Origin of the sequence: Balneicella halophila, assembly GCF_003096835.1 — a bacterium.
Lineage (GTDB): Bacteria > Bacteroidota > Bacteroidia > Bacteroidales > Balneicellaceae > Balneicella > Balneicella halophila.
Genome location: NZ_QENZ01000003.1, coordinates 1 through 57,671 on the forward strand (window position 1 = coordinate 1; position 57,671 = coordinate 57,671).

Genomic DNA, 57,671 nt, shown 5'->3' on the forward strand with positions numbered 1-57,671 from the left:
TTTATTACCTACCAAATATTACTGCAACTTTTTTACAAAGTTTTTTGTGCCCAAAATCTCAAAGACCTAATTATCAAGCAAATCATTCAAAAAAAATATTTTCAGCTTTTTTAGTACATCAAAAAAATAATCCCAAATTTCCTCATTACAGCTTGTCAAAATATCGACTGAATTGTCAGAAAAATGAAAGGAATAGGCGTGCTTTTATATGTAGCATGTCTTTAATATTTCATGACCTATAGTGCATTGCTCACATCGTCTAAAGTCACAATAATTATTTTTTAATTGGATTAATGCTTGAGTATCATAGGAAGATTTTGGTTTTTGTCCTAATCTGTTAAATCCATGAATAATATAGTTACTTTCAGCATCGATCTCGCCCAATAGTCTTAGAGCCTTTTCTTGCCATTTAATATCACCTATATATTGAGAATATGCAAATAATAATGGAACAACACTATTTATTATAAGGATATCTTGTAATTTTTCGCCAATTTTTCGCTGAGACTCTCGAGCACTCTCTTTGCCAAAAACATAATGTTTACACCAATATTCAGAAGTTCCAAATTCAAACAGTTTTCTCAAGCTTTCCAACTGTTCAATGTTTAACAACTGTGAAAAAATTCCCGATGACTTGTGAATAAGCATTGCTAACTGTGCAATACGTAATGAGGGGAAATTTGCAGGTCTTAATCTTAAGTACTTCCATTGGCTCACTTCCATTGGTGCTAAATCATATTTTCTTTGAAGAAATTGATATTCAGTTTTCAACTTCTTGAAATAACTGTCATCTATTTCATCTTCTAGCATTCCTGCCTGCCCAAAAAGCAAAGCTTCTATTTGCAACAAAGAGGACTTATGCTTTGCTAAAATATTTTGAGGCAATCTTCTTGCAAGTTGCTCGAATATATCGCCATTTAATTTTTGTCCGAGATAACGAACGAATAATTGATATGCAGTTTCTTCCCAATCATTATTATTTTGTGAAAGCAAATGAAATACAGTTTCCGTTTTTGCTTCCGAACGTTCTATTACCAATCGTTGTAACCACATATTCTTAATAAATGAGGAAACCCTGGCAAAATGTTTTTCACAGTAAATAAATTGCTTGCTCGAAAATGTATTTTGAAAAATATTGTAATACTTCAGCAAATCCGGAAAAATAAAAGTCAGTAACTCACGCCCATCCTCTGTATAAACGTTTCTATCTTTTTCTGAGACAAAATGTAATACTACGTTGTTATAAGCTGGATCGCTATGGTGATTATGAGTATACCAATCTGACGACTTAATGTGAAATTCTACACAACCACTCCATTCAACATCATCTATCTTAAGCTTAACGTGTGAAACATCTGCACCTGCATTGGTATTTTGAAATCCTTTATTTAGTACGACAAATGAAATGCCTTCGACCGTATCATATTTAACCTGCAAACGGACATGATGTTGCCATATATAATATAGAAATTCTTCATTCATTCATTGCAAGATACTATTTTTCTTCACTTTTTCTTTCGTTGTAGCTGAACTAATCGTATTTTTACACCAAATTTTTATAATAATATATAAATAAATTATGGGAAGAGCATTTGAATTTAGAAAAGAACGCAAGTTTAAGCGCTGGGCAAAGATGAGTAAAATGTTTACCAAGATTGGTAAGGAGATTTCCATGGCAGTTAAAAATGGAGGTCCTGACCCAACGACCAATGCAAGATTGCGTGCAGCTATACAAAATGCGAAATCTGCCAACATGCCCAAAGATAATGTTGAACGTGCCATCAAAAAAGCTTCCTCTAAGGAGCAAGGTGATTTTAAAGAATTGGTTTATGAAGGCTACGCCCAACATGGTATTGCGGTAATCGTAGAAACTGCAACTGACAACCCTACACGTACTGTTGCTGACGTGAGAAGCTATTTCAATAAAACAGGAGGGAACTTAGCGACTTCTGGATCGGTAGAGTTCTTGTTTGATCGTAAATGCCACTTTAAAATTAACAAAGAAGAGCGGGATTTAGAAGAACTTGAATTAGAACTAATCGATTATGGTGCAGAGGATGTTTTTGAAGAAGATGATAATTTTATCATGATATATGGAGACTTCCCTAATTTTGGTTCAATACAAAAAGCTCTTGAAGACATGAATATTGAAATCGTAGAGTCTGGTTTTGAACGCATTCCACACGTTACCAAACAAATAACTGAAGAACAACAAGCTGATGTTGAAAAACTGCTTGAAAAATTAGAGGATAATGATGACGTACAGCACGTATATCATGACATGGCATAGCTTATCATCTTTCTTAAAATTTATAACTACGTAATCTTTATACTCTCACATGGATAGCTTTACTTTCTTTAACAATCATTTGGATTATATCGTTATCCTTGATCACTTGGGGACGTTTGCTTTTGCTGTTAGTGGTATTCGGTTAGCTTATCTTGACCGCCTTGACTGGTTCGGCGCCTATGTTGTTGGCTTAGTAACAGCTATTGGAGGGGGTACTACTCGAGATGTACTACTTGACACTACTCCATTTTGGATGGAACAACCCTCTTATCTTATCATAACTGGATTAGCACTTATTACTGTACTACTCTTTGAAAGCATTATTCAAAAAATGAGCAAAACACTGTATATCTTTGATGCTATTGGATTGGGATTATTCACCGTTGTGGGCATTGAAAAAGCACTAGTATTTGATTTCCCTTGGTGGGTGGCTATTCTCATGGGTATGATTACAGGGGCTATTGGGGGTGTTATTCGAGATGTTCTATTAAATGAAACTCCCCTGATTTTCCGAAAAGATGTCTATGCCATGGCATGCATTTTAGGCGGGGTGGTCTTTTTTATCAGTGATGAAATAGGAATGTTGCATTCTTTTTCAGGAATACTTGCCGCTACTACGGTTATTGTAGTTCGCATTATAGCTCTCCAATATCATATTGAGATCCCTATATTTAAACCGAGAAAGGAACTTTAATTGACTTCGGCAGGTTTTTCACTACTATTATTGTTGCCAGAACTGTCATCATTTTTGAATACCACTGTGCGATAAGGAAATGGAATTTCAATACCTTCATCATCAAAACGAATTTTAATACTCTCTAAAACGTCATAACGGAGTTGGTAAGCCTCTGAAGAAGTACGAGCCCATGCCCAAGCACGAATTACCACTGAGGAGTCATCTAGACTTATAACTGCAGTGCGCACTAGAGGTTTCCCAATCTCTCTATCTGTGAAACTTCTATTGTCTAAAATATTAGGGTGATTTTCACACTCCTCACGCATTATTTGCTTTGCTAAAGCAATATCACTGTCATATGATATCCCTATTTCTATACGTTCACAGCATTTTGAATCTATTAGATCATAATTAATCAAACGTTCTTTATTGATAATGGCATTCGGTACCAATATCATTTTGTTTTCATAATTACGAATAACTGTATGCCGTAACGTAATTTCCTCAACAACCCCTTGCATTCCTTCTGAGATTTTAACAGTTTGCCCTACTCGGAAAGGACGAAATATAATAATGAAGATACCACTTACAATATTTCCCAATGCCTCCTGTGATGCAATACCGGCAATAACTGCGATAACACCAGCACCACCAAGAGCAGTGGTAGCAATTGTACGCATAGAGGGGATTGTAGCAAGTCCAACTAAAATTCCAATAAAATAAATACCATAAACTATAAAACGTCTTAAGAAGAGTAGTGTTGTAGAATCTTCTTTATGTGTTATTTTATTTTTAATAGCATTCTTAAACCAAAGATTCACTGATGACGCTAAAACAATAGTAGCTACTGCTATAACTCCTAAATATATTGCCATTTGAAAATTTCGTTCAAGCCTCGCTTGCTTGTCTCCTTCAACAACCAGAAGAAAAATAACGATAACTCCTAAAACCAACCAAAGTGTATTCAATATTCTTTTTACAAATCTTAATGAATGCGTCTCGTTACTAGAGTATTTATTCTGAAATCTCTTAATCAGCAACAAATAGATTTGATTAGTAATTAATCTTAAGAGAAAATATGCACCAATTATTATTCCTAAGTAAATAAAGAACCATCTATTTTCATAAAAAAAGTCTACCATAATATGCATATCTAAATTATCTATAGTCAAAGATAACTATATTTGCATAATATATTGGAGTACAGCAACCAGCTAATGGGAGAAAAAAAGAAAATCAAAATACTTATTATCCGATTTAGTTCTATTGGAGACGTTTTGCAATGTATGGGAATCATTGGTGGCATACGCAAACGCTACCCAAGTGCAGAAATCCATTGGGTGGTACGTAGCGATATCGCTCCTATATTAGAAATAGACTCACGTATTGACAAGATTTGGGCATTTGATAAAAATAATGGTTTCAAAGGACTATGGGATTTAACGGGCAAACTTCACAAGGAAAATTTCACACACATATATGATGCCCACAGCAACATTCGCTCCAATATTATTAAGCTAAGCCTTTGTCCTTTTTGGAAAAGATGGATAGGTGCAACTCCAAAGTACACTTTACGTAGTAAGAACAGACTAAAACGTATTTTGTTATTCAATTTCCGAGTTAATTTATTCCCAAAACCCTTTGAAGGAATGGTTTCCTATCAAAAGCCGTTAGAAAAATGGGGTATAACTGAATTGCATATAGCCCCCAATTCATGGAATTTCCCGAATGATTCTATGCAAAAAGTAAAAAATCTCGTCCCGCATGAATTAAAGGAATATATTTGTCTTGTGCCCTCTGCTGCTTGGGAACTTAAACGATGGCCGATAAACTATTGGAAAGATCTTATTGTGTTGATGCCTGAACAAAAATTTATCATCATTGGTGGTCCACAAGATGATTTCTGTGAGGAAATTGCTTCAGTAGCTCCAGATCGCACTAAAAATTTTGCAGGAAAAACTTCCTTATTAGATTCATGTTATACTGTTCACGAAACTGCCTTAACTATTTCAGCAGACACAGGCTTTATCCATGCTGCTGATTTGTTTGGTAAAAAAGGGATATTCTTAGCCGGTCCTACAGCTTTCGGTTTTCCTACAGGCAATCAAATTCGTGTTCTTGAAAAGGAAATGCCTTGCCGACCTTGTACAAAGGACGGCAGAGGCACATGTTCACAGGAAATCCACAAAGAATGTTTGATTTCATTAACACCTAACTTAGTTGCACAGACAGTGAAGGCAATGCTTGACTAATTAAATTTATTTTTTGATTCTCGCTTCCAATTCTAAAGTTCGGATACTATCTTTATAGTGATTGTGCGCATTTTGCTTTTCTATTGACAAAGAAGCATCAGAATTATCCTCCCAACGGCGACAGAGATAAACAGGCTCATAAATTCTTCCTATCTTATAATCTCTTGAAATAGCCAAAGCCACTGCATAGTCTTCACCATAACTTACATTGGGAAATCCGAGCTCTCTGATGATAGGTGTATAGAAAGCACGTGGAGCTCCCAGTCCATTAATTCTTAAAGCATTATTCATTCCATTTTCAGGAGTCCATTCTTTATGATCAATAACTCCGGGGGGTATTTCTTCAAGATCAAAATTGGTCATTAGGTAAGTTCCAATAACCATTGCACATTGTTCTTCATAAAATGTATCTACAATTTTTTGAAGTGTATTCTCATCAGAATACAAATCATCACTATCTAATTGAATAGCAAACATTCCACATTTTTTGTGATTGATTCCTTCATTCCAACAGCCTCCAATTCCCAAATCTCTTCGACTAGGAATAACGTGAGTTACTTTACTATGTTTACGAGCAAACTCTGCTAATATTTCGGTAGTTCCGTCTGTCGAATAATTATCCACCACAATTAAATTATAATCGAAATCTGCTTCTTGTTTTAATACTGAAGAAACGGCATCAATAATTGTTTTCTTACGATTGCGAACAGGTATAATAACGGAAGCTTTTACTTTAAAACCCTTTTCATCAAACATGACAGGATCGAAGTCTGGAGTTACTAAAGCATTTAAATCTTTGAGATGCTCCGTACATGCTTGTTCCATTTCTATTTGGACTTCTCTTTGCTTTGGATCAACATAATCAAAAATTTTCTTCCCTGAAGCTCTTTTATCTACAACCGCTAATGTATATAAGGACTCTCCAATACGACGGATAGACCGTTTCTGTGAGATCTTTAATCGTAAATCATACAGTCCTGCATATTGATAATCTGATTTCATTGAAGATACAGCTTCTTTCAGTGCTTGTGTATCGAAACACAACAAAGCTCCAAAATTAAAATCATCACGCAAAGCGCCTCTTTGGTAATCAATTAAGGGATGGTTGGAATATTGTTCTCTATTTTCATCAATATAATCAGAAAATATTATCCCAATATTATTACTAGCCACTTGCTCCATACGTTCAATAGCTCTGTACCCTAACGTAACCCTGTCTGCATCTAAAATAAAGAGGGTTTGCTTAGTCTCGCTCTTATTAGCAATTTCTTTCAGTGTCTCAGTGCTATACAGTGACTTTACGGTCATATATTCGCTCTTCTCTCCTTTGGGAGTCACAATATAGACATTCTCTACTAATTGATTTTTCTTTAATTCTTTGACAAGACTTTCTGTCTTGACCGGTTTATATGTAAATAAGAAACAATTCATTAATTCAATTTTTTTAAGGTATATATCTTACGAAAGCTTCAATAGCTTCATATTCTGCCAATCCTAACTTGTTGTATTGCATCGCAGTATCTCGGTTTCTATCCTCAGCTCGTTGCCAAAAAAGACGAGAATCTCCACCCATAAATGGAGCTGCTTCCATTTGTGATTGGTGTCTCAATATTGCATTTCTTTTTTGTCTCAATTCATCTGGACTTAGCGGCACAGCCATTTCTATTTCATCAACAGCCCACTCTTGCCAAGCTCCTCTATAGAGCCATACCCAGCAATCATCAAGCCAATCATCTCCATCTTTTTTTATTTGATCCAGTGCAAGGAATAATGCTTCTAGACAAACTTTATGAGTTCCGTGCGGATCCATAAGATCACCGGCGGCATAAATTTGGTGAGGTTTTACTTCCCGCAATAATTCTTTGATAATATCTATATCAACTTGGGTCAGTGGATTCTTTTTTACCTGTCCTGTTTCGTAAAAGGGCAGATTCAAGAAATGGAGTTTGTTTTTTGGAACACCGACATATCTACAAGCTGATTTAGCTTCCTCTTGACGAATTAAAGTTTTGGCTTTCAGTATTTCTGGCAAAGCCATTTCTCTTTCGTCTTTATCCTTCTTCAGAAATGCTTTTATTCTGTTATAATTTTCATGAACAGCTCCTTCACCATTATATTCTTCTTCAAAAAACCTCTTAAAGAAAGACAAATAACGCAAGACTTCATAATCGGCCACTGCAATATTCCCTGAAACCTGATAGGCTACATGCACATCGTGTTTTTGATCTACCAATCGCTTAAGAGTTCCTCCCATCGAAATTACATCATCATCAGGATGAGGACTAAACACAATGACTCTCTTCTGCTCAGGTTCTTTTCGCTCAGGCCGGTTGGTGTCATCCGCATTGGGTTTGCCGCCTGGCCAGCCTGTAATGGTATGTTGCAAAATATTGAAAACTCTAATATTCACATCATAGGCAGACTTATAAACGACGAGTAACTCACCAAGACCATGGTCGCTATAATCCTTATCAGTGAGTTTCAATATAGGCTTATTCGTTTTCATGCACAAGTCCGTAATTGCTCTAAGAATAAGGTTTGGTGTCCAATCACACGAAGCTACTTTCCATGGATATTTAACCCGTGTGAGTTCTCCAGCAGCATAAATATCTACCACGAATTTTACATTTTTATGTTGTTGTAAAAAACTAGCTGGGACATCATCAGTTATCTTACCTTCTACAGCTTTCTTTATAATTTCTGCCTTATTGCTACCCCAAGCTAAAAGAATAATCTTCTGAGCTTTGAATATAGAACCAACTCCCATAGTAATTGCACCTTTTGGCACTTCTGAAAGGCTACCAAAATCTTTCACTGCATCATCTATTGTAATGTCGTCTAAAGCGATAATTCTCGTATAAGAATTCATGTATGAGCCAGGTTCATTAAAACCTATATGCCCAGTACGACCAATACCTAAGAGCTGTAAATCAATCCCCCCGACTTCATCTATCTTTTTTTCATAGGCATTGCAATACTCTTTGATTTTATCACGTGCTACACTGCCATCAGGAACATAAATATTTTCAGGTTTAATATCAACATGATCAAACAACAGTTCATTCATATAATGATTGTAACTATTCACTGAAGTTTTTTCCATTGGATAATACTCATCCAAATTAAAAGTGATTACATTAGAAAAGCTTAAATTATCCTCTTTATGCAACCGAACCAGTTCTTTATAAACTCCGCGCGGACTATTTCCAGTTGCTAAACCTAACACACACATCTCACCCTTTTGTTGCTTTTCTCGTATCAAGTCAGCTATCTCCTCAGCAACGACTTTACATCCTTCTTCTTCATACTCATATATATCTAAGGGAATATGTTCTTCGCGAGTAAGCTGCGAATGCTCAAAATCATCCTTAGCTTTACGAAAAGTCCTTCTGTGTTTTTTTAATGAAGAGTTAGTTTCAAATATACTTTTCATGCCATTCCCTTTTTAAAATTGTATAACGATTCCAAATTTACAAAAAAAAGGGTAATTTTACCTCATTATAAAATATAGCCTAAACTAAATGAAATTAATAGCAGATAGCGGTTCTACCAAGACAGATTGGATTCTCACAAATCAAGGCAAACGTGTGCATAAAATAACGACTCAAGGAATCAATCCTTTTTATCAAAATACAGAGCAAGTTACAGCCATCCTTGAAAATGAATTATTGCCAGAATTAGGGAATGAGAGTCCCAATAATCTTTTTTTTTATGGGGCTGGTTGCTCTTTTGAAGATAAAAAAGAAATTTTGGCTACTGCTTTTAAGAATGTATGGGGACATGAATTGGGTCTATCATTAAACTCAGACCTAATTGCTGCTGCTAGAGCTCTGTTTGGCGATACTGAAGGAATAGCTTGTATTTTAGGCACTGGGTCGAACTCTTGCCACTGGGATGGTTCTGCGATTGTGACGAATGTTCCTCCGCTTGGATATATTCTCGGTGATGAAGGTAGTGGAGCTGTTCTTGGCAAACTGCTTATTGCTGATCTGCTCAAAAATCAACTTCCTCATGAGTTGAGAAATAAATTTTATGCTAAATACAATGTTTGCTACGAAGATTTAATGGCGGAAGTTTATAAAAAACCTTTTCCTAACAGAAGCTTGGCCAGCTATACTTATTTTATTAGTGAAAATATCCATGAAGAGTCTATGTATCATTTAGTTCAGACTGCGTTTACTAGTTTTGTAAAACGAAATCTATCTCAATACCCAAAACAACTAACTGTGGGGTTTGTTGGCTCTATTGCAAACGCATTTGAACCTGTTCTAGTAGAGGTACTTACGAAACAAGGTTTTACTGTTGGGAAGTTTATACAGTCACCTATAGAAGCTCTGGAAGATTACCACGCCTAGTAGATTATAAACTTCCTGAAAATTTGATGTCCTTCAGCGTCTGTAGTTTTCAATAAATATATTCCTGTAGGAAGAGATTCTATGTCAATCGTAATATTCTCGATAGTCCCAGTATATCTTATATTGTTTTCATAATAACTATTGCCAATCATAGAAACAATTTCAATATTGAGTTCAATGTCCTTATCCCAAACAATAGAACAAAATAAGGATGTATTATTCTGAGCTATAATTTTGTTATCTGGAATGTCATAAACCTTCAAATTCTTTTGGGGATTAATATCTAACATTATTCCTACAGGTCTATGCACAATATTTTCCTTTGGTTCCTCTCCTAGAACAGCCTCCTTTGTTTCGAGTGCCCCAAGTCTTCTATATGTAACATCTCCAGAATCAGGAAGCATTAGACCTGTGGATACATACAAAAAATCAACATCTTTATGCCATAATAAACGCGAATCTTTATCATAGAGATAATAATAAGTCTGTAAGTTCAGAAATGAAATATTGTTCTTCGGCAATTCGAAATACCTTTCTTCCAACATTCCAAATGGGGACAAACTACCACCCGTCAATATAAAATCACCATTCAACTTTTTATCATGAATATAATTTAAAATGCCTTGGAGTTGAATGATGGGGTGATTGACCACGGATTGTTTATATACGAGCAAATGAACAGGCTCGGTTGTGTCCTTAAACAACAATTCATGATGAAAAAAAAGAGCATTCTCGTATTGAATGGTTTCAGATTTCTTGACCGTAAGACTATTTTTATTGTAGCATAGTGAGTGCCTTAAGTCACTAAAAGTTAAATGAATTACCCCGAAAGGGTTATCTTTCTGAACATTATAGACTGCATTACTAATGTAAAACTCATCTCCACTATCCTCAAAAACGCTATACAAATCTACGTTTTCTATTTCCAACAAATCTCTAACTTCTTTCTCTTTGTAATCCTTGTATTCTTTTGTATCTTCATGATATTTCATAAACAAATTATAGTGTAAGAATCGTATTGATTGGTCTTGTGCTCTTAAAGAAAAGCTTAAAATCATCAACCAAAATAATCCTATAATTTGTATTCTATTCACTATATAGATTTTGAAAAGTTAAATTGCTTATTTACATCATAATTACGATCAAAAACACTACAAATATTACGTAAAAATATCATCCCTAAATCTGTCACTGTAAGAGTATCCTCATCAAACATTATTAATCCCTCAGACTGCATAACGCTCAGTGTTTCAAAGTCTGATTTTGTAAGATAAGTTCTAATTTCTGGGGTAATTGATAACTGTCTTTTGCATGCGATATCAAGTATTGCTCTTTTAATGCATTCATCTTCTGGCGTTAAAATATAAGAACGTTCGTAAGCCCATCTGTTCTCTTGTATTTTTTTCTCATACTTACTTACGTGTTTCTCGTTCTGTATATACATTGTATCAAAATCGGAAATAGAAGAGGCTCCAAGTCCTATCAACATTTTCGTATGTGAAGTATTGTAACCCATAAAATTACGATGCAATCGTCTTTCTTTGTAAGCTTTATACAAATCGTCAGACTCTAACGAAAAGTGATCTAATCCAATATCATAATAGCCACTGGATATTAGCAGTTCTTTACCTTTTTCATATAATGCTCTTTTTTCAGCATTATCAGGTAAATCTTCATCAGTAAATGTGCGTTGCATTTTCATCTTCCAAGGCACATGGGCATAGGAATAAAAAGCTATTCGCTCTGGCATCAACAAAGCGACTTTTTCAATAGTATCTTCAACAGACGAGAGCTTTTGCTTCGGCAAACCATATATCAAATCATAATTGACAGATGAATAACCAATCTCCCTTGCTTTTTCAGTAATAGACTTTACAGTTTCGTAATCATTTTTTCTATTGATTGTTTCTTGCACAATCTCATCAAAATCTTGTACTCCAAAGCTCACTCTATTAAAACCTACGTTATAGAGAGTATCCAAATGCTCCTCTGTAGTTATTCCAGGATGTGCCTCAAAGCTGAATTCATGAGACTCATGCATCTTAGCATCTTTCATTATGCTCTCGATAAGATACTTTAAGTTCTCTGGTGAAAAAAAGGTCGGTGTACCACCGCCTAAATGTAATTCCCGGATTATAGGTGTGCCATCAAACAAACTACGATATCTTTGCCACTCAGTAAGCACAGCTTCAATATATGAATCTTCAACTTTATGGTTCTTGGTAATTATCCGATTACAAGCACAGAATGTACATAGATTTTCACAATACGGCAGATGTATGTATATGCTTATGCCACTTTTAGTATTAGATTTTCTAAAGGATTTTTTTATTATAGATTCTATACTATCCATAGTACCTAATGAGTCTCCCCAACAAGGAGCCGTAGGATAACTTGTGTATCTAGGGACAGGCACATTATATTTTTTTATTAACTCCTCAATCATTCACGCTACTTTTACACGATTAATACAAAAATACTGTTTTATAGAACACAACAGCCTTAAAAATCATTAAAAAAACATTGAAGCACAATAAGATTTGAAGCATTTTATAATTCTCTTTTTGCAATCGTGCTTGATGCCTGTGAGTTCGGGAAAATAAGAACATCGGCTATACTTACATGTTTCGGACGTGTAACAATAAACACAATAGTTTCTGCCACATCTTCTGCAAGTAAGGGTTTCAGTCCTTTGTAAACTTTATTATTTGCATCTGCATCTTTTAATCTAACTACAGAGAATTCCGTCTCCACCATTCCAGGGCAAACTTCACTTACCTTAATTCCATAAGGGTTCAAGTCAATACGCATACCTTTTGTAATCGCTTCTACTGCATGCTTAGTGGCACAGTATACGTTGCCTTTCGGATAGGTTTCCTTTCCTGCTACAGAACTGATATTGACAATATGTCCTTCACCCCTCTCTATCATTAATGGCATTACTTGCTTAGATACGTAAAGTAAACCTTTCACGTTGGTATCTATCATCTGCTCCCAATCCTCTAACTTACCATCTTGGATGGTGTCCATTCCTGCAGCAAGCCCCGCATTATTAATAAGAACATCTATGCTTTTCCATCGATCAGGCAATGATTTAAAAGCCTCAACTACTTCTTCGTTATTTCTTACATCAAAGGCTAAAGGCAGTGCTTCAGCTTTATGTTTCACTTTTATTTCTTCAGCCAATTCCTCTAAGCGCTCTCCCCTACGACCCGTAATAATCACATTATGACCACAGGAGGCAAGAGCTATCGCAGTGGCTTTGCCAATTCCGGAAGTGGCTCCGGTTATAAGTGCTATTTTTCTCATGTTTTTCCTCTTTTGTTACACAAATGTACTGTTTTTTAGTGAAGGATATGCCTATTTAACATAAATCTATTGGCATACATAGCATAATTACACAACATTCTATATCTTTGTTTTTTAGTAATGAATAATTAGACGTTTTCTTATGATACAACGGATTCAAACTATATATTTATTGGCAGTGTTTGTCTTGATTGTACAAGTTTTCATTTTCCCATTTCTCATATTTTTCAATGAGCAGGAAACGATAGAATTTAGTGCATTGAGGATTAGTAATGGTGAATACCTGATTCCTTTAACTATTTTATACGGAGTAATATTACTAATTACTTTGGTAAGTATCTTCTTGTTTAAGCATCGGCTTGTTCAAGCTCGACTTACTGTTATCAACATGTTTTTATTATTTGGAAGCATTGGTTTAGTTGCTTACTACGGCTGGGAAATGAGTAAATCTCTGCCCACACACGACATTAAGTATAACTTCACCTGCTTGTTTCCTATACTTGCTATCATTTTTAATTTCTTGGCATTAAAAGGCATACAAAAAGATGAAGCTTTAGTACGATCTGCTAATAGGTTACGCCCATGACAAGAAACAAATTAAGCATCTTTTTGTCCGTCATTTTCTTGCTTCTTACTGCAAAGATAGATGCGCAAAACATAGAGAATCAACAAGATTCTGTAAAATCTAGACCTACAGTAGCACTAGTCCTTAGCGGTGGCGGAGCAAAAGGTTTTGCTGAAATAGGTACACTTGAAGCTATCGACGAACTAGGCATACCAATAGATTATGTCGTTGGGACAAGCATGGGAAGCATTGTGGGAGGATTTTATGCAATTGGATATTCGGGAAAAGAAATCGCAGAGCAAGTTGATAAGATAGAATGGAGTACCGTTTTTACCGATAAAATAACAAGCCGTAAGATACCTGTTATAATAAAAGATGAGCTGAGTAGATATGCCTTTTCATTTCCTATAAAAGATAAAATACGACTTCCCAAAGGAATTATTCAAGGGCAACGGGTAATGAATATTTTATCAAAGTACACCATTGGTTATCATCAAGATAAAGATTTTTCAAATCTACCTATACCTTACTCCTGTGTGGGTACTGATATTGAAACTGGTGAAGCTGTTGTTTTTGAAAGAGGTTCACTACCTATCGTAATGAGGGCAAGTATGGCAATTCCCTCTGTATTTACACCCCAAAGAGTTGGGAATAGAGTCTTTGTGGATGGTGGTGTTATCAACAACTTTCCGGCTGATGTAGCCAAGGCAAAAGGTTTTGATTATATTATTGGCGTGTACGTACAATCTCCATTACTAGAGCAGAGCGAGATAAATTCAGCAGCAGACATTGTGAACCAGCTTGTGAGTTTTGCAGGCAAACCCCGTTTAGACCAAAACAAAAAGCTAACCGATATTTATATAAGCCCTAATATTACCGGTTTCAATGCTGGAAGTTTTGATAAAGAAGAAATAGATACGCTGATACAGCGAGGCAGAGACGCAGCAAAGAAACACTATGATGAACTAAAGGCTTTAAAAGAAAAATTAGGAGAAAATGTTGCTAAAGAAGAGTTATCGCCTCCTCCGTTTGATGAACCTATAAGATTCAAAGCAATAAAAGTAAAAGGTCTTGAGGATATCAGCGAGAATTTATTCTTTACCAAATTAGATTTGGATGATAAAGACAGTATTTCTGTGGATGAACTTGAAAAAACCATAGGTGATGTATCTTCTGTGTTAGGCTTAGATTTATTGACCTACAAAGTTCTCCAAGACACTTTGCAATTCGATGCTCACGAGCGTTTATCCAATAGGTTTAATGTTGGTTTGCATTATGACAGTGACAACGAAGGCAGTGTTTTAATGAATCTAACGCTAAACAATCTGTTAATCAAAAATTCCAGAGCTTCTGCAGATGCTATTTTAGGAAGAGATTTACAATTCACAGGTCGCTATACGATAAAATTTGGTAAAGTGCCTTACCTGAATTTGATGTTTGACACAAAGGATTACAGCCTCACTAGATATATAAAAAATGATAAGGTTATAGAAGGTGATGTTACCTATGTAAAGTTTGATATGAATGCCCAAATGATACTTTGGGATAATTACTCAGCGGGTGTGGGAATTAGAAAAGAATACGTGGACTATAAGGATGTTACGCACATGAACACCATCCTGTCTGAGAGAACTGGAAATGATTGGTACACACATCATTATGCCTTCATCAGTTTGGATATCTTAGATGATCCATCCTACCCTACTCGAGGTATTCGTTTTGATGGGGAAGCTAATTATATATCTAATGGTGCAGGAGAAACAGGCACAGTTTTGTATGCCAACCTAAAAAGAGCTTATTCCATAGGAAAGAAATTCTCAACAATAGTAAACCTTTATGGCAGAACTATTTTAGATAATCAATTAAGTCCTATTTATAAAAATTATTGGGGTGGTATCAACGATACCAAATACCTAACTAAACATATTCCATTTGTAGGAGCTAATTGGGTACAAGGCTATAATGATATGATGGCTGTGGCACGTATCGACTTTAGGTATAGATTATTTAAAAACAATTACTTGGTATTGGCAGGTAATTATGGACGCTATTCCGATGACATTGATAATTTTTTTAGCAGTATTCCAGAGAATATTTGGGGTGGCGGTATTACATACTCCTATGATAGCATAGTTGGTCCTATTGAAGCAACAATCATGCATTCCACAGAAGTAAGTAAGCCAATTCTTCATGTTAGTATTGGATATAATTTTTAAACAAATATGAAAGAATTCACCATCATTATTCCTATATATAATGAAGTAGATAACATCTCACGACTCACGGAGACTATCCACAAATATATTTCAAACGCGAGTGTGCCAACCAATGCGTTATTAGTTGATGATGGCTCTACTGATGGCAGTTTCGAAGCAATTCAGCAAGCATGTACAAAATATTCTGAGTTAAATTATATTTCATTTCAAGAAAACAGAGGACTAAGTGCTGCTATAAAAGCGGGATTTGATCATGCAACTTCCGAATATGTTGGATATATAGATGCTGACTTGCAAACTACGCCAGAAGATTTTGAAATACTTCTTCCTTATCGTAAAGACTATGCAATGGTCACAGGCATTCGCCAAAATAGACAAGATAGTTTCGTAAAAAATATGTCCTCAAAAATTGCGAATAGCTTTCGCAGGATGATGGTACATGATAACATAGAAGACACTGGTTGCCCTTTAAAAATCTTCAAAACTGCTATAGCTAAAAAAATTCCATTTTTTAATGGAAACCATCGCTTTTTTGCAGCCTTAGTTCAAATGTTTGACGAGGAAGTTAAGCAAGTTCCTGTTAAGCATTTTCCTAGAGAAGCTGGTCAAGCTAAATTTGGATTGTCTAATAGACTTATAGCACCTTTTATGGATTGTTTTCATGTAAAATGGTTGCAAAAAAGACATCGTAATTATCAAATTAAGAATTAAGTTTAATGGGTTTTGAAATCACTTATGTAGCCCTTATTGGATTTATTGCACAGGGACTTTTCTTTTCTAGATTTGCAGTGCAACTTATTTTATCAGAAAGAGCAAAAGCCTCCATATCACCATCTATATTCTGGCAATTAAGCTTAATCGCTTGCTATCTAATGATGACATACGGCTACTTAAGAAATGATTTCTCTATCATTGAAGGTCAAATTATTGCTTATTTCATATACATACGTAACTTACAACTGAAAGGTGTCTGGGGAAAAGTACCAAAACTTATCAAGCTCATTTTGATTGCTACACCTATTCTTGTTATTGGATATGGTCTCTTCAACTATGTGGACATTGTAAAACCTCTTTTCAGAGATCCACCCGCTACCGCGACATGGCTGATTCTAGCAACTATTGGGCAAACCATTTTTGCATCCCGCTTTATCTATCAATGGGTATATTCAGAATATAAAAAAGAATCTATTTTCCCTTTAGGTTTTTGGGTTATTAGTATTTTAGGATCTGCCATTATTACTGTTTACGCAATTTTTGCTAAAGATTTAGTCCTACTTATTGGACAAGGCTTCGGGTTAATTGTTTACAGTAGAAATTTTTATCTCAGATTATTAGAAAATAAGAAGAATGAAGAGGTTAGTATATAGTCTTCCGATAATATTCATTGTGATGGCGTGTAGTTCCACAACATCTGTGCATCAATCTATTTGGCATAATAATACCCCAAAAGCACCAGCATCCATCTTTCATAAAACTAATGGAATCACACTTGCCGTAAGTAATGATAGCGAATTTTTGTATATAGATATAGAAAGCACAAATCCTCAAGCTATCGATAAAATAAGACAACTTGGTTTATCAGTTTGGCTAAGCAAAGGAGCTAATCCCAATAAAACTTATGGCATTCATCATCCCTTACCATTCAAAAATACTGAAGACAACGTCGCATTGGAAGGTTTTAACCAAGCTCCAATGGTTGCTTTACCAATAAATGATATAGATCCACTAAAAATCAAATCATCTTTATTGCCTGAGTTGATGATTTATAGTCTGAAAGTACCACTTACTGAGATTGATTTAAGGAATGCAGAAATCTTCACAATAAGTGTAGCTTCTTTTAGTCTAGGTAAACAAGAGTATCTGTCAGGACTTACTACAGCTGAAGAGATAGAACGTCGCTTGAACGAGTACAAAGCAAATCCTAACTATGAAGAGCACCAGCCAGAACTCGTGCCATTTTACAACACTTTTCAACTCGCTAAAAAGCCAAATAAAAATCCTTAAGCAACTTCTTATAGTTTCCCGTATATCGATGTCTAGTTTCTGTTTCAATAGTTAACTCTTCTTCAATAACTTTCATTTCCAAAAAACTGAATGACATCAGAATCCGTTTAGGTCGTTTATTGGGATTTGGGTAGACCGTACACAATTTATTACAATAAAGCCCACTATCTTTTGCCATAGAAATTATTTCAACTTGCCGTTCAATTGGGATAATAATTGAAAAAATTCCCTGAGTGGAAAGCAAGTCTGCAACTTTTTTTAATAAATCCCTAAAAGAAAATTTAGTAGTGTGTCGAGCGATTTCCCTATCTGAAACAGCTGGTAACACTCCATTGGAAAAAAATGGAGGATTACTTACAATACAGCCAAACTTATTAGACGAATCGTAATTTTGAATATCAATATGAGCAGCCTCTAATCTCGAATCAAAAGGTGACATTTTAAAGTTCTTAGTTGCTTGCTCGATTGCATCAGTGGAGATATCTATTCCTAAAACTTTAGCTTTGGGGAAACGTTGTGCCATCATCATAGCAATAACACCTGTACCTGTTCCAATATCAAGAATAGCTTTTACGTCTTTGGGAGCTTTAGCCCATGCTCCTAATAAAACACCATCAATACCAACTTTCATAGCACATCGGTCTTGAGCAACAGTAAACTTTTTAAAGTGAAATGGTTTACTCATTAATGATACGTCCGTCTTTCATAACCAATTTACGGTCACATTGGTCTGCAAAATCACTATCGTGTGTGACAATTACAAAAGTTTGCCCCAATTTATCACGTAAGTCAAAAAACAATTGATGTATTTCTTCTTTATTTGCAGAATCCAGATTTCCTGTAGGTTCATCAGCAAAGATAATTGCTGGGTTATTCATCATAGCTCGGGCAACAGCCACCCGCTGATTCTCACCTCCTGAAAGTTCTGAAGGTTTATGGTTTATTCTATCTTTTAATCCTAATATTGTGAGTAATTCTAAAGCTCTTTCTTCACTTTCTTTTCTTCCTTTCCCTAATATATAGGCTGGAATACAAACATTTTCAAGAGCAGTAAATTCAGGCAATAAATGATGAAACTGAAAGATGAAACCAATTTCTTTATTTCTAAATTTTGCTAATCGTTTCTCCCCGTATTTAGAAATATCTTCCCCGTTAAACAAAAGATTGCCTCCATCTGCTTTGTCGAGTGTACTTAATATTTGTAGTAAAGTCGTTTTTCCTGCACCACTAGCCCCTACAATTGCAACCACTTCTTTTGCATTGATTTCAAGCGATACATCTTTAAGTACTTGCAGTTGATCGTAAGACTTTGTAATATTAGTAGCCGTTAACATATTTTACTTTCTAAATTGTCTATAAAATTCCCATAGCACCATTCCTGCACTTACGGAGATATTCAGGGAATGTTTGGTTCCTTCTTGTGGAATCTCTATACATTGTTCACAACAATCTACGACCTCTTGCTGTACTCCCTTAACTTCGTTACCAAAAACGATAGCTAGTCGCTCATCTCGTTTTACTTGGAACTGATGCAACATAGTGCTGCTTTCCGTTTGTTCAATGGCTAGCAGTTTATATCCATCACTTTTAAGAACTTCCAATGCTTCTTCTGTACTTTCGACGTATTTCCAAGGTACAGCATCCTCAGCTCCCAAAGCAGTTTTATGAATATCACGATGTGGTGGTGTCGCTGTAATACCGCAAAGGTAGATTTTTTCTATTCTTAGAGCATCGGCCGTTCTGAAAACAGAACCAATATTATTCAAACTTCTGACGTTATCTAAAATAACTACGACAGGAAGCTTCTCTGCCAATTTGTATTCCTCGGCAGAGAGTCGCTTCATTTCATTGTTTTTGAGTTTACGCATTACCAATTTACTGCATCGCGTCTTACCGGCATTGTCATGCAACGCGCCCCTCCGCCTCCGCGTGGTAACTCGGAACCACTTAGAGTTACCAAACATCTTTCATAATCATCAACGTTTACCTTACCGCTTATTACATCCTCTGCCTTTAGAATTTCAAAACCATGTTTATTTAACTCCTCAGCAGTGTAATTATTTCTTCTGTAACCAATAATTTTGCCTGGAGCAAAAGCAAAGAAATTTGCACCGCTATGCCACTGCTCGCGTTCCTGATGCCAAAGATCCGATCCTCCACAAGTTACAGGTTCTAAATCCATTCCTAATTCCTTCAAGGTTTTTATAACAGATTCTTTTTGCTGTATTTTAACCTTATCTCCTTGCACTGTGATGTGTATCGTCCTATAACGTGATGGTTTTAGTAGTAATGGACTATATGTCATGCATTTATTCTTGTCCAACAAGGTAAATACCATATCCATGTGAATGAATGATTCTGGAGTTGACGGTAATTCCTGCACTATAATATGACGCTCCTTACCATCATTATAAGTTTTTAGCATTTCAATCATGTAATCAACACCTTGCGTTGAAGTTCTCGTTCCATTGCCGATAATTAAAATATCATCACGAGCAATCAGAACATCTCCACCTTCAATATTTAGATTTTTATCAAAGTCAGGACTTGACAAAGGATTGCAGACCGTAGTTTTTACTTCTGGATGATTTTCAAAAATGGTCTGCATGACCAAGCTTTCTCTATCTCTGACATCATTTGCCATATTGCAAATCAAAACCTTATCATACACAGATACAGAAGCATCTCTTGTAAAGAAAAAGTTGTGTAAAGGACGCAATACAAAACGTTCATCAGAAACAAAGTCGGTGAGATTGTTCTTCTCTAATGGAAGACCTTCAATTAAAGCTGTTGCTAATGCTTTTGTATCCAATTCTTCAAGTCGTTTTTGCAATCTTTTCCGCTGTGTTGGAAATTTAACATTATCCTCCATCTCACAAACTTTAGAAATCAATTCGCTTCGTAGAGAGGAGTCGCTTAAAACATCAGCTAAAAGCTCTTTGACTTGATACGTTTTAGTTAATTTGCCTAAGAGATCCTTAAAAACTTTGTATTCTTTCGTAACTACATCAAGACTCAATATATCACTGTACAATGCTCGCTCTGCAGTACCAGGCGTCATATTCTCTACCTCACTTCCTGGTGTGTGAAGTATAACGCCTTGTAACTTTCCAATCTCTGAATATACTTTTGTTTGAGATGCTTCCATTGGTTTTTGGTTTTTTTAGTTCATTTTGACACAAAAGTAACTATTTTTGGGTATAATTATTGCTTTTTATGCATGCAAAATGTTGAAGTTTCATAACATATTAACCGCTTTATTCTTACTTTGTTCGTGGTCGGCGTATTCACAAGTACTGCCATACGAGGATGATGAGATAAAACCGTATTACTATACGATTGGTGCTGATAGTCTTATTTGTGTTCATCTGCCTGAAATTATAATTGAGCCAGGACGTTCAACTATCGTTGCTATGGGCAAAAAAGTTCCGAGAAGATACAGAAAAGGCACGCGTGCTTACAACAGAACAATACGAAATTTGAAAGTGGTCTATCCTTTAGCAAAAAAAGCGGCTAAAAAAATTAGAGAAATTGACAGTCAGTTGCAAACTATTGAAGGAGAATCAGAAAGAAAAGCATTTATTAAAAGAGAATACAAAAAATTAATGGATATTTATAAAGAGCCAATGAAAGATTTAAAAATCTCTCAAGGCAGAATGCTAATAATTCTTGTTCATCGTGAAACAGGAAATACTTCCTACGAGCACATAAAAATGTACAAAGGAGGGCTAACCGCTTTCTTTTGGCAAGGTATAGCAAGACTTTTTGGCAACGACCTAAAGAAAGCTTACGATCCGTATGGCGAACACATTTATTTAGAAGCCCTGATTGCCAGGTACGAAAGAGGAGAACTATAATGAAAAACACTGCAAAACTCAACGAATACGTAAAAAACCATAGCACCGAGGAAGACAAAGTACTTCAAGAGTTGGATAGAGCCACGCATCTGCATGTTCTCCGAGCTAGGATGCTCTCTGGTCACGAACAAGGCATGCTCCTCTACCTGCTTGTACGAATGCTAAAACCACAACGCATATTAGAACTCGGTACCTACACGGGCTACTCGGCAATAAGTATGGCAAAAGGATTAGATGATGGAGCAAAATTGATTTCAATTGACAAAAACGATGAATTACTGCCATTTGCTCAAGAGTTCGTGAGGAAAGCCCATTTAGAAGATAAAATTGAACTGCTTTCAGGTGATGCTAAAAACCTCATACCCTCATTAAATGACACATTTGATTTGGTTTTTTTAGATGCTCACAAGGCTGAATATATAGACTATTACAACCTAGTCTTTGACAAAATTCCCTCTGGTGGATTTATCCTTGCCGATAATGTTCTTTGGGACAGCAAAGTTCTGGAAGACACCCCCGACTCCGACGCACAAACGCAAGGAATTATCGCTTTCAATAAATTGATAAAAAAAAACAACAGAGTGGAAAACCTTATCCTTCCCATCCGTGATGGAATCAATATTATTCGAAAGAAATAAGGAGATAAAAGAGGAGATACTACTTACATTCTATGGAACATTACAATATCGAAATGTAACATTAATAAAGTTTGTTCTCTTCAAGGTTGTGTTTTGAGAATATTTTTCTAAGATTCATTAGTACTCTCTTTACATATTAAATAATTATTAATTCAATTTAATTAGTAATAAATATCCTTATATTTATGCGATGTATAAATTTCTTCAAATTATCACATAAAAAACCAATTCAAAATTTAACAGTTAACGCAATTTAAGATAACAATGACGATCATTATGATATAAAACTATTATATGAATACAAATAACTCGATATCGATTTGTCAAAAAATATTAAATTCTATTCTACATTAAAACATTGCTATCATGAAAAAAAACATTTACATCTTTATTGCATCAATACTTATGATATAGGTAGGTATTTTCAGAGGTCTTGGAGGGGTTTTACTAATTCTTAACGGTAATTCCTTACCTGTTGAACCACCAATAATTGCTTCAAATCTCATTTCAAAACTATGTGGAATAGGATTAATAATAGTTTTTGTTCTATTTGTTTATTCAGCATATCTCTTATTAACTCGAAGATATGTAAAAGGATTCAAATTGAGTTGGGTTGCGATTGGTTTATTCTTAATTGGAGGAATTGTAAATGGTTATTTGCTATTTAATAATCCATTCGTCCAAGACCAAATTCTAAATTTATCTGCTTCGATTTTGATTGGAATTTTATTATTAATTGGGAAAAAAATTAAATAAAACTCAAATGAATAATGACTATAATTAATTGATTGCTCTTCTTACTTCTGAAAATTCTCGAGGATAATCACTTTATTATCTATTTGTAAAGGCTAAATCTAAACCATGTAACTACTTATAGCCAAAGCGCTGTACTCTGATGGCTAAAGCATAAAAAAATTTGTAACAAAACTTCTTGAAGAAGATACTTCACTTCGTTCAGTATTTCAACAACTATTTTCCAAACACAAAAAAAGTCCCTCTATGAAAGAGACTTTTATCATTTATAAGATTTCAATACTTAGCTTAACCACTTTTCTACATCTTCTAACTGCAATGCAGGGATGTCAAGTTTGTTTTTCTTACGTAAGCCATTCAATTTTTGATGTATCTGTGTTGTTTTCATCTCTTTCATCCCTTCTACGGATTTGTACTCTTGTAAAGCGAGAGATGCCCATTCTGTAGGAACACCTTCTTTCACAAAATCCTCTGGAGTTGCAGGTTTCACTATTTTTTCTGGCTTCATCTGTGGAAATAACAATACTTCCTGAATAGAAGCATTATTCGTCATCATCATCACTAAGCGGTCTATTCCTATCCCAATACCCGAGGTTGGTGGCATACCGTACTCCAATGCACGCAGGAAATCTTGGTCAATAAACATCGCCTCGTCATCGCCTTTCTCAGAAAGTTTCAGCTGGTCTTCAAATCGCTCTCTTTGGTCTATTGGGTCGTTCAACTCGGAATAGGCATTTGCCACTTCGCTACCGTTTACCATCAACTCAAAACGCTCCGTCAATCCTTCTTTTTCACGGTGTGCTTTCGTAAGCGGGCTCATTTCTTTCGGGTAATCAATAATGAATGTTGGCTGTACATAATGATGTTCGCACTTTTCTCCGAAAATTTCATCTACCATCTTACCGACACCCATCGTTTCATCCGCTTCAATGCCTAAATTTTTGCACACTTGGCGAAGTTCCTCTTCATTCATTCCGTAAACATCATATCCGGTGTGTTCTTTTATGGCATCTAAAATCCCCACACGCTTAAATGGTGCCTTAAAGCTAATTTCCTTATCGCCCAACTTCACCTCTGTAGTACCATGAACTTCTAAAGCAATTTTTTCCAATAATTGCTCTGTGAACTCCATCATCCACTTGTAGTCTTTGTAAGCAACATACAGTTCCATCACTGTAAACTCAGGATTGTGCGTACGATCCATTCCTTCATTTCTGAAGTTCCTTGAAAATTCATACACTCCTTCGAATCCTCCTACTATCAATCTCTTAAGATAGAGTTCGTTTGCAATTCTTAAATATAAAGGAATATTCAGTGCGTTATGATGTGTCTCAAAAGGACGAGCTGCCGCTCCTCCCGGAATTGCTTGCAAAACTGGTGTATCCACTTCCAAATATCCTTGTTCGTTGAAAAAACGACGCATGGTATCAATTATTTTGGTCCGCTTCACAAAAATATCACGTACATGAGGATTCACAATTAAATCCACATAGCGCTGACGGTAACGCATTTCCAAGTCGGTAAACGCATCATGTACATTGCCGTCTTTATCTTCTCGGGGCATTGGAAGAGGGCGTAAAGACTTCGAAAGTAATACCAATTCCTCAGCATGTACTGATTTCTCACCTACCTTAGTCGTAAATTCATAGCCCTTTATCCCAATAATATCTCCGATATCCAATAACTTTTTAAACACAGTATTGTAGAGTGTCTTGTCCTCGTCCTTGCAAATACTATCACGCGCTATATAAACTTGCACCCGACCTTCTGTATCTTGCAACTCAATAAAGGAAGCCTTTCCCATAATACGACGAGTCATCATACGCCCTGCTATAACAACCTCTTTCCCCTCTTCATAATTTTCTTTAATATCTTTAGACGTTGCTGTTGTCACAAATTCTGCTGCGGGATAAGGCTCTATTCCTAAGTCCCTAATTGCTTGTAGAGATTTTCTTCTGATAATCTCTTGCTCTTTCAACCCAATATTCTCCATAGTGTATTTTGTTATTTGAATCGTACGGATGCAAAGATAAAAATAATGTGTTATTTAAGCCTGTATTTAATACAGGCTTTATCTATAATTTATATCTTTGGTTTTTAAAACTTATGACTTGAACTATTATGAACGAAAATGTAGCTCCCTCAACCCCTTTAATTTTGTCAGAAAATTCTATAAGTTATCTAAATACAACACGAAAGTGGGCTAAGTTTCTATCGATATTAGGTTTTGTATTTACAGGTTTGTTTTTATTAATTGCTATCGGATTAATTTTCGGTGGGCTTTTTGTCGGTAGTATCGATGAAAGTCCTTTTCCGCTTGTATTATTAGGTCTTATATATTTTGTTATGTCAGGAGTGTACTTAATCCCTATCTGGTACTTGTTCAAATTCTCCAAAAATCTTGAAAAGATGTATTTGTATAGAGATAATTTTTTAGTTGAAGAAGCGTTTCGTTATCAAATGGCATTTTATCGTTTTATAGGAATCTTCACTATTGTTATATTAGCAATATATCTTGTTCTGATTATAATAGGGCTCTTAGCAGGCTTTGGATATTTCATGTCTCAATTATCATAAAAAATGCAAGTAGGTAAACAACATATAGATTTGAGTAGTCCTAAAGTGATGGCAATTGTAAACCTCACTCCCGATTCTTTTTTTGACGGAGGACGCTATATTAAAACCGAAGCAGTACATCATCGCATTGAAAAAGTGATAGAGGAAGGTGCTGATATTATAGACTTAGGAGCCTACTCTACCCGACCGGGTGCTGCCAAAGTAGATTTAGAAGATGAATGGAAACGCTTAGTTCCTGCACTCTCTTTTATCAGAAAAAACTACAAAAACATTCCTATTTCCATTGATACATTCCGTGCTGAGATAGCAGACAGAGTACTCAAGTATTTCGGTTCTTTCATTGTAAATGATATTTCTGCAGGAACTTTAGACAAAAACTTATTTAGTTGGGTAGGTGAACACAAAATGCCATATATCCTGATGCACATCAAAGGGACTCCGCAAGATATGCAACAAAATCCTGTATATGATGATGTCGTTTCGGAAGTTTATGACTTTTTGAAAGAGAAGCTAAGCCAACTTAGAGATTTGGGAGCAGGGGATGTCATTATCGATTTAGGATTTGGATTTGGAAAAACTATTACACATAATTATCAACTCCTACGTGAAATTAAGGCTTTTGATTCTCTACAATGCCCTATGCTAGTGGGTATTTCCCGAAAATCTATGATATACAAACTGCTAAACACTGAAGCTAAAGAAGCACTCAATGGTACCACCGTTTTAAATACGATGGCATTGGAGCGTGGTGCAAAAATACTAAGGGTTCATGATGCAAAAGAAGCAAAAGAGGCTGTCGCATTAGTCTCTGCCATGCAAAATGCTTAACTTTGCCATATGGTATCCGCTTTTATAGATATGGGATTATGGGATGTGGTAGATATTCTGCTAGTAGCCTTATTACTACTACAGATATATTTGCTCATTCGAAAGACTGTCGCTATACATATTTTCTTAGGGATATTTTTACTGTATTTTCTTTGGTTTATTGTTCGCGCTCTTAATTTAGAATTATTAAGCAGTTTCCTAGGACAATTTTTTGAATTTGGTGTCTTAGCACTTATTGTCGTCTTCCAGCCGGAAATTCGTAAATTTTTCCTAATACTCGGTACTAAATATAACCTAAGTGAACGCTTGCCAAAGGGATTCTTCCGATTTGAACGTAAAATCAACATGACCGAGGAAAATGCTGAAACTATTTCCCGTGCCTGTGCACACATGAGCGCAAACGATACTGGAGCACTTATCGTTATTGCTCATGAAGCTGATTTAAGTGAATATATCTCAAGCGGTGTAGCCATGGATTCACATATTTCTTCTTCTGTTTTAGAAACCATTTTTTACAAATCGACTCCTTTGCACGACGGTGCTGTAATTATTGAAGGCAGTAAAATTAAAGCTGCTCGTTGTATTTTACCGGTCACTGCTGCTAAAATAAAATCAAATATCGGGTTGCGACACAGAGCTGCCATAGGACTTTCAGAGCAATCTGATGCTCACGTAATCACCGTCTCCGAGGAAAATGGATATATTTCTTATACTCAAGATGGTGCTATGGAGAGAGATATCTCTCGTGTAAGACTCAAGGAATTACTCCTTACCGGTGGCGAAGGATTCCAATCTAAGAATTAATCTCTGGGGGTTCGTGCCATTTTGTCTTGCGAAGTGGCACAAGTGATTCCTTTTTCTTTCAGCTTTTCATTCCTACCAATGTGCAGTTCAGGGAATCTACCGTTTTTTCTTATAATCATACTAATCGCTAGGCCTATAACGGCAATGGCGACTAATATAATTGCTAATATAAATACTTTCATGATCATTCTTCTTTATTTGTTTTCTTAGCGATCTTCTTGACTGGCTTACTTTCTTGCAAAAATTTCATCTGCAAATGCCAACCCATTGATTGCGCTAGATACTCAACTAAATCTAAGGCTTCAATCGCTTGTTTATTTGCTAATGTAGCTAGATTACTCTCTTCTATTTTCTCACTAATGGTTTCTTTTGCAAGTTGATTGAGTTCTGTAAAATTGCGCGTAGAAAACTTATTAAATCCTGTTTCTTGAACATCATAGTATTGAATATTTGTATCAATACTAATGACCTCCGGATCTGGGAAATTTTCTATAATTATACGACGCTTCTCCTCCTCAACCCGTACATCCATTTTATTCAAATCGAAACCGACTAATGCTATCGCATCTACCAACACCAAGGCTTTCTTTTCAAAAGGAATCATTTTAAAAAAGCGTTTCGAATCTTGATAATTCACGATTTCTTTGAAAGTTCCCTGTACTGTAGCCAACTTACATATCGTATTGATTTTCTCTAGCAATACGCTTGCAGCTACCTTTGGTTTTTGATTTCTTTTATTGAAAAAATAGTTACGTATTTCTATTCCTAGAAAGACAAAAAGCAGTACTATTAAAGTAATTAATATAATCTCAATCATTGAATCCATTGCATTTTCACAGATTACAATACAATAATCTTGCTAAAATGCAAAGGTATAGGAAAATAGACAAATTATAACAACCTACAACTCTAATTCCGTTTCTGAAATTGCTTCTTAGCATCACAGCTGCAACTCCCGCAAAATCCATCATCTTTTGACTTAGTAAATATTGCCACAACTTGATAAACAACGTAAGCAATCGCAGCAAAAACAATAATGTATGTCAATATTTCTTGTATCATAATTAAAATAGTCCTGAAATTTGATAAAATCCTAAGGAAATAATATAAGCTAAGGCCGTGGTATACACTGCCAGAAACAATGCCCATTTCCAACTTGCTTCCTTAGCAGTCACAGCCAAGACTCCAATACATGGGAAGTAAATCAAAATAAACAGCATCAATGAAAAAGCCACTCTCGGAGTGTAAATCTTCTCTCCTCTTTTAGGTCCTGAGGCATAAGTAGAAGCTTTTAATTTGCTTTGTAATAATACGCTATCTTCTCCAACCTCTTCTCCTTCTTGATACAAAACACCTAGTGTACTGACAACGACCTCTTTGGCAGCTGCACCCGTCAATATCGCTACACTCATTTTCCAATCAAATCCTAGCGGTTGAAATGCAGGTTCCATTATTTTTCCAATACGTGCAATGTAGGTGTTCTCGAGCGCTTCCTCTTGCTCTGCATAGTTCAACGATTGTATCTGTTGTTCATACGAAGCTGTCAATTCTTCAATTTCTTCTTCCTCAGCATTAGTTAAAGTCTGTTCGTACAACTCGCTAATCTCTGTTCGCATTCCATCATAATCCATCGTATAATTTGTGGTGCGCGGGAAATACCCCAATGCCCAAACTATAATAGATGCAACTAATATGACTCCTGATATCTTCTTTAAATACTGTACACCCTTATTCCACATATGTTTAAGCAATGTCCTAGTGGTTGGCATTCTATAGGGTGGCAATTCCATTACAAAAGGAACGTCTGCTGAACGGAACAAGGTTTTCCGAAATACTCTTGCCATTATAATAGCTAATAATATTCCTATCGTATAAATAAGAAAGAGCATCATGGCAGGTCGCTTAGGGAAGAATGCACCAATAAGAAGCAAATATACGGGCAGTCTAGCACTGCATGACATAAATGGATTGATAAGCATCGTTATCATTCTATCTTTCCGATTGTTCAATGTACGTGTTGCCATAATGGCAGGCACATTACACCCAAAACCCATAACTAAAGGGATAAACGATCGCCCGTGTAAACCTATTTTGTGCATCATTTTATCCATAATGAAAACGGTACGCGCCATATAGCCCGTATCCTCCATCAATGAAATGAAGAAAAACAATATCATAATATTAGGCAGGAATACCAGCACACCTCCAACACCACCAATAATACCATCAACCAGCAAATCGCGGAGCGGACCATCTGTCATCTTATTTTGCATCCATTCAGCAAGTATCGCGACGCCATTTTCTATCCATTCCATCGGATATGCTCCTAAGGTAAATGTACAATAGAACGCAAAATACATAAATATCAAAAAAACGGGAAATCCAAACACTCTATTGGTTAAAATGTGATCAATTTTCTGAGTGTAAACATGCCTATCTACATCTTTTTCTTTGTAGCATTCTCTTAAAGCCCCAGAGATGAATCCATAGTGTGCATCAGTAAGCACAGTATTTACATCATCATTGTATGTTTCCTCAATTATTTTTTTATGTTTTGAAGCTTTTGCCTTTAGCTCCTCGTAATACTCGCTCTTCTCAAATACGTTTTGTAAAGACTTGTCTTCCTCCAGTAATTTTAAAGACAAAAAACGCGGTGATGCAAAAGAAACTAAATCAGCATCTTTTTTTATAATATTCTGTAATGCAACAATAGCATTTTCTACTTCAGTACCATAGTTGATATGAATATGACGAACAATACTTTCTTGATCTTCGTAAACCTTAACAACTCTCTCCATCAGCTCACTGATTCCTTTTCCTTTGGAGCTAATCGTCGGGACTATAGGCATACCTAAGAGCCTGCCCATTTCATCATAATCGAGTTCAGCTTTTAGTTTCTTCAACACATCAAACATGTTCAGCGCCATCACCACTTTCATATCCATGTCGATGAGTTGTGTCGTCAAAAACATATTGCGCTCTAGGTTCGAGGCATCCACTAAATTAATGACAATATCAGGTTTTTCCTGAATCAAATAATCCCTAACGTATCTTTCTTCAGGGCTATATGCCGTTAGTGAATAAGTACCCGGAAGATCTGCTATTACGATTCGGTAATCTTTATGTTTGAAGGTTGCTCTTTTAACCGATACAGTAACCCCAGAGTAATTACCTACTCGCTCGGAAGACCCAGATGCATGATTAAAAAAAGTAGTTTTACCTGCATTAGGATTACCAACCAGTGCAACATTTATCGTTTTCTCTTCTCGTTTTACCACCGTATTGAGTGATTCTGAAGAAAAAGTACCTTTAAAGTCTTCTTGAGGTTTTTCATAGGAATCAATAGGCACCACATCAATAAGTGAAGCTTCACTTGCACGCAATGACACTTCATAATTCATGATACGATACTCAATAGGATCTCTCAAGGGAGCATATCGTATGACCAATACTTCTTTACCCCTAATAAAACCCATCTCACTTAAGCGTCTTTTGAATGAGCCGTACCCTCTAACACCAACAATAACGCCCTTCTCTCCTTCTTTTAACTCTGATAAAACCATAGCCTATTTTCCTAAAATCGCAAAAATACTTATATAAATCACACATTTCAATACCTAAAAGTAGGTATATTTAGACTAAATAAAAAAAAGTTTGTGGAAATTATAACTTTCTGGCAACAGCATTTTGCATGTTTTTTGTATCTTTAGCTTTATATTTTTAATCATTAAAAAACAGAAAATTATAACATTATGGAAAAGATTTCTAAAGACATCACTTTTAAAGGTAATCCTATGCCTGTCGTTGGTAACGAAATAAAAGTTGGAGATAAAGCTCCTGATTTTACCGTATTGAAACCGGACCTTTCTCCTGTAAAATTATCAGATTTTGCCAGTGAGGTTGTCGTGATATCTGCAGCACCTTCTGTAGATACTGCTGTTTGTGCTACTCAAACTGCAAAGTTTAACCAAGCTGCAAATAAGGAAGGTATCAATGTCCTTTCTGTTTCTTGTGACCTGCCATTTGCTTTAGGTCGTTTCTGTGCAGCAGAGGGCATCGACAAAGCAATAACTGCTTCAGACCACAAAGATCTTGAGTTTGGTGAAAAGTACGGATTTATAATGGAACCATTGCGCTTATTGGCTCGTGGTGTAGTTGTTGTAGATAAGGAAGGCATTGTACAACACGTTGAGTATGTTCCAGAAGTTACAGATGAACCAGATTATGATGCAGCATTAGAAGCCGCAAAGAAAGCGAAGTAATTAGCTCAACATAAACTTTACAGAAAGGCAATTCATAATCTGAGTTGCCTTTCTATTTTTAGGTACATTGAAATTTCAGAAAATTCTATTTATTAGCTATATTCGTACCAAAAGCACAGCGATATGAAAAAGTTAGCATCCATTATTTTTCTTCTATTCAGTCAGACACTTTTTGCACAAACGAGTTTAGAACGTGTTGAACCTGCTTTTTGGTGGGCGGGTATGCAAAACAATGAACTACAACTGCTCGTGTATGGTCAGGATATAGCTAATCTTGATGTATCACTTGATTATCCGGGAGTGAAACTAAAACAAGTCATCAAAGTTGAAAACCCAAACTATTTGTTTCTCAACCTTGAATTGAATTCTAATGTGAATCCCGGGACATTCAATATATCATTCAAAGAAGACGATAAAATTCAACACAGTTATAAATATGAATTACGTGAGCGTGAGTCTGATTCAAGAGAACGAATAGGTTTTAACGCTACTGACGTAATGTATTTGATTGCACCCGACCGCTTTGTCAATGGAAATCCTGATAATGATGAAATAGCAGGAATGAAAGAAAAGAAAAACCGAAATTTTAATGGAGGCAGACACGGTGGCGATATTCAAGGCATTGTCAATAGTTTAGATTATATCTCTGAAATGGGTTTTACTGCAATTTGGCTGAACCCAGTACTTGAGAATGATATGAATGACTATTCTTACCATGGCTATGCAGCTACAGACTTTTATAAAGTAGATCAGCGCCTGGGCAGTAATGAAGAATATGTAAAGCTTTCATTAAAAGCCAAAGAAGAAGGTATCAAAATCATTATGGATATGATTGTAAATCATTGTGGCTCTGAGCACTGGTGGATGAATGATCTTCCCACTTCTGACTGGATTAATAACAATGGAAAGTTTTTCCAGACCTCACATAAACGACAGGTTAATGTAGATCCTTATGTTTCGAAATACGATAAATTCCATAACTCAGACGGGTGGTTTGTAGAAACCATGCCCGACCTCAACCAAAGGAATGAATTAATGGCTACTTATCTTATCCAAAATACAATCTGGTGGATAGAGTATGCACATCTTGACGGTATCCGAATGGATACTTGGCCCTATCCTGATAAAATTTTTATGAATGATTGGTGTGAAGCGGTTTTAGCAGAATATCCTTATTTTAATGTCGTGGGAGAAGAATGGACTGTAGAACCTGCTATTGTATCTTATTGGCAACAGGGCAAAGTGAATCTCGACAGTTATCATTGTAACTTGCCGAGTCTCATGGATTTCCCAATGCAAGAAGCAATCGTAGAAGGTGTAAAAAATGACGGAACGAAAACCTACGAAACCTTAGCGATGGATTTTCTGTATCCTTCACCTCAAAACTTGGTTGTTTTTCTTGATAATCATGATATGAGCAGAATTTTCACACAGCTAGATGAAGATTTTGACGCTTATAAAAGAGCTCTTGCATACTTGACAGTGCTACGTGGAACGCCCCAAATATTTTATGGGACTGAAATACTCATGAGCCATAAAGGCTCCGAAGATCATGGAGATATTCGTGCTGATTTCCCAGGAGGCTGGAAAGGCGACAAAATAAATGTCTTTACAGGAAAAGGATTAACGACACAACAGAAGGAAGCTCAAAACTTCATGAAAAATTTGTTGAACTGGAGAAAGAAAAAGGATGTAATTCATCACGGAAGAACCATGCAATTCGCTCCATTGTACGATGAAGAAGTCTATACACTCGCTCGCTATAACGATAAAGACTTAGTATTGTTAATCATGAATAATAGTGATGAAGAAGTAGCAGTCAAAACTTCTCGCTATGCAGAGCTAACTAAAGACTTAAATGCAATGATAGATGTTATTAAGGGGCAGAAAATAAATATTTCAGCAGAAACAGTTACTATCCCAGCAAATGGTTTTTTATTATTAGAGAAATAACGGTTTAAAACCGGAGAAACATTCTTATAAATAAAAAGAGACCGTATAAATACAGTCTCTTTTCGTTTAGATATTTATTTAAGCAACTTAAATGTTTGCAATAATTTCATTGAAGGTTGCACTTGGACGCATTGCTTTAGAAGCTAATTCATCATTTGGTTTGTAATACCCACCAATATCTTTAGGTTTACCCTCTGCATCCGCAATCTCTTGAAGTATTTTCTCTTCATTAGATTTCAATTGCTCAGCGATAGGAGCAAACTTTTCACTCAATTCTTTATCTTCGGTTTGTTTTGCCAATTCGTCAGCCCAATACTGCGTTAAGAAGAAATGACTACCGCGGTTATCCAACTCACCAGCTTTACGTGATGGAGATTTTTGATTTTCAAGATATTGAGAAACGGCTTTATCTAAAGCGTCAGACAATACTTTTGCCTTATCGTTATTGTACTTATCAGCTAAGTGTTCTAAAGATACTGTCAATGCTAAAAATTCTCCTAAAGAATCCCAACGCAAGTGACCTTCTTCTTGGAATTGCTGTACGTGCTTAGGTGCAGAACCTCCAGCTCCAGTTTCAAATAAGCCACCACCAGCAATCAAAGGAACAATAGACAGCATTTTAGCACTAGTTCCTAGCTCAAGAATAGGGAAAAGGTCAGTTAAGTAGTCACGTAATACGTTGCCTGTTACCGAGATTGCATTCTTCCCTGCTTTTACTTGTTCTAAGCTGAACTGCATAGCATCAACAGGAGTCATTATCCTGATATCTAGTCCTTCAGTATCATGATCTTTTAAATAAGTTTCTACTCGCTCTTTCATCAAGGCATCATGAGCTCTTTCCGGATTTAGCCAGAAGATGGTAGGATAACCTGTATTTTTTGCTCTATTTACTGCTAATTTAACCCAGTCTTGAACAGGGATATCTTTTGTTTGGCATCCTCTATAAATATCGCCTTCGCCTACATTGTGTTCCATAATAGTTTCTCCTTCACTATTAACAACACGAATTACACCATCTGCTGGTGCAACAAAAGTCTTGTCATGTGAACCATATTCCTCTGCTTTTTGAGCCATTAGACCTACATTAGAAACATTACCCATAGTAGCTGGATCTAAAGCTCCGTTTTTCTTACAGAAATCTACAACAACTTGGTAAGCTTTCGCATATGATCTATCTGGAATAATAGCTTTTGTCTCTTGTAACTCACCATCTTTATTCCACATCTTACCGCCATCACGGATAACTACTGGCATAGATGCATCGATAATAATATCGTTACCTGCATGAAGGTTAGTAATTCCTTTGTCAGAATTTACCATTGCTAAGTCAGGGTTCTTGTCATATACCGCTTTTATATCATCTTCTATTGCTTTTTTCTCATCAGCAGGAAGCGTTTCGATTTTCTTGTATAGGTCACCTAAACCTAGTTCTGGATTTACCCCTAATTTTTTGAAAGTGTCTGCATATTTCTCAAAAACGTCTTTGAAAAATACAGAAACAAAATGACCGAAAATAACAGGATCTGACACCTTCATCATTGTAGCTTTCAAGTGTACTGAAAATAAGGTGTCATTTTTCTTTGCATCCTCAATTTGTTCAGCAATAAATTTACGAAGTTCTTTTGCACTCATAAACGTTCCGTCCAACATTTCGCCTTTAATCAACTTCATGTTGTCTTTTAGAACTGTTACATTGCCTTGTTGGTCAACAAACTCATAGCGTACTACATCATCTTTATCCATGATGATAGATTTCTCATTTGCGAAGAAATCACCGCCTTGCATATGTGCAACATGTGCTTTGCTATCTTTATCCCAAGCACTAAGCTTCTTTGGATTTTTTTGAGCATATGCTTTTACAGAAGGTGCAACACGACGGTCTGAGTTTCCTTCACGAAGCACAGGATTCACTGCACTACCTAAACATACTGCATAGCGCTTACGCAATTCTTTTTCCTCTTCAGTCTTAGGTTCTTCAGGGAAATCTGGTAGGTTATAACCTTTTTTTTGCAATTCACTTATTGCAGCTTTTAACTGAGGAATTGAGGCACTAATATTTGGCAACTTTATGATGTTTGCATCTTCTTCCTTAACCAACTTACCTAAAAATGCTAACTCGTCATTAATTTTTTGTTCGTCAGTTAACACCTCAGGGAAATTTGCTATTATTCTTCCTGCCAAAGAAATGTCTCTCGTTTCTACATCTACCCCTGCAGTAGCTGTGAATGCTTCTACAACCGGTAAAAAAGAATGACTAGCCAAAGCCGGCGCCTCATCAATCTTAGTCCAAGTAATTTTGGGTTGCTGTGTTTTCATGATTTTCTAAAAGTTTATTGATTTTTTGAGTTTTTAATAAAAAAATATATTTATTCAAATTCTAATCCTAGTTCCGTTTTCAACTTTAATATGCTTTTATTTTTACTAATTAAATACAACAATTTATCCTTATCACCCATAGATTGTAAACTTCTGTCTTTATCTTCAGGTTCAATCAATTTTAAGCGAATATTTTTATTGTTTAGGGATTTTCTCCAATAATTTTCTAGTGGTATCTGATATCTCTGCAATAATTCTATTTCAAGCGAATTATTCACTTTAAGAAATATAAGGTCTTTGTCGAGTTTTAATGCATACGCTGTTAAAGTTGCTTTCACTCTTCTGTCCAAGTTGTTCTCAACTATATATTGAGTTAATGCTTCTGTCGCCTGTTCAACCGTAAAACTATCCTCTCCAATTTCGTTTTCTTTCAATCCTAGCTCAGAAGATTTTTGTTTCAACTTTTCAGCTTCTTCTTTTGGATTTGTAGCAGTTGATGTTGCTGTAGCGCCTATATTTTTAATAGATATAGATGGTATTTTCGTTTTTGATACTGCTTTAGGTTTTTGCTTGGTTTCCTTTTCAGTATTTACATTCTCTTTCTCCTCTTTCCTAGGAGATTCGGGGAGCCTTCTCTCACTTTCAGTTTTAGTAGATGTCGGTTTCGTTGTGCTCGCTTTATCAACTTGTTTTACAACTTTGCTATTCCCCTGTTGTAATACATCTACAGTGGGTTCAGTCTCAGAGGTTGTTATTTTTTTTTTTGAAAGATTACACAACTTGAGCAAGGCAAGCTCTACATGCAATCTTTTATTACGACTGGCCCGGTAGGTCATATCACAATCGTTAAGAATATCCAGAGCTTGAAAAAGATAATCAGCGCTGCAACGCTTTGCTTGTACTTGGTATTTCTCCTTCACACTATCACCAACTTCTAGAAGCATTAGAGATTGAGGATTTAAACTTACAAGCAAATCTCTCAAATGTGTTGCCATACCATTTAGAAAATACTGGGCATCAAAACCATTCTCAAGAATTTCATTGAATAATAATAAGGTATCCATTCCTCTATTTCCCAGCATAGCATCCACCATCTGAAAGTAATAATCATAATCTAATACATTCAGATTTTCGATGGTTTTTTCATAGCTAACATTACCTCCTGAAAAACTTACAATTTGGTCGAAAATAGACAACGCATCACGCATCGCCCCATCAGCTTTCAACGCTATTACGTTTAGTGCCTCAGGATCAGTGGCTACTCCCTCTTTATTAGCAACATACTGTAAATGGTTAACTATATCTTCTATTCGAATACGATTAAAGTCAAAAATCTGACATCTTGATAAGATAGTAGGAATGATTTTATGCTTCTCCGTAGTTGCAAGAATAAAAACAGCATGCTTTGGCGGTTCTTCCAATGTCTTTAAAAAAGCATTGAATGCTGACTTAGTCAACATATGCACCTCATCGATAATATATATACTGTAGTGTCCTAACTGGGGCGGAACGCGTACCTGATCTATCAATTGTCTGATATCATCAACACCATTATTCGAAGCAGCATCTAATTCGTGAATATTATAAGAACGATTTTCATTGAAGGCAACGCACGATTCGCATTGATTACAAGGCTCTGTTCCATCTTGTATATTACTACAATTAAGCGTCTTAGCAAAAATTCGAGCACAAGTTGTTTTACCAACTCCTCTTGGACCACAGAAAAGATAGGCATGAGCCAAATGCTTCTGTGCAATAGCATTTTTCAGCGTTGCCGTTATCAATGGCTGTCCTACCACTGATTCAAAAGTAGCAGGTCTATATTTTAGTGCTGAGACTATAAAGTCATTCATCTGTAGTCAATTTTAACTCAAAAATAACATAAAGATTTTAATTCAAGCATAGGGAAGCACTTCTTTGCAACGCCCCACAAAAAAACTACCCGTAAAACACTGATAACTAGTAATTTAAAACGGCAAATGTTGTATAGCAATTACTAAAATGCAGAAAAAATTTACTTTTTCAATCGGGCTACGAATTCTTCAGAATTTACAATATATCTTACGTGATCAGCAGTACCAATTTTACCCTCTTCATCAGAGGCTTCAATTTTAAAGAAAACCTTTTTTCCATCTACCTTAGTTACGATTGATTGACAATCCACTTTCTTCCCCGGTAAGGTTGCTTTTGTATGTTGTACGTTAATGCTAATACCTACCGTGCTATATCCCTCTGGAAGAAAAGATTCTATACTTCGGTATGCTGTATTCTCCATAAAAGAAATCATGGCGGGTGTAGCATACACTTCTGCCAACCCAGAACCATATTTTATAGCTGTGTCGTCTAAAGCAACTGTCCTTTTTTGCTGTAATGTAATACCTTCTTTTATTTTTACCTCCATAATATTTTATTTTTTCATTTGTATTGGATCTTGCTTCTCCAATTTTAAATATTCAGTTGCTACTTTATCCAACTCCTCATACCAATCCTCACCATATTTCCTAATTAAGGGGAGTTTCAAGAACTTATAAATAGGAAGTCCTCGCTTTGTTCCCAATATTCGTGCAACATTGCACATGGGTTGTATATCATAGTTCAAGCCTTCAAATTGACTATATTTTTTTGCCCGAATAGGATACAAAGCACAGGATATTGGCTTTTTGAAATCTACGGCTCCAGCCTCGTAAGCTCTTTCAATTCCACATAGTGCTACCCCTTCTTCATACACTGTAAAAGCACATTCCTTGTTAGCTCTCAAGGGTGTCACTAAATCACCTTCAAAATCAACAACAGCAACCCCTTGTTCTTCAATCGCTTTTATGCCTTCTTCTCTTAGAAAAGGCTTCACTTTGGGATATATTTCTTTAAGAATATCCTCTTCTTCAGATTCTAAGGGAGCACCTGAGTCACCTTCTTCACAGCAGACACCATGACATTTTGAAATATCACATAGAAACTTCTTTTCGATGATATCTAAACTAACTATGACATTTTTAATCTCAATCATAGTGCAAAGATAGTTAATTTTCATGCGGACGATGCAAGTAAAAATTCACAAAAAAATGTTAACTTTACGAATAGAATCCATAAATTAAAATCATGAAACATTTAGTCGTATTATCAGGTGCAGGAATTAGTGCAGAAAGTGGAATAAAAACCTTTAGAGATGCCGATGGTCTTTGGGAAGGCTACGATGTTATGGAGGTTGCCTCTCCTATTGGGTGGGAAAAAAAACCTGAATTGGTATTAAAGTTCTACAACGACAGACGCAGACAACTTTTAGAAGTGAAACCCAATACTGCCCATAAAACATTGAAGGAGCTAGAGAAAAACTTCAAGGTCAGCATCATCACGCAAAACGTTGATAATCTCCATGAGAGAGCTGGGTCGAAAAATGTCTTACACCTGCATGGCGAGTTATTAAAATCACGAAGCACAAAAAATGAGAAGCTTATTTATGATTGCGACAAAGATATTATGCTGGGTGACAAGGCGGAAGATGGCGGTCAATTACGTCCGCACATTGTTTGGTTTGGGGAAGCCGTTCCAGAAATGCATAAAGCTGCAAAAATCGTAGAAACGGCAGATATATTGCTCGTTATTGGAACATCCCTACAAGTTTACCCAGCAGCATCTCTTATTGACTATCTTCCTGATGGAAAACCTATTTACATCATCGATCCTAAACGGCACGAGGACAGACTGCTCGACCATGTGCATTTCATTGAAGATACAGCATGCAATGGAATTAAGGAATTTGCTGACTTGATGAGTAAATAAGTAGCTTTAGCACATTTGCTCAGTAAAGAATCTCTTTACGAATAAAATACAAGTGCAAATATAAAAACACAAAAAAATGTTAATTGCCATAGTTTTAGCACTTATTATAATCGTAGCTACAGTTTGGGGATTAATCAAACTTGTTAAATGGATTGCACTAAGAATAAACAGTACCTTACATGAAAATTCACAAAGAACCATAGAGGTATCTTTCCCCAATCCCGAAAAAGTCAATGACTTCAGATTTTATGAATACATAGAAGAAGAAGTTCCCTATAAACTTGAGCCAATCTATGCTGAAATGAAAAAGAAAGGTCTGAATATAAAACCTGAATTTAAGAGAGCTATTGCGTCAAAAATAAGGAATGGAACATTTAAAAACCCTCTAAATTTCAAGGAATATTTCGGCACCAATTTTGACTTTATCGGGATAAATTTCTTAAGGGGCACCGACGATCTCTTCAGCACCTTTCAAATCGAGCTGTGCTTTATTCAATACGGAAAGCTTGCAAGTATAAAAACCTATGATTTTATGCCTCCTGATGAAATATTTGAGAATAGACTATTTCAGGAAAATGTAGAATTATTGGGCTATAGAAAGGAGTGGATCGAGGACAATTACTTTAAGGATATATGGCACATATTCGACTTGCGAGATTTCCTCAACTCTAATTTGCTTATCCTCTGGGATGATGGAGTTGAAACTCTAAAAAAAGTGCTTGATAAGAATCAGATAACAGATTACAATATCTCAACCATAAAAATTCGAGAAGTTGCACAGGCAAATCATTTGCCTGATTCCATTGACTCATTGTTAAATCACTTTCATTCAGACTTAACTATTGAAAATGATGAGTTATCAATGATTGTTTGTGAATTAGCTATGGAATTTACTATGAATGGTATTGATTTAGAAAACTATGTAAAAACCATGAACTCAAACAATAATTAAGGCAGATTAAGCTAATAATATCCTACTATTTTTTAACTGTTGAATGATTTATAAATTGTTCTAATGCGACTGTAAAAAAGCAAACCCGCGACAGCAAGCCCAAATATAAAACCATACCACAGCCCGACTGTACCCAAATCTAAGGTAAATGCTAAAAAATAACTAGTTGGCAAGTTTACAAGAATGTAAGCTACAAAAGAATAAATCATGGCATAGGTAACATCACCTAAACCTCTCAAAATACTGAGCATAACTACTTGCAACCCATCAAATACTTGAAAAATTGCAGTGGCAACTAAAAGTATTGCAGTAAGTGCTACAACGTTCTCATCTGTATTATAAAAATAAGGAAAATCATGCCTAAAAAGAAAAATCAACAGCCCTGATAGTCCCATAAATGCCAAAACAATGTGAGTAGATGCTGTTGCTGCTAACATCAAGCGTTTAAAATTCTGTTCTCCGTAATAATGAGAAACTCTTATAGTGGTTGCTGCTCCCACTCCTATGGCTAGCATAAAAGTCATGGAACTGATACCCATAGCAATCTGATGCGAAGCTAAAGAAATTACCCCCAACCATCCTGCCATGATACCACTTAATGCAAAAGCGGCAACTTCTAAAAACATCTGCATAGAAATCGGTAAGCCGAGTTTGAAAAGCTTACGAATATGAAGCCTGCTGTAATCCCTAAGGTCTATGTATTTTGTGATTCTATTGAATAAATTACGCCTCAAAAATATGGCATAAAAGCCCAATGCCATAAATATCCTAGATGTCAATGTTGCAAGACCAGCTCCTAACATTCCCAATTCTGGAAAACCCCATTTCCCAAAAATCAAGACATAGTTGAGGAAAATATTTAAAAAGTTCGCAAATAAGGTAACATACATTGCATTTTTGGTGTCCCCCAACCCCTCAGCAAATTGCTTATTGGTAAAAAACAAAGACAGTGGCAACAATGATAATAAAATAGTAACATAATAGGGTTTTGCCAAGCTAACGACCGCTGGGTCTTGCCCCATATTAGAGAAGAAAAAACTAATAACATACATCAGAATCATCAAACAGACTGCAATAACGATATTAATGATATACGCATTTGATAAAATCTTTGCTAATAATTTATATTGAGTTTTGTCCTCAACATGTCCTACAGCAGGTGTTAATCCTAAACTAAATCCCATGGCGAAAACCATTCCAAAAATAAAAATAGAATTGGCGAAAGCAATTGCAGCTAATTCAGTTGGACCTAAACGACCAACCATCATAATATCAGCCTGTTGTACTACTATTTGCCCTAACTGTGACAACACAATAGGAAAAGCTAACCGCAAGTTTCGTTTATAATATCCTAAATATTTTGTCATATCTTTTCCCAATATTGTCGCAAAAGTAGCAACTTTTATACAATTGCTATTAGGATTTAAAGGAACTTAAGGTTAAAATGAATTGAGTTATAGTAGAATTTAAAAGTTTTATCGTACATTGCATACGATTTAAATTATTTATCAAATTATTATAATGAAAACAGGAACAGTTAAATTCTTTAATGAAACTAAAGGGTTTGGATTTATTAAAGATTCAGAATCAGACAACGAGTATTTTGTACATGTATCAGGATTGATTGACAAAGTTAATGAAAATGATGAAGTAACTTTCGAGCTGCAAGAAGGCCGTAAAGGAATGAATGCAGTGAATGTAAAATTAGCTTAAATTCATTGTGAACAACACTAACATCGTTTGCATTTAGCAAACATATTGTCACAAGAGCTAAGCCACAAATTGTATTTGTGGTTTTTCTTTTTTATAGAATTTATTTATCTTTATTCCAATAGAAACAATAGAAAATTCAATAGTTATGAAAAAGAAAATAGCAGTAATTCTTGCCGGATGTGGCAAAGCAGATGGGAGTGAAATACATGAAGCGACTTTAACCCTTCTTGCCATAGACCAACAGCGAGCCGAGTATCATGCTTTTGCTCCAAACATCGACCAAAGAGATGTGATTAACCATATCACAGGAGACGAAATGCCTGAAAAAAGAAATGTACTCATCGAAGCTTCACGAATCACTCGAGGTGAAATTAAAGACTTAAAAGAATATGATGTGAAAGACTTTGATGCACTGGTATTGCCTGGTGGTTTTGGCGCAGCAAAAAATCTTTGCTCGTTTGCTGTTGATGGTGAAAATATGAACATCAATGAAGAAGTCACAAAAGCACTTCAACAAACTTACGAAGCTAAAAAACCTATCGGTGCACTTTGTATAGCACCAGTTATGGTAGCCAAAGCTTTGAAAGCTACGGTAACCTTAGGGCAAGATGATGATATTGCTAAAACCGTAGAAAATTGGGGTGGGAAACACAAAAAAACGACTCACGGAGAAATCGTCACTGATGAAGAAAAGAAAATAGTGACAACCCCTTGCTATATGCTAGATGCTAAAATATCAGATATTTATGAGGGAGCCACTAACCTAATCAAGAAGGTTTTAGAATTAGCCTAAAGTTTAACGGACAATAACAACGTATTTGCTCAAACTTTTATGATGATATTTATGCCCTTCTGGCTTACTATTATTATCATAATGACCAATCAGTTCATAATTACTTGGCAGATTATATTCCGTAGGTTTTTCATTGGTCAATAACATATAAGGAGGTTGCAAACCATCAAGGTTTTGCACCTCTTTTATTTTTCTTCCTGTCCACCAAATCAACTCTATACGTGTTTCTTCAAGTGCATAACCTGGTAGCCCTTCTAAACCCTGAATTTTTTGTACCTCCCCAATCGAATGAAATTGAGGGTTCAACATGTATTTTGAATTGGGAACGAAAAACAATATTGCCGACGACAATAAAAGAATAGCTCCTACAATTAAGATGTGCTTTTTATCACTACTCCAGACCTTCCATAATAGGTAAATACAAAACAGTGACATCAAACACACTCCTGCCACTGTTATCCATCCGACTACGGCTGTTCTATAAAATAACATATAAATTCCTATTGGCAGAGCCACCGCGACAATCATAAAAATCACAGTATGAATTTTCAGAATTACCGTATCCAAAGGCTTTTTATATCTTTCATAATCTTTAATTAAATAATAAAAATAACTTCCGACTAGGAATGATGCAGGAATAAATGTTGGCAATAAATAACGCACTTTCTTTTCTGGAATGATTGAAAGCAATAGTATTGATGCCACAGTCCAAAGCCAGAAAAACGAAAAGGCTTTCTTATCTCTTAGCTTGTTATAATTGTATTTTGTAAATAGACCTATTGCTAAGATTAAAGTCCATAAACCTGAATGAACAGGATAATCTTTGATATAATAATACCAGGGTTTTACATTGTAGGAGTGCCAATTATTAACCTCTCCCTCCAACACCTCCTTTGCTTCATTACCCAAAGACAACTGCAAGAAAACAAACCATGAAGCAGAGATTATAAAAGCAATTATAATGTAAATGGCAAGAGCAGCTCTTTTACTTTTACCAAATAATGGGCGGTATTGCCAGCAATATATGAGCACAAATGGCAGGAATAGTGCATAGAGTGAGACGGGACCTTTACTTAAGAATGCTGCGCCAAAAAGAATGCCTCCACATAAAGCATTTCGAAGTGGTCTTACCGATTGCAACATCGCAACAAACTGGACTATAGCAGCCAGCATAAAACTATGAGTATAAATATCCCAAGTTTCTCTACGCCCTAACATAACGACATACAGCATTCCTGCTAATGATATGGCTGATAGCATTGCCAACAATTTGTCATTTGTCAATCGTTTCACCAAACTATTCATAGAAAATAGTAACCAAATGGACATTAAAGCTGCTGGCAAGCGTAAAAAGAATAAATTTTTCAAACCAAATATGGATGCGGAAATAGCTGTAATCCAAGTTGGTAAGGGAGGTTTCTCAAGGCGTAAAACACCATTCATAGTTGGGTGTTGCCAATCACCAGATTGTAACATTTCTCTTACAGTGACTAAGTTTCTCGCCTCCATTATTTCTACTGCCATCGTATCTAAATTGACGATATATAGTAAAATACCTACAATGCAAATAATAATCTTATACCAGTATTCTCTCTGCTCCATAAATTTCTTTACTAATTGGTCTAAATAAAAAGTCCTTACAAATGTAGTAAGGACTTCTCATATATAGGTTACTTTATGTTTAAGAAACAACTAATTCGCTATTTTACATCTAAAAGAAATGAAAAATTATATCGAAAATTAAGAATCTCTTTAACTTATTATTTCTTTTTCATATATCTAATAATTGCTCTAACTATAAAGAATAAAGCTAATAGACAAATTACTGCCCAAATGGTCATTCCTATTCCTGAGTTCATAATAAATAACAAATTCAAACTTTTATCTTAAAACTTCTTTAACTTTTTTTCCTATATCAGCAGGAGATTTTACGACATAGATACCTGCTGCTTCCAATGCTTCCATCTTCGCCTCAGCAGTTCCTTTTCCTCCTGCAATAATAGCTCCTGCGTGCCCCATGCGTCTTCCTGGAGGTGCCGTTTGTCCAGCAATAAATGCTATCACTGGCTTTTTCACATTATCTTTGATGTAAGCTGCCGCTTCTTCTTCTGCATTTCCGCCAATCTCTCCAATTAAAACTATAGCTTCCGTCTCTGGGTCTTTATTGAGTAGTTTTACAGCATCAATATGTTTTGTTCCGATAATTGGATCACCGCCAATACCAATCGCTGTAGATTGACCGAGACCTTGCTCTACTAATTGATGCACTGCTTCGTAGGTTAATGTCCCTGAACGAGAAATCACTCCCACTGTTCCTTTTTTATGAATAAATCCCGGCATAATACCAACCTTTGCTTCACCTGGAGTAATCACACCTGGGCAGTTAGGTCCAATAAGTGTTACATCTTCTTTTTGATTTAATACGGCTTTTACCTTTACCATATCTCCCACAGGAATACCTTCTGTAATACAAATAATTACTTTTATTCCTGCATCTGCAGCTTCGAGAATAGCATCTGCAGCAAATGGTGGTGGCACAAAAATGACCGAAGTGTTTGCTTGCCTTTCATCTACGGCTTCTTTCACAGTGTTAAAAACAGGAATATCATTAAGAACTTTTTGTCCTCCTTTACCTGGAGTAACACCTGCTACTACATTTGTTCCATAATCAACCATTTGTTCTGTGTGAAACCCACCTTCAGAACCTGTTATTCCTTGTACGACTAATCGTGTATCTTTATTTACTAATACGCTCATTTCTAAATTATTTAATAGTTGATACTACTTTCTCTGCTGCCTCTTGTAATTCTTTGGCTGCTAGAATATTCATCCCTGATTGCTCTAAAATTTCTCTTGCTTCTTTAGCATTCGTACCCTGTAGACGTACTACGATAGGCATATCAGTCCCAATATTTTTAACAGCTTCTACGACTCCTCTCGCTACACGGTCACAACGCACGATACCTCCAAAAATATTGATGAGAATCGCTTTTACATTTTTATCCGATTGAATAATACGAAAACCTTGTTCTACGGTTTCTGCTGATGCTGTACCGCCAACATCTAAGAAGTTTGCTGGCTCAGCTCCGTTAAGTTTAATAATATCCATTGTTCCCATGGCTAATCCTGCACCATTAACCATACAACCAATATTTCCATCCAATTTCACATAATTAAGACCATATTTAGATGCTTCTACTTCTGTAGGTTCTTCTTCATCAAAGTCTCTCAGCTCTAGAACATCCTTATGACGAAATAGTGCATTTTCATCAAAATTCACTTTAGCGTCCAATGCAATTACATCTCCTGATTTTGTTACAACCAAAGGATTTATCTCAAACAATGCGGCATCCAAAGCTACATAAGCTTTATAAAGTGCTGCAAAGAATTTAGTACCACTTTTCATTGCGTTACCTTCAAGTCCCAAAGCAAAAGCCAGTTGTCTCGCTTGATAAGGCATGAGACCTACGGTTGGGTCTATAGCTACTTTTACAATTTTTTCTGGCGTTTCTTCTGCCACCTTTTCAATTTCCATTCCTCCTTCTGTAGAAACCATAAAGGTAACCTTCGAAGTTTCACGGTCTAATACGATTCCTGCATAAAGTTCCCTGTCGATATCAGAAGCTTCTTCTATCCATACTTTTTTTACATATTTCCCTTCAGGACCAGTCTGATGAGTTACCAAAGTCATCCCTAGGATATCATCGGCATACTGTTTCACTTCATCCGCTGTCTTAGCAAACTTCACTCCTCCTCCTTTACCTCTTCCCCCAGCATGAATTTGTGCTTTTACCACTACGGGTAAACCTACTTTTTCTGCAGCTGCTACAGCTTCTTCAACAGAAGATGCAACCTGTCCATTAGGTACAGCCACACCAAATTTTCTCAAGATCTCTTTTGCTTGATATTCGTGTATATTCATAAATTAGAAATTAAATATTTTTCTTTACAGTCGATAAATATAATAATATTTTAAGAATTATATGTTATACAACAATTTTAATCTGATATACAATAGTGAAAATTAAAAAAGGAGCTGTATCGAATACAACTCCTTTCAAAAAACCAATTACCCTAAAACTAACTCTAAAACTTAATCTTCTTATGTTCTGTATAAAAAAATGTATTATTTCTAATCATCTCTGAAATACACTACAAAATAAACACTTATTAAAGCCATAGCCAAATGATTTATCTACTCAAACGTGTGAGTAACACCACATTTAACAATTAGTTCAAATTAAAACCTTTGCATAAAAAAACGTACTATAATTTATAGTACGTTCTCCGCTAAATTAGCTTTTATAAATTACTTCTATATCATCGAGTTATGAAGTAATGCTAAACGTTTTTCTAAGTCTGGAAGTTGTTCGTCTGGTATTAGAGAAATGCAAATACGTAAGCCCTCAGTTCGCTCGCTTCCCGTGGTTTCTAAAGCAATAGCACAAAGTCCGTACTCTAAAAATTTATCTAACAGCTCCGAGCCGGTAAGTCCATCATAAGCTACTGTAAAATAAAACCCGTCTGCCAATGGTTCCTCACCGTCGCTATTATAAACAATATGAAAGCCGTTATCTAAGAACATTTTCTTTACAACGTTAGCTTTCTCTCCATAGACTTTTATTTCTTCTCTATAATTATAATCACCATCATTTACAGCTTTCAATATTCCTTGCAGCCCCCATTGTGCAGTGTGGCTAACGCCAGAAGATAGTGCATACAATGCTGAACGTATCATCGCATCACCAAAACGAGTATAGCCAAATTGCACTTGCAAGTCAGGATAATCTCTCTCGCACAATTTGTCAGACATTACCATCATTCCTATGCGTTGTCCAGCATAACTGAAAGCTTTTGAACTTGAAATTGTCAAAATATAATTTTCGGTATAATGAGCAACTGAAGGTTGATAAGGAGGCTCACCCGGCACCGAATAATCTTGACGGAAGTCCATACTGAAGTAAGCGAGATCTTCTATCACGATGACGTCATATTTTGTTGCCAATTCTCCAATCATCTGTAACTCTTCTTCGGTAAAGCACTGCCAGGTAGGATTATTAGGATTAGAATAAAGTATGGTCGAATACTCACCGGTAGCTAGCATACTTTCTAACTTTTCTCCTAACTTTTTTCCTCTATAATTGTACATATCAAATGTACCTACCTTTTGTTTTAAGATTCTTGCCTGTAGTTTATTAATATTAAATCCTGGGTCAATAAAAAGTGTCCCTTTTTCTCTATCAGCATGACAATTGTTTGCTACCGTAAAGCAAGCAAAAATCCCTTGCATAGAGCCTACTGTAGGAACGCAAGAAGTAGGTTTAACATCTATATCTAAAAAAAGTTTTGCAAAACGAGCAATCTCAGTTTTTAATTCAGGCAATCCATCCAAATTAGGATAAACAGCAGTAACTCCTTTTTTAAGTGCCTCCATCTCAGCATCTATCCCTGCTTTAGGTGAAGGAAGACCAGGAACGCCCATCTCCATACGAACAAAACGTTCTCCTACGGAAGCCTCTAAGCTGTTAACTAGAAAAACTAAGTCTCTTATAGATGCTCGTCCAATATTCTTTATTCGCAGGTCTGCTTTCTTTTCATTGATTAGATTCCTTGAAATTGGAAATTCCATGTTCTTCTATTTTATAATGTTATTACTATATCCACTGCTACTAAATGATCTCCACGTCCCATTAATGGGTTGATATCCATTTCCTCAATTTGTGGAGCTGCTTGCAATAAGTCAGATACTTTACATATAGTGTCAGCTATTACATCTTCATCAACGCCTTCTTTACCTCTAATTCCTTTAATAATTGGATACGATTTTAATGAACGAACCATCTGTAGTGCATCTTTTTTCGTCACAGGTGCCAATACGGTTTGAATATCTTTCATCACTTCGACAAAAATTCCTCCAAGTCCGCATGTTATTAGATGTCCAAATCCCGGTTCTTTTTTCACTCCAATAAATATTTCAACTCCAGAAACCATTTCTGAAATTTGAACACCATCGGCATCTGGAATGGCACTCAGCTTTGCAAAGTTTCCTTTAACTTCCTGCATAGAGTTCACGCCAAGAATAACACCTCCTACTTCTGACTTGTGAGCAGGACCCACAACTTTCATGACTAATGGAAAACCAATCTCTTTTGCAGCTTCCTCTGCTTGACTTTCATCATAAACCAAACGCTCTTGAGGACGTTTTATTCCTGCTAAATCTAGTACCTTTAATGCATCTCTTACAGGAAGTAAGCCTTTCTTATCTTTTAAAATACTTTGAATAGTAGATGTATTTTTAACCTCTATATTGTTTGAGATACTTGGCTTTGGTCGGTTAAAGACCTTAGACATAGCACGTCCTAAATTCACTTCTTCATCAAAGAATGCTCCACCTTTATTCACAAATTCAGCCATCTCTCTTTCGCAGTTAATCACTGAAGGCATCACTGCATAAATTGGCTTTTTGCATTTTAATTGTTGTTCTCTGATAACTTCATAGGCCTCATCGTTGGCAAACAAACCAGGGCTACCAAAGATAACCACCATGCCATCAATCATAGATAAGTCTTCTTCACAAACTCTAATGCACTTTTCTAATTGCGATGCAGTACCAGTTGCTAAAAAGTCAATAGGGTTAGATACTGATGAACCGTCGAAAAGTTGTTCCAATAAATGAGCTGTTTTTGCTTCAGGCAAATGAGGCACTGCCAAACCACCCTCAGAAAGTGCATCGGTCAACATCACAGCTGGTCCGCCCGCATGAGTAATTATTGCAATATTCTTTCCCTTTAATTCAGGATGTTGCAATACGCTACCTACGGTCACTAATTCTTGTCTTCCATAGACACGAATAACTCCAGCCTTTTTAAATAAAGCCCCTACAGCCATATCTGAGCTAAGCATTGCTCCTGTATGTGAGGCTGCCGCTCTACTACCAGCATCAGAAGTTCCGGATTTTACGGCAACAATCTTAAATCCTTTCTCCACTAAAAATTGTGCACTCTTCAAAAATACCTGCGGATCGTTGATTGACTCGATATACAACAAGATCGTTCTTGCCTTGTGCTCCTCATAAGTCTCGGCGATATACTCCAAAACATCTTCTACACTAATATGTGCAGCATTCCCTACCGAGAAAATAGATGAAAAGTCCAATCCCATCTTTAAACCTATCTCCATAATGAAAACTGCAGTGGCACCAGAGCTTGAGATAAAGATACAACCCTCATCAGTCAACTTAGGAACGGGAGTGGTAAAATTAGATTGGTGATGCACATTCATCATTCCTGTACAGTTTGGACCTATCAAAGAGGCACCGGCTTCCTCAACCAACTCAACCATCTTACGCTCTATCTTTTTACCTTCTTCCCCCATTTCAGAAAAACCTGCTGACAATACAATTATTGCTTTCGTATTTTTCTCCTTGACTAAAATCTCAATAGTAGAAGTACAAAATTTAGCTGGGATTGCCAACAGCGCTAAATCAACTTGTGGAAGTTCCTCTACGTTTTTGAAGGTATCGACTTCTTGTATCGATGGTGTTTTTGGATTTACTGCATATAAATCTCCATCGAATGTTCCATTTTTAATGTTATAAAGTGCTTTTCCTCCTGGTTTCTCAATATCATTAGAAGCACCTATTACAACAATGCTTTTGGGCTGTATTAATTCTTTTGTAATCTTCATCTGGCATATTAGCTTTTAATTAACAATCCATTTATAACTTAACTACCAAAAATAAGATTTCTTCAGCAAAATCTCTAAAATCTATGCCAACGGTTACTTACTATAAAAATTAAACATATTTACAATCAATATTAAAGTTCTGATTTACAACAAATAAAAAAAAAGGAGTACTAAAAAAATACTCCCTTTTTATTGATATGTTTTACAACAGCAAAGCGTTTATCATTACTCTAAGGTTCGTCCTCTGAATTCTTCATTCATCATATAGAGACCTTGTCCATCTTCACCACCAATAATTCGTAGTTTATCTAAAATATCACGAGAGGTAGATTCTTCCTCAACTTGCTCATCAACAAACCATTGTAACATACTTACTGTTGCATGATCAGATTCTTCTTGAGCAGTATTCATGCATTTATTTATTAGAGATGTTACATGCTTCTCGTGCTCAAGTACCTGCTCAAACAAATCCAAAATTCCATCCCATTCGTGTGGTACCTTTTTGATAGGTTCTAATAATACGCGCCCATCACGCTCAATAATATACTCAAAAAGCTTCATTCCATGTTCATTCTCTTCATGGTATTGCATCTTTAACCAATGAGCAAATCCACTCAACCCTTTTTTCTCTAGATAAGAAGACATAGACAAATACATATATGCAGACCAAAATTCTGCATTAATTTGTTTATTTAGGACTTCTTCTACTTTTTTGTTTAATGCCATAATTACATTTATTTTCAGTTATTTTATAAAGAAAATCAATTACAAAGAATAGACCAAAGATTATTGAATCATTCTATATTGTACCATCCTAAAGTGCTATTTTATTGCTCAATCAATAATACCTTTGTCTCTTTTTTCCCAATGCGCTCAATAGGTTGAAATAAAAAACCGCCATCTTCATTTAACTTCACATTCTCTAGATAACTTCCACTAATGAAGTCTTTGACCTTATAAGTCCCCTCTGGCAGATTGGTTTTCTTTGCGTAAATTTTTGGGGAACTGATCTCATTATTTGAAAAATTATGAGCCACTATGACTGCTTTACCTTTGAATTCTCTCAAATATCCGTAAATAGACGCGCTACTCACTCCTAAAGTTTGAAAAGTACCTTTAGTAAATTGGGGATGGGATTTTCGTAATGCAATCAATTGGGCATAAGTATTTAACAATGAAGTATCTTCTTCTTTTTGTGTTGCAACATTCTTGGTTTCTTGGTCTCCAATAATGCTCCACCACGGAGTGCCTGTGGTAAAACCTGCAGTTGTGGCATCGCTCGTCCAATGCAAAGGTGTTCTAATGTATTCGTCGCCTCCTGCTTTTGTACCCCACATGCCAATCTCCTCGCCATAATAAATAAAAGGCGTTCCAGGCAACGTAAGCAGTATAGAAGCTGCTAATTTTGAATTAGCGATACTTTTCCCCATCGTTTCATAAGAGCGGTCTTGGTCATGATTCGATAAAAAGGTAGCATATTGATGATAAGGATATAAATCTCTAATTTCAGCTAGTTTAGATTTTAAAGCTTGAGGAGAATTTTTTTTGACAGCATTTAAAATTGTTCCTGCCAAATCAAACTCAAAGCCTAAATCTATACCGTTATTTATATATTTCACAATTACTTGACTTCCATCGATAACTTCGGCAATAGTAATCGCATCGTTTTTATCACTCTTCATATTAGCAGTAAACTCCTTCCAATATGTGAGTGTTGCATCTGTATTATCTTGAATCTCTCCTTCTTCAATAAGATGTTTCGCGGCATCTAAACGAAATCCATCAACTCCTACTTCTGTCAACCAATAAGTTGAGGTTTCTTTTATTTCATCTTTCACAGCTTGCGTATTGTAATTCAAATCAGGCATTACATATGAAAAGACTCCGTAATAATAATTAGGAGCTTCACCATGCCATACTCCTTGTCCCCAGGAACCAGTGTATGTCGGTTTGGGATTTACAAAAATATACCAATCACGATAGGTTGATTTTTTATCATTGTAAGCACTCTGAAACCAAGGATGCTGATCAGACGTATGATTAATGACGTAGTCAATCACTATTTTCATTCCTCGACTGTGCAATTCTTGAACGAGAGATCTAAAGTCTTGCATCGTACCATAGTCCGGATTGATAGCTTTGTAATCTGTAACATCATAACCATGATAAGAGGGAGACGGATTAATAGGCATCAACCAAAGTGCAGTAGCTCCCAAGTCATTTTGAAGATAATCTAATTTTTCTCTAATTCCATTTATATCTCCAATTCCATCGCCATCACTATCATAGAAACTACGCACAAAGATTTCATAAAATACGGCTTCATTCCACCAGTATGTTGCCCCTTGGGCTTGCGGTGATTCTGTTTCTGGTATGGTAACCGAAGGATTAGGTTCTGGAGTTGGCGTAGGGTATGGTTTGGATACTGGGTCAGAAACATCACTCCCCCCACAGCTAATCAAGAAAAAACTGATTATAAGATTTACCCAAAATAGTTTTTGATTTTTCATCATCTATATTGTCATGTTTATACAGGCATGTTATTTATAAAGAAAAAAGGCACAGAGAAACTGTGCCTAATTTCTATTTTATCATTTCTATTGAGAAATACTTCCCGTCATGGTTTTGAAATTCAGATCAATGGTTGTCTCCACTCCAGCGACATTCACTCGTTCTTGGTCTCCGCCATTTCCTCGTGGAACAATAACTCCATCTAAAATCATGAATTCTGTTCGCCACCAATCATTCTCTGGAAAGTAAGGATGACTTACATACATTCTAAGTTCTCCAGCTTGCAAAGTCTTAGTTATGGTAATTTTTTCATTAACATTGTCAACAGTGAATAAGCCTGCTTCGTTATACATATCCCAACTTCCAATGGTATTGCCCATTAAATAAACTTTAGGTTCTGCGATAGATATTTTATTGGCATTCAAATCAACCACTACCATATAATAACCTGCAGTTCCGGGAACAGGAATGTTATTACCTGCCTTAGCATACTCTTCTTGCACAGCATCACTGTCGCCACCAAAGTCTTGCCCCCACGCTTTTTCAGGTGCAAATTTGAAACCACCTGTTTCGTTCATCCATACAACTTTCCAAAATAGATTAGGTGTCCCGTTTACTGGTATCATAGGCAAATCAGTATTATTCCAATCCCAATCTCCAACACCATCACCAATCATAAATAATTGTTCAGGATATTTTGGAGGAGGTGTGGAAATTATGACTTTTTTAACATCACCATTTACAGCATCAATCGTTAAGGTAATATTATATACACCTTTTTCAGAGACAGAAATATTTCCTCCTGCATCAACTACTTTATCTGTACTATTCTCAACATCTATCACTCCAAAACCAACATCAAAACTGATATCATTACTAGCAGGCTCTCCATTAAGCGTTCTTAATTTAAAGCCCTCGTTAGTCTCTAAAATGATTCCTTCCCAAGTCCAAGTGTAAATTGCTCCATCTTTTGCTGGAAGTCCATCATTATCAGCCAATAATACATTACCCCAGTTCCATCCACTGTTGTCAGCTGTTGCATTTTCATTATCTCCACTTACTCCTGTTCCTACAGCATCTAATTTAGCTTCAGTCCAGTCCGTAAATTCTGCTACGCTGGTTTGTTCTATGTCAAATGTTTCATCCTTTACATTTAATCGAACTTTATAATTCCCTCCTGAAACTTTAATATTAGCACCACCAGATTTTAAACCTATTGCACTTCCATTATCTACCAATTCAGGGTTGTCTTTATTTAGTCCCATATTGTTAGCCCATGGATCAGAAGGGTCTTTTTGTGGTGCACGGAATTTAAATTCTCCAGGTTTCATTTCTAACTCCAAATAATAGGTTTCATTACTAGAATCATACTTCATGGCTTGGTCATTTTCCAAATTCCAACCGCCTACAGCACTACCAATAAGCGTCCACTTATCCACATCAAAATAGGGAGTAACTGTCATAGTTATTGGTTCAGAATGCAGATAATTGTTAGCAACAACTCTCAACTGAATGGTGTATGTTTTCTCTGCCTCTAATCCAGCATCTAACAAGGCTTTATTAAAGGCTCCAACAGTAAATGTATGATTTAAATTAGTAGTGGTTATCAATGTCTTTGCTTTTTCAAAGTTAGCATCTGAAAAATCCATCTCTAGCCTGTAATTGTTAACTACATCTAAGTTAAAATCAGCTACAGTCCACTCAAAAACTTCAAAGAGATTTTCTTCATCTGTTTTTAACAGTACGGCGACATTCCCATCAGCGGGAGCAGTAATTTCTGGAGCTACAGTATTGTCTCCAAGTATTGGGTCTACATCATCTGAACATGCTGCTAAGAAAAGTGTCGCAGCAAGAATCCATAGTGCATTTTTTATAAATTTCTTCATCTTATATATACTTTAAACTGATTAGTAACCAGGGTTTTGTTTCAAATTAGGATTGGCTCCAATGTCTGATGAAGGGATAGGAAATACTTTTCTATAATCTTCAATTCCAGAACCATCGGCATTTCCACCTTTCCACTCCCACTTATAATTGGCATCTGTAAACTTACCAAAACGGATCAAGTCAGTACGACGGTGTGCTTCCCAATACAGCTCACGTGCTCGCTCTTCCAACAGGAACTCAAGGGTTAATTCACCTGCGTTAATATTGCCACTGTCATCACCATAAGCACGCTCGCGTAATTCATTAATATAAGCTAATGCTTGGGTAGCACTGCCACCACCACCACGAACAACAGCCTCTGCGTACATTAAGTAAGCATCTGCCAAACGGAACATTGGGAAGTCCGTATCAGGGAATGTTAGGTGAGAACCACCTTCACCGTTAGAGGTGATATTTTTATATTTAGCAATAGCATAACCATCTGTAAATTTAGATAAATCTGCAATTTCTTTTGCTTGCCCATCAGTAACAAACATAGCTCGTTTATCAACATCGCCACTAATGTCATCAAATTTGTCTGCAAATGCAGCCGTTGCACGGATTCCTCCCCAACCGCCATCAATACCAAAGACTGATGGGTCCATATCGCCACCTACTGCAGCGTGTATAATAAAAGTAGTTCCTCCCCAAGTTTGAGTTCGTTGTCCATCAAAAGCAACTGTGAAAATGATTTCGTTAGAATTATCATTGTCTGCCAAAAATAGATTCGCGTATTTATCTTCTAATTGATAACCAGCATTGATGATATTTTCTGAATATTTTAATGCATCAGCCCATCTAGCATTTCCAGTATAAACCTCAGCGTTCAAGTATAATTTAGCTAAAAGCATCCAAACTGCTCCTTGGTCAGCACGAGCATATTCATTCATTCCTGCTTTCGCTATTTTATTTTCAATATCTAAGAGTTCTGTCTCTACATATTGAAAAAGTTCCGCACGCGTAGCCATTGGCGGATTGAAATTACCCACGGCGTCCTCTTCCGTTACAAATGGGAAGTTTCCAAACATATCTAGGGCATGCCAATAAGCTAAGGCTCTTAAGAAACGAGCTTCGTAAACAAATTCTTGTATTTGTGCGTCTGTATTTTCTTTTGCTACACGAATAAATTCATTCGCTAAGGCAACCTCAAAAGCAATTCTATAATACATACCCCGAACGTTCACTTCCGCCGGTGTCCATATTCCTTTATTCAAATCCTGCACGGTTTGGTCATTCCAAGCTACCTTAGTTTCGTCAGTAGTAAATTGCTGTAAATAAAACAATTGACGCACGTATGAAGAGATTCCTTCATCAATACCGCCTAAGTCTCCTTGTCCTGCAGGCCCCTGTTGCCCTGTAGTTGCTAATCCTGCATAGATTTTTGCCAACCCTGCTTTGTAATCCTCAGTAGTCTGGTAAATATCTACTTCTGTTTTCTGGTCTTTATCCAAAGGAATTGTGTCTAAATCACCTTCACATGCCGCGAAAAGTGCTCCAATGAATAAAAAAGCTATGATTTTTATATATTTCATGGTTTTCTATTTTTCAAATTTAAAAGTCAACATTAACACCAAACGTAACAGTTAATGGTCTTGGATAAATATTATTATCAATACCTCCTGCAATTTCAGGATCTAATCCCGAATAATCAGTCCAAGTAAAAACGTTTTTGACTGACGCAAATAAACGCATGCTCGATTTTGGACTCCACAATTCGTTTACTCTATAGCCTAAAGTTATGTTGTCTAACTTTAAGAATGATGCATTCTCCACATAATAGTCAGAAAAATATTGAGGATGATTGAAACCTGTGTGTAACACATCTGTTGTGGCATTATTCAAATAAGTTTCCTTAGTACGCACACTTTCGTAATTCCCTCTGTCTGAGTTTACGTTATTGTACACATAGTTATTTAAATTCGCACGCATTGACAGACTTAAATCCCAATTCTTATAGGAAAGAGTATTATTCCAACCCATAAAGATATCAGCATCAGGAGCTTCGTAGATATACTTATCGTCTTCTGTTATTTTCCCGTCTTTATTTCTATCTACATACATTCCTTCAATAGGGCGCTCATTCTTATCATATACTTGCTCATAAACATAGAATGAACTGGCAGGTTTGCCAATAGCGTGTATTTGAATTGTATTTCCTGTACCACCCGAGATACCTCCAGTATAAACACCTACAAAATTAGGGTCATCATTGACTGTTAGTTTCGTAATCTCGTTTTCGTTATAGGTAATATTAAATGCTGAATTCCAATTAAAATCATCGTTTTGAATGATATCTGTTGCAATAGAGAACTCAACACCTCTATTTTCTAAAGTACCTACATTCGTTAAAATTTGGTTTGTCAAATTAGAACCTGCAGGTACAGGGACAACGTTCAGTAGATCAGAAGTTTCTCTTAAATAGGCATCAATAGAACCTGTGATTCTTTCATCTAAAAATCCGAAATCTAATCCAACGTTGTAAGTGGTGGTCTCTTCCCATTTAATATTAGCATCATAACCATCTGGTCGATATGTTAAATAATACTTCCCTCCTAATGGATAAGAGGCTGTGGGTTGTCCAATAGTGTATTTTGCTAAATAAGGATAGTCTCCATTATTGATATTCTGTTGCCCGGTAACACCATATCCTAATCT

At 36.0% G+C, this 57,671-nt stretch carries 51 protein-coding genes (1 of these 51 running past the window's edge); 20 read left to right on the plus strand and 31 right to left on the minus strand.

Annotated elements, in window-relative coordinates; all coding sequences use genetic code 11:
- Positions 1 to 204: 204 nt before the first annotated feature.
- On the minus strand, positions 205 to 1,482 hold the full coding sequence (locus tag C7377_RS00015) for a DUF2851 family protein (protein WP_116495298.1): 1,278 nt from the start codon (positions 1,480 to 1,482) through the stop codon (positions 205 to 207).
- 97 nt (positions 1,483 to 1,579) lie between these two features.
- Between C7377_RS00015 and C7377_RS00020 the strand changes: the two genes are divergently transcribed.
- Positions 1,580 to 2,290 (plus strand): YebC/PmpR family DNA-binding transcriptional regulator, encoded by a 711-nt coding sequence (locus C7377_RS00020; protein ID WP_116495299.1) that lies wholly within the window; start codon positions 1,580 to 1,582, stop codon positions 2,288 to 2,290.
- A gap of 49 nt (positions 2,291 to 2,339) precedes the next feature.
- Complete coding sequence (locus C7377_RS00025; protein ID WP_116495300.1) at positions 2,340 to 2,984, plus strand: trimeric intracellular cation channel family protein; 645 nt, start codon at positions 2,340 to 2,342, stop codon at positions 2,982 to 2,984.
- Here C7377_RS00025 and C7377_RS00030 read toward each other — a convergent pair.
- Positions 2,981 to 4,117, minus strand: coding sequence for a mechanosensitive ion channel family protein (locus C7377_RS00030; protein WP_207778368.1), 1,137 nt, complete (start codon positions 4,115 to 4,117; stop codon positions 2,981 to 2,983). The two genes, C7377_RS00025 and C7377_RS00030, sit on opposite strands and share 4 nt — an antisense overlap.
- A gap of 66 nt (positions 4,118 to 4,183) precedes the next feature.
- Here C7377_RS00030 and C7377_RS00035 point away from each other — a divergent pair, with 66 nt between their 5' ends.
- Positions 4,184 to 5,218 carry a glycosyltransferase family 9 protein gene (locus tag C7377_RS00035; RefSeq protein ID WP_116495302.1) on the plus strand — a complete coding sequence of 345 codons (1,035 nt, stop codon included), beginning with the start codon at positions 4,184 to 4,186 and terminating at the stop codon, positions 5,216 to 5,218.
- Positions 5,219 to 5,224: 6 nt separating this feature from the next.
- On the opposite strand, the gene C7377_RS00040 is transcribed toward C7377_RS00035, so the two are convergent.
- Together C7377_RS00040 and nagB are read right to left on the minus strand one after the other, a co-directional pair.
- Positions 5,225 to 6,658, minus strand: a complete 1,434-nt coding sequence (locus C7377_RS00040; protein WP_394336356.1) for a glycosyltransferase family 2 protein — start codon at positions 6,656 to 6,658, stop codon at positions 5,225 to 5,227.
- 4 nt (positions 6,659 to 6,662) lie between these two features.
- Positions 6,663 to 8,651 carry a glucosamine-6-phosphate deaminase gene (nagB, locus tag C7377_RS00045; RefSeq protein WP_116495304.1) on the minus strand — a complete coding sequence of 663 codons (1,989 nt, stop codon included), beginning with the start codon at positions 8,649 to 8,651 and terminating at the stop codon, positions 6,663 to 6,665.
- An 88-nt stretch (positions 8,652 to 8,739) separates the two neighbouring features.
- On the opposite strand from nagB, the gene C7377_RS00050 reads away from it, so the two are divergent.
- Positions 8,740 to 9,573: an ATPase gene (locus C7377_RS00050; protein ID WP_116495305.1), complete on the plus strand. Its 834-nt coding sequence runs from the start codon at positions 8,740 to 8,742 to the stop codon at positions 9,571 to 9,573.
- Here C7377_RS00050 and C7377_RS00055 read toward each other — a convergent pair.
- The 3 genes from C7377_RS00055 to C7377_RS00065 form a co-directional block, all read right to left on the minus strand.
- Positions 9,570 to 10,667 (minus strand): T9SS type A sorting domain-containing protein, encoded by a 1,098-nt coding sequence (locus C7377_RS00055; protein WP_133241442.1) that lies wholly within the window; start codon positions 10,665 to 10,667, stop codon positions 9,570 to 9,572. The two genes, C7377_RS00050 and C7377_RS00055, sit on opposite strands and share 4 nt — an antisense overlap.
- Complete coding sequence (gene hemN, locus C7377_RS00060; RefSeq protein ID WP_116495307.1) at positions 10,667 to 12,019, minus strand: oxygen-independent coproporphyrinogen III oxidase; 1,353 nt, start codon at positions 12,017 to 12,019, stop codon at positions 10,667 to 10,669. Before hemN ends, C7377_RS00055 begins: the two co-directional genes overlap by 1 nt.
- 104 nt (positions 12,020 to 12,123) lie before the next feature.
- Positions 12,124 to 12,882, minus strand: coding sequence for an SDR family NAD(P)-dependent oxidoreductase (locus tag C7377_RS00065; protein ID WP_116495308.1), 759 nt, complete (start codon positions 12,880 to 12,882; stop codon positions 12,124 to 12,126).
- Between the two features lie 142 nt (positions 12,883 to 13,024).
- On the opposite strand from C7377_RS00065, the gene C7377_RS00070 reads away from it, so the two are divergent.
- From C7377_RS00070 to C7377_RS00090, 5 genes are read left to right on the plus strand one after another with little or no spacing between them, the layout of a single operon-like run.
- Positions 13,025 to 13,468, plus strand: a complete 444-nt coding sequence (locus tag C7377_RS00070; protein ID WP_116495309.1) for a DUF4293 domain-containing protein — start codon at positions 13,025 to 13,027, stop codon at positions 13,466 to 13,468.
- The gene (locus tag C7377_RS00075) at positions 13,465 to 15,663 is read left to right on the plus strand and encodes a patatin-like phospholipase family protein (protein WP_116495310.1); all 2,199 of its coding nucleotides are present in this window, start codon (positions 13,465 to 13,467) and stop codon (positions 15,661 to 15,663) included. The genes C7377_RS00070 and C7377_RS00075 overlap by 4 nt, the downstream gene beginning before the upstream one ends.
- 6 nt (positions 15,664 to 15,669) lie before the next feature.
- Positions 15,670 to 16,374 carry a glycosyltransferase family 2 protein gene (locus C7377_RS00080; RefSeq protein WP_116495311.1) on the plus strand — a complete coding sequence of 235 codons (705 nt, stop codon included), beginning with the start codon at positions 15,670 to 15,672 and terminating at the stop codon, positions 16,372 to 16,374.
- A gap of 5 nt (positions 16,375 to 16,379) precedes the next feature.
- On the plus strand, positions 16,380 to 17,030 hold the full coding sequence (locus C7377_RS00085; RefSeq protein WP_116495312.1) for a lipid-A-disaccharide synthase N-terminal domain-containing protein: 651 nt from the start codon (positions 16,380 to 16,382) through the stop codon (positions 17,028 to 17,030).
- Entirely contained in the window at positions 17,011 to 17,667 is a 657-nt protein-coding gene (locus C7377_RS00090) for a hypothetical protein (RefSeq protein ID WP_133241443.1), read from the plus strand. The genes C7377_RS00085 and C7377_RS00090 overlap by 20 nt, the downstream gene beginning before the upstream one ends.
- Here the strand turns inward: C7377_RS00090 and C7377_RS00095 are convergent.
- The 4 genes from C7377_RS00095 to C7377_RS00110 are packed head-to-tail and all read right to left on the minus strand — an operon-like array spanning position 17,642 to position 20,815.
- Entirely contained in the window at positions 17,642 to 18,352 is a 711-nt protein-coding gene (locus C7377_RS00095; RefSeq protein ID WP_116495314.1) for a tRNA1(Val) (adenine(37)-N6)-methyltransferase, read from the minus strand. The two genes, C7377_RS00090 and C7377_RS00095, sit on opposite strands and share 26 nt — an antisense overlap.
- Complete coding sequence (locus tag C7377_RS00100; RefSeq protein ID WP_116495315.1) at positions 18,345 to 19,001, minus strand: ABC transporter ATP-binding protein; 657 nt, start codon at positions 18,999 to 19,001, stop codon at positions 18,345 to 18,347. Before C7377_RS00100 ends, C7377_RS00095 begins: the two co-directional genes overlap by 8 nt.
- Positions 19,002 to 19,004: 3 nt before the next feature.
- Positions 19,005 to 19,535 (minus strand): RNA methyltransferase, encoded by a 531-nt coding sequence (locus C7377_RS00105; protein ID WP_116496180.1) that lies wholly within the window; start codon positions 19,533 to 19,535, stop codon positions 19,005 to 19,007.
- A complete protein-coding gene (locus tag C7377_RS00110; protein ID WP_116495316.1) occupies positions 19,535 to 20,815 on the minus strand; it encodes an arginine deiminase in 1,281 nt (426 codons plus the stop codon). Before C7377_RS00110 ends, C7377_RS00105 begins: the two co-directional genes overlap by 1 nt.
- 79 nt (positions 20,816 to 20,894) lie before the next feature.
- Here C7377_RS00110 and C7377_RS00115 point away from each other — a divergent pair, with 79 nt between their 5' ends.
- Both C7377_RS00115 and C7377_RS00120 read left to right on the plus strand, forming a co-directional pair.
- A complete protein-coding gene (locus tag C7377_RS00115; protein ID WP_116495317.1) occupies positions 20,895 to 21,524 on the plus strand; it encodes a DUF4294 domain-containing protein in 630 nt (209 codons plus the stop codon).
- The gene (locus C7377_RS00120; RefSeq protein WP_116495318.1) at positions 21,524 to 22,162 is read left to right on the plus strand and encodes an O-methyltransferase; all 639 of its coding nucleotides are present in this window, start codon (positions 21,524 to 21,526) and stop codon (positions 22,160 to 22,162) included. The genes C7377_RS00115 and C7377_RS00120 overlap by 1 nt, the downstream gene beginning before the upstream one ends.
- Before the next feature lie 380 nt (positions 22,163 to 22,542).
- Here the strand turns inward: C7377_RS00120 and C7377_RS09720 are convergent, their stop codons facing one another.
- Together C7377_RS09720 and lysS are read right to left on the minus strand one after the other, a co-directional pair.
- Positions 22,543 to 22,668: a hypothetical protein gene (locus tag C7377_RS09720; RefSeq protein ID WP_262494774.1), complete on the minus strand. Its 126-nt coding sequence runs from the start codon at positions 22,666 to 22,668 to the stop codon at positions 22,543 to 22,545.
- 530 nt (positions 22,669 to 23,198) lie between these two features.
- Positions 23,199 to 24,908 (minus strand): lysine--tRNA ligase, encoded by a 1,710-nt coding sequence (gene lysS, locus C7377_RS00125; protein WP_207778369.1) that lies wholly within the window; start codon positions 24,906 to 24,908, stop codon positions 23,199 to 23,201.
- A 128-nt stretch (positions 24,909 to 25,036) separates the two neighbouring features.
- Here lysS and C7377_RS00130 point away from each other — a divergent pair, with 128 nt between their 5' ends.
- From C7377_RS00130 to cdaA, 3 genes are read left to right on the plus strand one after another with little or no spacing between them, the layout of a single operon-like run.
- Positions 25,037 to 25,492, plus strand: coding sequence for a hypothetical protein (locus C7377_RS00130; protein ID WP_116495319.1), 456 nt, complete (start codon positions 25,037 to 25,039; stop codon positions 25,490 to 25,492).
- 3 nt (positions 25,493 to 25,495) lie between these two features.
- The gene (gene folP / locus C7377_RS00135) at positions 25,496 to 26,320 is read left to right on the plus strand and encodes a dihydropteroate synthase (RefSeq protein WP_116495320.1); all 825 of its coding nucleotides are present in this window, start codon (positions 25,496 to 25,498) and stop codon (positions 26,318 to 26,320) included.
- Between the two features lie 9 nt (positions 26,321 to 26,329).
- Entirely contained in the window at positions 26,330 to 27,124 is a 795-nt protein-coding gene (cdaA, locus tag C7377_RS00140; RefSeq protein WP_116495321.1) for a diadenylate cyclase CdaA, read from the plus strand.
- Here the strand turns inward: cdaA and C7377_RS00145 are convergent.
- The 3 genes from C7377_RS00145 to feoB all read right to left on the minus strand — a co-directional run bounded on the left by C7377_RS00145 (position 27,121) and on the right by feoB (position 30,687).
- Positions 27,121 to 27,306 carry a hypothetical protein gene (locus tag C7377_RS00145; protein ID WP_243408279.1) on the minus strand — a complete coding sequence of 62 codons (186 nt, stop codon included), beginning with the start codon at positions 27,304 to 27,306 and terminating at the stop codon, positions 27,121 to 27,123. The genes cdaA and C7377_RS00145 overlap by 4 nt on opposite strands.
- Before the next feature lie 2 nt (positions 27,307 to 27,308).
- Complete coding sequence (locus C7377_RS00150; RefSeq protein WP_116495323.1) at positions 27,309 to 27,950, minus strand: DUF4230 domain-containing protein; 642 nt, start codon at positions 27,948 to 27,950, stop codon at positions 27,309 to 27,311.
- Between the two features lie 238 nt (positions 27,951 to 28,188).
- On the minus strand, positions 28,189 to 30,687 hold the full coding sequence (gene feoB / locus C7377_RS00160; protein WP_116495325.1) for a ferrous iron transport protein B: 2,499 nt from the start codon (positions 30,685 to 30,687) through the stop codon (positions 28,189 to 28,191).
- Positions 30,688 to 30,876: 189 nt separating this feature from the next.
- Between feoB and tpx the strand changes: the two genes are divergently transcribed.
- Both tpx and C7377_RS00170 read left to right on the plus strand, forming a co-directional pair.
- Complete coding sequence (tpx, locus tag C7377_RS00165) at positions 30,877 to 31,386, plus strand: thiol peroxidase (RefSeq protein WP_116495326.1); 510 nt, start codon at positions 30,877 to 30,879, stop codon at positions 31,384 to 31,386.
- Between the two features lie 123 nt (positions 31,387 to 31,509).
- A complete protein-coding gene (locus C7377_RS00170) occupies positions 31,510 to 33,339 on the plus strand; it encodes a glycoside hydrolase family 13 protein (RefSeq protein ID WP_116495327.1) in 1,830 nt (609 codons plus the stop codon).
- A gap of 87 nt (positions 33,340 to 33,426) precedes the next feature.
- Here the strand turns inward: C7377_RS00170 and C7377_RS00175 are convergent, their stop codons facing one another.
- From C7377_RS00175 to C7377_RS00190, 4 genes are all read right to left on the minus strand, one after another.
- Positions 33,427 to 35,655 (minus strand): NADP-dependent isocitrate dehydrogenase, encoded by a 2,229-nt coding sequence (locus C7377_RS00175; RefSeq protein ID WP_116495328.1) that lies wholly within the window; start codon positions 35,653 to 35,655, stop codon positions 33,427 to 33,429.
- Between the two features lie 50 nt (positions 35,656 to 35,705).
- A complete protein-coding gene (locus tag C7377_RS00180) occupies positions 35,706 to 37,508 on the minus strand; it encodes a DNA polymerase III subunit gamma/tau (protein WP_116495329.1) in 1,803 nt (600 codons plus the stop codon).
- Between the two features lie 161 nt (positions 37,509 to 37,669).
- On the minus strand, positions 37,670 to 38,056 hold the full coding sequence (locus C7377_RS00185) for a thioesterase family protein (RefSeq protein WP_116495330.1): 387 nt from the start codon (positions 38,054 to 38,056) through the stop codon (positions 37,670 to 37,672).
- 6 nt (positions 38,057 to 38,062) lie between these two features.
- Positions 38,063 to 38,662 (minus strand): DUF3109 family protein, encoded by a 600-nt coding sequence (locus C7377_RS00190; protein WP_116495331.1) that lies wholly within the window; start codon positions 38,660 to 38,662, stop codon positions 38,063 to 38,065.
- 92 nt (positions 38,663 to 38,754) lie between these two features.
- Between C7377_RS00190 and C7377_RS00195 the strand changes: the two genes are divergently transcribed.
- Together C7377_RS00195 and C7377_RS00200 are read left to right on the plus strand one after the other, a co-directional pair.
- Entirely contained in the window at positions 38,755 to 39,435 is a 681-nt protein-coding gene (locus C7377_RS00195; protein ID WP_116495332.1) for an SIR2 family NAD-dependent protein deacylase, read from the plus strand.
- 76 nt (positions 39,436 to 39,511) lie between these two features.
- The gene (locus C7377_RS00200; RefSeq protein ID WP_116495333.1) at positions 39,512 to 40,387 is read left to right on the plus strand and encodes a hypothetical protein; all 876 of its coding nucleotides are present in this window, start codon (positions 39,512 to 39,514) and stop codon (positions 40,385 to 40,387) included.
- 32 nt (positions 40,388 to 40,419) lie between these two features.
- On the opposite strand, the gene C7377_RS00205 is transcribed toward C7377_RS00200, so the two are convergent.
- Entirely contained in the window at positions 40,420 to 41,754 is a 1,335-nt protein-coding gene (locus C7377_RS00205) for an MATE family efflux transporter (RefSeq protein WP_116495334.1), read from the minus strand.
- A gap of 154 nt (positions 41,755 to 41,908) precedes the next feature.
- On the opposite strand from C7377_RS00205, the gene C7377_RS00210 reads away from it, so the two are divergent.
- Both C7377_RS00210 and elbB read left to right on the plus strand, forming a co-directional pair.
- Entirely contained in the window at positions 41,909 to 42,100 is a 192-nt protein-coding gene (locus C7377_RS00210; protein ID WP_116495335.1) for a cold-shock protein, read from the plus strand.
- Positions 42,101 to 42,245: 145 nt separating this feature from the next.
- The gene (elbB, locus tag C7377_RS00215; RefSeq protein WP_116495336.1) at positions 42,246 to 42,893 is read left to right on the plus strand and encodes an isoprenoid biosynthesis glyoxalase ElbB; all 648 of its coding nucleotides are present in this window, start codon (positions 42,246 to 42,248) and stop codon (positions 42,891 to 42,893) included.
- A 3-nt stretch (positions 42,894 to 42,896) separates the two neighbouring features.
- Here the strand turns inward: elbB and C7377_RS00220 are convergent, their stop codons facing one another.
- From C7377_RS00220 to C7377_RS00265, 10 genes are all read right to left on the minus strand, one after another.
- Complete coding sequence (locus C7377_RS00220; RefSeq protein ID WP_116495337.1) at positions 42,897 to 44,495, minus strand: ArnT family glycosyltransferase; 1,599 nt, start codon at positions 44,493 to 44,495, stop codon at positions 42,897 to 42,899.
- A 279-nt stretch (positions 44,496 to 44,774) separates the two neighbouring features.
- Positions 44,775 to 45,650 carry a succinate--CoA ligase subunit alpha gene (gene sucD / locus C7377_RS00225; RefSeq protein WP_116495338.1) on the minus strand — a complete coding sequence of 292 codons (876 nt, stop codon included), beginning with the start codon at positions 45,648 to 45,650 and terminating at the stop codon, positions 44,775 to 44,777.
- Between the two features lie 7 nt (positions 45,651 to 45,657).
- Complete coding sequence (sucC, locus tag C7377_RS00230; RefSeq protein ID WP_116495339.1) at positions 45,658 to 46,815, minus strand: ADP-forming succinate--CoA ligase subunit beta; 1,158 nt, start codon at positions 46,813 to 46,815, stop codon at positions 45,658 to 45,660.
- Between the two features lie 393 nt (positions 46,816 to 47,208).
- Complete coding sequence (locus tag C7377_RS00235) at positions 47,209 to 48,522, minus strand: aminotransferase class I/II-fold pyridoxal phosphate-dependent enzyme (protein ID WP_116495340.1); 1,314 nt, start codon at positions 48,520 to 48,522, stop codon at positions 47,209 to 47,211.
- 11 nt (positions 48,523 to 48,533) lie between these two features.
- Entirely contained in the window at positions 48,534 to 50,579 is a 2,046-nt protein-coding gene (locus C7377_RS00240) for an acetate--CoA ligase family protein (protein ID WP_116495341.1), read from the minus strand.
- Between the two features lie 225 nt (positions 50,580 to 50,804).
- Positions 50,805 to 51,305: a ferritin gene (locus C7377_RS00245; RefSeq protein WP_116495342.1), complete on the minus strand. Its 501-nt coding sequence runs from the start codon at positions 51,303 to 51,305 to the stop codon at positions 50,805 to 50,807.
- Positions 51,306 to 51,406: 101 nt separating this feature from the next.
- Positions 51,407 to 53,092 (minus strand): alpha-amylase family glycosyl hydrolase, encoded by a 1,686-nt coding sequence (locus tag C7377_RS00250; RefSeq protein ID WP_116495343.1) that lies wholly within the window; start codon positions 53,090 to 53,092, stop codon positions 51,407 to 51,409.
- Between the two features lie 84 nt (positions 53,093 to 53,176).
- The gene (locus C7377_RS00255; protein WP_116495344.1) at positions 53,177 to 54,976 is read right to left on the minus strand and encodes a SusF/SusE family outer membrane protein; all 1,800 of its coding nucleotides are present in this window, start codon (positions 54,974 to 54,976) and stop codon (positions 53,177 to 53,179) included.
- A 21-nt stretch (positions 54,977 to 54,997) separates the two neighbouring features.
- Complete coding sequence (locus C7377_RS00260; protein ID WP_116495345.1) at positions 54,998 to 56,548, minus strand: RagB/SusD family nutrient uptake outer membrane protein; 1,551 nt, start codon at positions 56,546 to 56,548, stop codon at positions 54,998 to 55,000.
- A gap of 19 nt (positions 56,549 to 56,567) precedes the next feature.
- Positions 56,568 to 57,671, minus strand: partial view of a SusC/RagA family TonB-linked outer membrane protein gene (locus C7377_RS00265; protein WP_116495346.1) — the 3' end only. It continues 1,893 nt past the right edge of the window; the window shows 1,104 of its 2,997 coding nt (coding positions 1,894-2,997); its start codon lies off the right edge, out of view; its stop codon occupies positions 56,568 to 56,570.

What these genes read in the sequence shown, in the direction of transcription:
- C7377_RS00015 (WP_116495298.1), bottom strand. Translation starts at nt 1,482, where the DNA reads ATGAATGAAGAATTTCTATATTATATATGGCAACATCATGTCCGTTTG.
- C7377_RS00020 (WP_116495299.1), top strand. Translation starts at nt 1,580, where the DNA reads ATGGGAAGAGCATTTGAATTTAGAAAAGAACGCAAGTTTAAGCGCTGG.
- C7377_RS00025 (WP_116495300.1), top strand. Translation starts at nt 2,340, where the DNA reads ATGGATAGCTTTACTTTCTTTAACAATCATTTGGATTATATCGTTATC.
- C7377_RS00030 (WP_207778368.1), bottom strand. Translation starts at nt 4,117, where the DNA reads ATGCATATTATGGTAGACTTTTTTTATGAAAATAGATGGTTCTTTATT.
- C7377_RS00035 (WP_116495302.1), top strand. Translation starts at nt 4,184, where the DNA reads ATGGGAGAAAAAAAGAAAATCAAAATACTTATTATCCGATTTAGTTCT.
- nagB (WP_116495304.1), bottom strand. Translation starts at nt 8,651, where the DNA reads ATGAAAAGTATATTTGAAACTAACTCTTCATTAAAAAAACACAGAAGG.
- C7377_RS00050 (WP_116495305.1), top strand. Translation starts at nt 8,740, where the DNA reads ATGAAATTAATAGCAGATAGCGGTTCTACCAAGACAGATTGGATTCTC.
- hemN (WP_116495307.1), bottom strand. Translation starts at nt 12,019, where the DNA reads ATGATTGAGGAGTTAATAAAAAAATATAATGTGCCTGTCCCTAGATAC.
- C7377_RS00065 (WP_116495308.1), bottom strand. Translation starts at nt 12,882, where the DNA reads ATGAGAAAAATAGCACTTATAACCGGAGCCACTTCCGGAATTGGCAAA.
- C7377_RS00070 (WP_116495309.1), top strand. Translation starts at nt 13,025, where the DNA reads ATGATACAACGGATTCAAACTATATATTTATTGGCAGTGTTTGTCTTG.
- C7377_RS00075 (WP_116495310.1), top strand. Translation starts at nt 13,465, where the DNA reads ATGACAAGAAACAAATTAAGCATCTTTTTGTCCGTCATTTTCTTGCTT.
- C7377_RS00080 (WP_116495311.1), top strand. Translation starts at nt 15,670, where the DNA reads ATGAAAGAATTCACCATCATTATTCCTATATATAATGAAGTAGATAAC.
- C7377_RS00085 (WP_116495312.1), top strand. Translation starts at nt 16,380, where the DNA reads ATGGGTTTTGAAATCACTTATGTAGCCCTTATTGGATTTATTGCACAG.
- C7377_RS00090 (WP_133241443.1), top strand. Translation starts at nt 17,011, where the DNA reads ATGAAGAGGTTAGTATATAGTCTTCCGATAATATTCATTGTGATGGCG.
- C7377_RS00095 (WP_116495314.1), bottom strand. Translation starts at nt 18,352, where the DNA reads ATGAGTAAACCATTTCACTTTAAAAAGTTTACTGTTGCTCAAGACCGA.
- C7377_RS00100 (WP_116495315.1), bottom strand. Translation starts at nt 19,001, where the DNA reads ATGTTAACGGCTACTAATATTACAAAGTCTTACGATCAACTGCAAGTA.
- C7377_RS00105 (WP_116496180.1), bottom strand. Translation starts at nt 19,535, where the DNA reads ATGCGTAAACTCAAAAACAATGAAATGAAGCGACTCTCTGCCGAGGAA.
- C7377_RS00110 (WP_116495316.1), bottom strand. Translation starts at nt 20,815, where the DNA reads ATGGAAGCATCTCAAACAAAAGTATATTCAGAGATTGGAAAGTTACAA.
- C7377_RS00115 (WP_116495317.1), top strand. Translation starts at nt 20,895, where the DNA reads ATGTTGAAGTTTCATAACATATTAACCGCTTTATTCTTACTTTGTTCG.
- C7377_RS00120 (WP_116495318.1), top strand. Translation starts at nt 21,524, where the DNA reads ATGAAAAACACTGCAAAACTCAACGAATACGTAAAAAACCATAGCACC.
- C7377_RS09720 (WP_262494774.1), bottom strand. Translation starts at nt 22,668, where the DNA reads ATGAGATTTGAAGCAATTATTGGTGGTTCAACAGGTAAGGAATTACCG.
- lysS (WP_207778369.1), bottom strand. Translation starts at nt 24,908, where the DNA reads ATGGAGAATATTGGGTTGAAAGAGCAAGAGATTATCAGAAGAAAATCT.
- C7377_RS00130 (WP_116495319.1), top strand. Translation starts at nt 25,037, where the DNA reads ATGAACGAAAATGTAGCTCCCTCAACCCCTTTAATTTTGTCAGAAAAT.
- folP (WP_116495320.1), top strand. Translation starts at nt 25,496, where the DNA reads ATGCAAGTAGGTAAACAACATATAGATTTGAGTAGTCCTAAAGTGATG.
- cdaA (WP_116495321.1), top strand. Translation starts at nt 26,330, where the DNA reads ATGGTATCCGCTTTTATAGATATGGGATTATGGGATGTGGTAGATATT.
- C7377_RS00145 (WP_243408279.1), bottom strand. Translation starts at nt 27,306, where the DNA reads ATGAAAGTATTTATATTAGCAATTATATTAGTCGCCATTGCCGTTATA.
- C7377_RS00150 (WP_116495323.1), bottom strand. Translation starts at nt 27,950, where the DNA reads ATGGATTCAATGATTGAGATTATATTAATTACTTTAATAGTACTGCTT.
- feoB (WP_116495325.1), bottom strand. Translation starts at nt 30,687, where the DNA reads ATGGTTTTATCAGAGTTAAAAGAAGGAGAGAAGGGCGTTATTGTTGGT.
- tpx (WP_116495326.1), top strand. Translation starts at nt 30,877, where the DNA reads ATGGAAAAGATTTCTAAAGACATCACTTTTAAAGGTAATCCTATGCCT.
- C7377_RS00170 (WP_116495327.1), top strand. Translation starts at nt 31,510, where the DNA reads ATGAAAAAGTTAGCATCCATTATTTTTCTTCTATTCAGTCAGACACTT.
- C7377_RS00175 (WP_116495328.1), bottom strand. Translation starts at nt 35,655, where the DNA reads ATGAAAACACAGCAACCCAAAATTACTTGGACTAAGATTGATGAGGCG.
- C7377_RS00180 (WP_116495329.1), bottom strand. Translation starts at nt 37,508, where the DNA reads ATGAATGACTTTATAGTCTCAGCACTAAAATATAGACCTGCTACTTTT.
- C7377_RS00185 (WP_116495330.1), bottom strand. Translation starts at nt 38,056, where the DNA reads ATGGAGGTAAAAATAAAAGAAGGTATTACATTACAGCAAAAAAGGACA.
- C7377_RS00190 (WP_116495331.1), bottom strand. Translation starts at nt 38,662, where the DNA reads ATGATTGAGATTAAAAATGTCATAGTTAGTTTAGATATCATCGAAAAG.
- C7377_RS00195 (WP_116495332.1), top strand. Translation starts at nt 38,755, where the DNA reads ATGAAACATTTAGTCGTATTATCAGGTGCAGGAATTAGTGCAGAAAGT.
- C7377_RS00200 (WP_116495333.1), top strand. Translation starts at nt 39,512, where the DNA reads ATGTTAATTGCCATAGTTTTAGCACTTATTATAATCGTAGCTACAGTT.
- C7377_RS00205 (WP_116495334.1), bottom strand. Translation starts at nt 41,754, where the DNA reads ATGACAAAATATTTAGGATATTATAAACGAAACTTGCGGTTAGCTTTT.
- C7377_RS00210 (WP_116495335.1), top strand. Translation starts at nt 41,909, where the DNA reads ATGAAAACAGGAACAGTTAAATTCTTTAATGAAACTAAAGGGTTTGGA.
- elbB (WP_116495336.1), top strand. Translation starts at nt 42,246, where the DNA reads ATGAAAAAGAAAATAGCAGTAATTCTTGCCGGATGTGGCAAAGCAGAT.
- C7377_RS00220 (WP_116495337.1), bottom strand. Translation starts at nt 44,495, where the DNA reads ATGGAGCAGAGAGAATACTGGTATAAGATTATTATTTGCATTGTAGGT.
- sucD (WP_116495338.1), bottom strand. Translation starts at nt 45,650, where the DNA reads ATGAGCGTATTAGTAAATAAAGATACACGATTAGTCGTACAAGGAATA.
- sucC (WP_116495339.1), bottom strand. Translation starts at nt 46,815, where the DNA reads ATGAATATACACGAATATCAAGCAAAAGAGATCTTGAGAAAATTTGGT.
- C7377_RS00235 (WP_116495340.1), bottom strand. Translation starts at nt 48,522, where the DNA reads ATGGAATTTCCAATTTCAAGGAATCTAATCAATGAAAAGAAAGCAGAC.
- C7377_RS00240 (WP_116495341.1), bottom strand. Translation starts at nt 50,579, where the DNA reads ATGAAGATTACAAAAGAATTAATACAGCCCAAAAGCATTGTTGTAATA.
- C7377_RS00245 (WP_116495342.1), bottom strand. Translation starts at nt 51,305, where the DNA reads ATGGCATTAAACAAAAAAGTAGAAGAAGTCCTAAATAAACAAATTAAT.
- C7377_RS00250 (WP_116495343.1), bottom strand. Translation starts at nt 53,092, where the DNA reads ATGATGAAAAATCAAAAACTATTTTGGGTAAATCTTATAATCAGTTTT.
- C7377_RS00255 (WP_116495344.1), bottom strand. Translation starts at nt 54,976, where the DNA reads ATGAAGAAATTTATAAAAAATGCACTATGGATTCTTGCTGCGACACTT.
- C7377_RS00260 (WP_116495345.1), bottom strand. Translation starts at nt 56,548, where the DNA reads ATGAAATATATAAAAATCATAGCTTTTTTATTCATTGGAGCACTTTTC.